Genomic DNA, 57,671 nt, shown 5'->3' with positions numbered 1-57,671 from the left:
TTGCGAAATGCATTCGTGACAATATTCGTCATACCGATACCGCTTCTCGATTTGGTGGTGAAGAGTTTGTGTTAGCTATCTATGACGAAGACACGGAAGGTATGAAACACATTCTAGAGCGGATTAGAAGAGCGATTGACGAACGCTCTCCCAGTATTGTCGAAAATGGATTTACGGTCTCTGGCGGTGTGGCTTTTGAAACGACAAAGCAATCAAGAGACTTTGCTGAGTTGTTTAAAATAGCGGATGAAAGGCTCTATCAAGCGAAAACCACAGGAAAAAACAAAATCTGTTATTAATGCAATCTCTATTGTTTTAATAACTCTAGTACATTGAGTATTAGGTAACTGGTGAGCCTTGCTTTTGTAATGCCTCTTGATAGCGTTGGATATGCTCAACGATGGGGGCGGCTTTGTTGTAAGTACGAATTTCGCGGAATAAGTCTTTCGCTTCTGGGTATGCTTGACGCAGATAAGCAAACCATTGCTTGACTCGGTTTGGGTAGTACAACCCCTTGTCACCTTTCATTTCAAATCTCGAGTAATAAATCAGCAAGTCTACTACTTCAGACCAAGGCATCGGCTGGTGGTTGTGTTTAACCATATTGCCCAAATTTGGGATGTTGAATGCGCCACGGCAAACCATTAGAGAGTTTACCCCTGTGGTTTCTATGCATCGCTGACCATCTGAATAATTCCAAATTTCGCCGTTTGCGATTAACGGTATCGAAAATCGTGAGCGGATTTGATTGATATAATCCCACTTGATTTCTGATGCTTTGTAGCCGCCTTGTTTGGTACGAGCGTGCACAGTGAGTTCATTCGCGCCTGCAGACTGGACAGCGTCGACTATCTCAAAGCAATCATCCGGATTGTCCCACCCAAGACGGATTTTTGCTGTCACTGGTATGCTATCGGGTACGGCATCTCGGCATGCTTTGACGACCTGGTGTACCAGCTCTGGATGTTGTAACAATGCTGCGCCACCCTTACTTTTATTCACCATTTTTGCTGGGCAGCCAAAGTTAAGGTCGATGCCTCGGGCACCTAAATTCGCCGCTTTTATTGCGTTTTCAGCCATCCAGTTTGGCTCCTGGCCAAGTAACTGAATATGCACGGGAACACCGGATGCAGTCTGTGAACCTTGGAGAAGCTCTGGACATAGACGATGAAACACGTGATCGGGTAAAACTTGGTCAATGACACGCACGAACTCGGTTACACATAGATCATAGTCGTTTATTTCGGTCAGAATTTGGCGCATCAAATGATCCAAAACGCCTTCCATTGGACCTAATACAACTCGCATAACTTGCCTAATACAGTTTGGTGAAAAAGGGAAGCGATTGTAGCGATGTAAACCTGGTTTGTCATTAAAAGACTCGTTAAGTCTCAACCAACTCCTAAGCTTACCTAGACTCTTGCTGTGCGGTATAATGCTTACAAATTTATTAGAAACAGATGTCATGCAATACACATTGATCGAAATAAGTGAAACTCAGTTTGAGGAGTCTTCACTGTTTATGGAAGGAGCGGTATTAGCCGCAAACCTTACCACCCAACCTTTGGCACCAGAAACTTGGTTAGAGCCATTGTTAGGGGAAAGCTTTAAAACGATTCAACCAGCGGTCGAAGAGCAAATTCACAAGCAGCATAACCTGATTTTACGCAACGAATATTCGGCCTTAGCGCTGACAGAAAATGATCCCGCACAACTGGCCGACTTTGCCGAAGGTTTTATGTCGGTTTGGGGCATGCTCGAAGAGCAATGGCAGGAAGTCGAGCTCAACGACGGCCTACAGCGAATGCTACAAGCATTATTGACGACAATGATGCTGGCTATAGATGAGGAGTCTACTCAGCAACAGATGCGCGATGCTGGTATCGAAACACCACCGACTTTGGGCGATTTGATTGAGCAACTTGACCTCATGGTCAGTGAGGTTGCCCTCGGCGCAGACGAATTGATGGTCGGTGGCAAGTCACAGCGTCTCAACCCGTTTAAAGAGATTGGGCGTAATGACCCGTGTCCTTGTGAGAGCGGTAAGAAGTTTAAACAGTGCTGCGGAAAATCGCACTAGGCTGTGAAAGATTAAGTGATAAACAACGTTCGTAAGCTTCAATGAGCTCAATACAAAGAAAAAGCCGATCTTAGGATCGGCTTTGTTGTTATTGGTGTACGGACGCATTCTTATAAGGACATATTGTTATAAGGACATACTGATGTAAGGGCAGGTCCACTGAATGACATTGTCACTTATAGAATCGGATTTCTTCGCTTTGCTGGGAAGAATTGGGCGATGATGATGAACGCTAAAGCAATTAAGTTACCTGCGAAGATAACCACTAGCCATTGCGGCATCGATAAGTCTAGGAACTGCCAAACGATTTTAGAACAATCGCCGTAGGCTTCAAACATCCAAGGTGCCCATTGATTAAGCGGCGCCCAACTTGGAAAAGTAACAAATAGATCGCAGGTCGCAAACGGCGATGGATTAAATTGATAGTCAACATGCTGAAGCGCGAGTTGCAGACCTTTATACGCACTTGCTCCCCAAACGGTTAAACCTAACCACCGAAATAGCGCGTTACTTGGTGATACGAAGCCTATGATGGCCGCAGCACCAACACCGAGCATGGCGACGCGCTCATAAATGCACATGACGCAAGGTGCAAGCATTACGACGTGTTGGAAGTATAAGGCGCATGCTTCGAAAAATAGAACAAACAATAGAAGTAACAGCCACGATAAGCGTCCCTTCGAAAATTGGTTCAATGAGTTTAAAAAGGTCACGGTATCCGTCCTGTATTAAAGTATAAAAAAGCCCTGAATAGTCAGAGCTTTTTATCGTGTATAAGTTTCCTAATCAACAGAAATTTTTAATGCCCGCCAGCAGCGACTGGTGTTAAATCCCCAGTGTGAGGTAGTATCCAACCAGCATCGTAAAAAGACGCGGTGGCAGGTTCGAGGAAGAACATGATCCCCATCAGCCCGACGACGGCTAAAACAACCGTATAAGGCAGCGCCATAACGACCATTCGGCCATAAGACAGGCGGATGAGCGGCGCTAGTGCCGATGTTAAAAGGAATAGGAAGGCGGCTTGGCCGTTTGGCGTTGCTACTGACGGTAAGTTGGTCCCAGTATTGATGGCAACAGCAAGTAAATCAAACTGTTCGCGACTGATGACGCCATGTATCAGAGCATCTTTGACTTCGTTAATGTACACCGTACCGACGAAGACATTATCAGACACCATAGAGAGTAAACCATTTGCCACGTAGAACAACGCAAGTTGTGTTCCTTTGTCTTCGACCGCAAGTACCGCATCGATAACGGGTTTAAATAGCTGCTGATCGATAATCACCGCAACAATGGAGAAAAACACCGCGAGTAGGGCAGTGAATGGCAGCGCCTCTTCAAATGCTTTCCCCATGGAGTGCTCGTCAATCACACCGGTAAATGACGTCGCTAAAATAATGACTGAAAGGCCAATTAAACCAACCGCTGCTAAGTGCAAAGCCAAAGCTGTAATCAACCACACGGCGATAAAACCTTGAACCCAAAGCTTAGCCACATCTTGTTTCGTACGCGTTTTGCGCTCTTCATTGTCAAAATCTACAAGGATTTGACGAACATTGTTAGGAAGCTCAGCGCCGTAACCGAATACCTTTAATTTTTCAACTAAGGCACAAGTGATAAGCCCGCAGATAAGCACCGGTAATGTCACTGGTGACATGCGGATTAAGAATTCACCAAAGAACCAACCTGCTTGGTCTGCGATGATCAGGTTTTGAGGCTCACCGACCATGGTTGTCACCCCACCAAGTGCGGTACCTACACCAGCATGCATTAATAAAGAACGTAAGAAAGCACGGTAATTTTCTAAATCATCACGAGTCAGCTCGGTAATTGTATCATCTTGCGTGTGGTCATGATCCCCGATGGGATTCCCGGAAGCGACCTTGTGGTAAATAGAGTAGAAACCGACAGCAACGCTGATGACTACCGCAATAACCGTTAAGGCATCTAAAAAAGCAGACAGAAATGCAGCTGCAAAACAAAAGGCAAGGGAGAGTAATATTTTTGAACGAATACCAAGCAGTATTTTGGTGAAAATAAAGAGCAGAAGATGCTTCATGAAGTAAATACCCGCCACCATGAATATCAACAGCAGTAGAACTTCAATGTTCGCGACTAATTCATGTTTCACTTGACCTGGGCTGGTCATACCAATGGCAATGGCTTCAATGGCAAGTAATCCTCCCGGTTGCAGTGGATAACATTTCAATGCCATAGCAAGCGTGAAGATAAATTCAGCGACAAGCAACCAGCCAGCAACAAATGGGTCGATCAAGAAAAAGACAATCGGGTTAATAATTAAGAACGCAATAATGGCAACTTTGTACCAATCAGGGGCTTTACCTAAAAAGTTTTTGATAAAAGCGTTTCCGAGCGAAATCGGCATGTTAACTCTCTTTAATAACTAAATTATAAATAGACACTAATTGCTAGCAGCTAGGTGTATGTTTATGAGTTTTATTAACCAGCCCTTAAAAAACAATAACTTAGTAAAACAACAATCCATCGTTCTATTGGAGTCTTGCCAAGTTACTTCCTTGAACTTAAGCACTGCTAACTTTACGACCGCAAACTCTACACCGAGGTAGTCTATAGTCAATATCTAAAAGCAGTACATACGAAGAAAATGGCTTTTTTTATTTAATAACGCGATCTGAGCTGCACTATTATCTATTGAAAGGCTTTAAAAACATCGCTTTCGATTCTAAAGGACGAGGAGAGGCGATAAAAGGCATATTAAACAAAAACAACTCTGTGAAAGCACAAAGTAATTTTGCATATTTTAAATATGAAATTGTGATGTAGGTTGTATTAATTTTTTAATGATGAAAGACGATTTTGGGAAGTGTGGTTAAATAATATACTTTGGGCACGTACTGTGTCTGTCAAATTTTGCGACAGGGCCAATATCGCATTTGTGTTTACGTTGAGTAAGTGTCTATTTGTATACTGATACCGTCCAGTATGCTTAAGTTATGACCTTTTAACTCAAACCCTTTAATTAATGCCCAAACCCGCTATTTTCCTATGTTCTACCGTTGTTTGATTATGTCAAAGAACGGAAAAAACTGCGTAATTTTATCGCATGAATTTTATTGAAATTGGAATGCAAACAATACGGCGAATTCTGTGTTTTGAAGTCATTTGGGTATAAGTGACAACTAGTGGTATGATGAGTGCCATCGACCCTAAGAAATCAATATTGGATAAAAAGTAGAATGGTCATAAAGGCGAAAAGCCCTGCTGGATTTGCAGAAAAGTACATTATCGAGAGCATTTGGAACGGCCGTTTTCCTCCTGGCTCAATTTTACCTGCTGAGCGCGAACTATCTGAACTTATTGGTGTGACCAGAACCACGCTGCGCGAGGTGCTTCAACGATTAGCTCGTGATGGATGGTTAACAATTCAGCACGGAAAGCCGACAAAAGTCAACCAATTTATGGAGACTTCTGGGCTGCATATCTTGGACACGCTAATGACGTTAGACGTAGATAATGCGACCAATATCGTTGAGGACTTGCTCGCGGCACGTACCAATATCAGCCCTATCTTTATGCGATATGCTTTTAAAGTAAATAAAGAGAACTCTGAACGTACTATCAGGAACGTTATTGAGTCTTGTGAAGCGTTAACGAATGCTGCTTCTTGGGATGAGTTTATTCAAACTTCTCCTTATGCTGAAAAAGTTTTGCAAAACGTTAAAGAAGAAAATGAAAAAGACGAAGAAAAGCGTCAAGAAATTCTGATTGCGAAAACTTTCAATTTTTATGACTACATGCTTTTCCAGCGTTTGGCATTTCATTCCGGTAACCAAATCTACGGTCTCATTTTTAACGGTCTGAAAAAGCTCTACGATCGTGTAGGTAGCTACTATTTTTCAAATCCTGCCTCTCGCGAGCTAGCACTGAAGTTTTATTACCAACTCCTAGATACTTGCGAAAATGCGCAGCGTGAGCAACTGCCTATCGTCATTCGCCACTATGGTATGGAAAGTGCACAAATTTGGAATGAAATGAAAAAACAATTGCCAACCAATTTTACCGAAGATGATAGCTAATTTATTGGTATAAATGGGAATTCAAGGTTATTAACTGCCTGTAATTTTTCATTACGTTATCGATGAAATAAGCCGCAGAGGACAACAGTCTCCTGCGGCTTTTTATTTTTGACGCTCGACAATAGCGAATCTGACAACAGAGAGTCTGGTCATTAACACGCTAGTGAAAGCCGGGGTAACGGTATGTAAAGACTTTCAACAATCTCAGACAATACATGGTCATAGGTGTTAAACAGAGCCAACGATAAGTCTGAGGTGATTTTATAAAGCGCTTCTTCGGTTAAATCAGGCTTGTTACCCTCAACATACTCGTTCAGTAACTCTATTGAGCCAATGGCGGCAGGAGCCGAGAGACTTAGAGGAGCGATGATCGCTAGTTTGTTCAGTTTGCGTAACATAACTGACGCATTGTGTTTTAGACGATCGTTGTCATGGGCGCTTTGCATACTTTTAATACTAATTCGCAGTTGGGTCAGGGTTTCGAGGCTGTCCATAATGTACTGCCAGTTCATGTGATAGTCATCATGAAGATCATCTCGTTGTTCAATAGCTAGCCAAGCAATGGTTACCTCGTCCATCAAGAACAGCGTGTGTCGAATTAACTTACCGTGTTCCATCTGGTTGCGTGCGACTGACATGTCATGCCATTCTTCTAGCACTTTACCGATTTTAATCTGTAGCACACGATACATAGGCTTGTTTTCAAAACGTGATGTATCAACCAGAATATTTAACTTACTGTTCAACTCCAAAGCAACTTGTTCTATTTCTTGTTCTTTATCATGTCGAAATTGAAGAGAGTAATGTGTCGCCGTTCGATGACGACGAAGTAACTGGATAACATCGCGTAATAGCGTTAGTAGTTCGTATCTGCGGGCATGTTGTTGCTCTCGCTTAGAAGACAGATGATACATGCCCGCTAAAATCGCAACGGATAATATAATCGATATCAAAACAAACATAACCAACTCCTTGTTATTGTTTGGACCTAGCAAGGACAGTTATGCAATTTTTGCACCGACATTAAATTCATAAAAAACAACCAGTTATTTTTAAATGAAGTAGATAGGTTGCATATCTATGGTGCAATTCGCACTAAAAGTGTGAGTTTGTTCAAAAAAATCCCTGCCAATAAGCAGGGATTTGTATTTTTACTTCAATCGGTATTACATGACTCGCATACCAGGTTGAGCCCCTTCATGTGGCTCAAGAATCCACAAGTCGCTGCCTCCAGGGCCAGCCGCTAGGATCATGCCTTCAGACATACCAAACTTCATCTTACGAGGTTTTAGGTTCGCAACCATTACGGTTAGCTTGCCTTCTAGCTCTTCAGGTTTGTACGCTGATTTGATACCAGAGAACACTTGGCGAGTTTCACCACCGATATCTAATTGGAATTTAAGCAGTTTGTTTGCTTTTGGTACTTCTTCGCAAGAGATAATACGAGCGATGCGCATGTCAACTGCGGCAAAAGCGTCGAAATCAATCTCTTCAGCGATTGGATCTTTGTCTAGCTCAGTTTGACTAGCCTTGTTCTTTTCCGCTTCTGCTTTCTCTTTCGCCGCCATTTCTGCCGCTGCATCTTCTTTCGATGCTTCGATCATCGCTTCGATATTTTTCGGATCAATACGGTTGAATAGCGCTTTGAACTTAGTAATTTCGTGACCCGTTAGTGGCGCAGCAATGTTTTCCCAAGTCAGTTCCTGATTTAGGAACGCTTCAGTACGTGCAGCAAGTGCTGGCATGACTGGTTTTAGGTAAGTCATCAGTACGCGGAACAGGTTGATACCGACAGAACAGATTTCTTGTAGTTCCTGATCTTTGCCTTCTTCTTTTGCCACAACCCACGGTGCTTTTTCGTCAACGTATTGGTTTGCTTTGTCAGCCAATGCGGTAATTTCACGAATAGCTCGACCAAATTCACGCGTTTCGTAAAGCTCAGCGATACGGTCAGCTGCTGCAACAAATTCGTTGTACAGCTCAGGTTCTGCGAAGTTGTCAGACAGTTTGCCTTCAAAACGTTTCGCAATGAAACCGGCGTTACGTGATGCTAGGTTAACGATCTTGTTTACAACGTCAGCGTTTACGCGTTGAGTGAAGTCTTCAAGGTTAAGGTCTAGGTCGTCGATACGGCTGTTTAGCTTCGCTGCGTAGTAGTAACGTAGACACTCTGGATCTAAATGATCAAGGTAAGTGCTCGCTTTAATGAACGTGCCTTTAGACTTAGACATCTTCGCACCGTTGACGGTTACGTAGCCGTGTACGAACACATTGTTAGGCTTACGGAAACCAGAACCTTCTAGCATTGCTGGCCAGAATAGGCTGTGGAAGTAGACGATGTCTTTACCGATGAAGTGGTACAGTTCTGCTGAGCTGTCTTGCTTCCAGTATTCGTCAAAGTTTAAGTCGTCACGCTTATCACATAGATTTTTGAAAGAACCCATGTAGCCGATCGGTGCGTCTAGCCATACATAGAAGAATTTGTTCTTCTCACCTGGGATCTCGAAACCAAAGTAGGGTGCATCACGCGAGATATCCCACTGTTGCAGTCCAGATTCAAACCACTCTTGCATTTTGTTCGCGGTTTCAGCTTGTAGTGAGCCAGAGCGAGTCCACTCTTTTAGCATGCTTTCAAACTGAGGTAAGTCGAAGAAGAAATGTTCTGAGTCTTTCATAACTGGTGTGGCACCAGAGACGGCAGATTTAGGATTGATCAGTTCTGTTGGGCTATAAGTTTCACCACAGTTGTCACAGTTGTCACCATATTGATCTTCAGACTTACATTTAGGGCACGTGCCTTTTACGAAGCGGTCCGGTAAGAACATTTCCTTTTCTGGGTCGAATAGCTGAGATATGGTGCGGCTCGAGATAAAACCGTTTTTCTTCAGTTCTAGATAGATATGTGAAGCCAGTTCGCGGTTTTCTTCTGAGTGCGTGCTGTGGTAGTTATCAAAGCTAATATCAAAGCCTGCAAAGTCTTTTTGGTGCTCTTCACTGACCGCTGCAATCATTTCTTCAGGAGATATACCCATCTGTTGCGCTTTAAGCATGATTGGCGTGCCGTGAGCATCGTCAGCACAAATGAAATTTACAGTGTTGCCACGTAGGCGTTGGTAACGAACCCAAATGTCCGCTTGGATATGCTCAAGCATATGACCAAGGTGGATCGAACCGTTAGCGTACGGAAGGGCACAAGTTACCAGCAGTTTCCTTGAAGGAAGGTGTCTTGGATCGTTTGCCATACTTAATATTCGCTTTTCTTGATAGGTATAAAAGATTTGATGGACAATACTACCCCATGAGCTCACTAACTCCAAGGTGTCAAACTGTGGAATGCCTTAGTTTTTTAGGGTTCTGCTTCTAACATGTCAGTGGTAGCATGGCTCTTAAAAGGAGGATTTATGCATTCGTTCACTTCAAAGCAAGATTTTTGTGATTGGTTCAACCAATTTCAACATCCACAGTTGGTGGAAAACTGGGCAGATATCCACGGTGTCATAGTTGTTCAGGCTACGGGCAACGTAGAAATACAATTGCCATTTGCGAGTCACGCACTCAAAGAAGAACTTTGCGTTTGGATTCAACAGCAACAAGCGTCAAAGGTTGTTCCACCATTTGACTACCAGATCTTGGTCAATGTTAAAGCACTTGAAACGCAGGTGGCGAATGGCGTTAAAGGCGTTAAAAATATCATTGCAGTCAGCTCTGCAAAAGGTGGAGTCGGCAAATCGACCACTGCCGTTAACCTAGCATTAGCCATTGCGCAGTCAGGGGTGAAGGTCGGGTTGCTCGATGCGGATATTTATGGTCCTTCAGTACCCATGATGCTGGGGCAAGAAGATGCGAAGCCTCAAGTTCGCGACTCGAAATGGATGGAGCCTATTTTCGCTCATGGCATCTATACTCATTCTATTGGTTATTTAGTGGATAAATCAGAAGCCGCTATTTGGCGTGGTCCTATGGCGTCGAAAGCACTATCTCAGCTGTTAAACGAGACGGAGTGGCCTGACTTGGATTATTTGGTCATTGATATGCCGCCGGGTACGGGTGATATTCAGTTGACGTTGTCTCAACAGATCCCTGTTACAGGGTCAGTACTGGTTACCACACCACAAGATTTAGCGTTGGCAGATGCACGTAAAGGTGCGGCAATGTTTAATAAAGTGAATGTCCCTGTTGTTGGGGTTGTAGAAAACATGAGTTACCACATATGTAGTCAATGTGGAGCTAAAGAGCATATTTTTGGTATGGGTGGCGCGGAAAAAATGTCGCAAGAATTTGGCTTAGCATTGTTGGGCCAAATACCACTGCATATTCAAATGCGTGAAGATATCGATGCTGGTGTGCCGACGGTTGCAGGACGGCCTGAAAGTGAACATGCAGGATATTATAAGCAACTCGCTGATCAGGTGTGTAGTCGCTTATTTTGGCAAGGAAAGCCAAAGCCTGATGCAATTGATTTCACTATGGTCAATTAAGGTTAATAGGCCTGGTTTGTTAATATTTATGATGTAAAGTTGCGTATTTTAACGTTTGCTCAGAGCGTAGGCTCTGGGCGAACAGAAAACTGAGACTAAACTCTAATTGCAGCTAGCAACTAGGGTATGAACTCCCTATAATCATGCGGTTTATTTTATGTGACTGTAAATCTTCATCGGGTGCAAACTAATGTCTGATAATAATCAATGCGTAATCGTCGGTATTGCTGGCGCTTCTGCTTCTGGAAAAAGCTTGATCGCAAGTACCATTTACAATGAGATTCGCGAGAAAGTTGGCGACCATCAAATCGGAGTTATCACGGAAGATTGCTACTACAATGACCAAAGTCACTTGAGCATGGAAGAGCGCGTAAAGACTAACTATGACCACCCGAGTGCGTTAGATCACGACTTGTTGTGTGAGCACCTAGAAAAGTTAGTTCGTGGTGAAGCGGTTGAAGTGCCGGAGTATAGCTACTCTGAGCACACTAGAACAAGTAATACTACGACCCTAACCCCGAAAAAAGTGATCATTTTAGAAGGTATTCTTCTCCTGACTGATCCGCGTTTACGGGACCTGATGCACGCGACGGTATTTATGGATACGCCGTTGGATATCTGTCTTCTTCGTCGTGTTAAACGTGATGTTGAAGAGCGCGGACGTACTATGGAGTCCGTACTTAAGCAGTATCAACAAACCGTGCGTCCGATGTTCATGCAATTTATCGAACCTTCTAAGCAATATGCGGACATCATTGTACCTCGTGGCGGAAAAAACCGCATTGCCATTGATGTATTAAAAGCTCACATTGCAAGACTTTTGAAAGCATAGGCGTGGATTAAGCGGTATCGCTTTATTTTTATGAAAAGAAGTGGCACTTTAGGTGTCACTTCTTTTTTTTATCTTCAAATTAGTCAGTTACAGTTAAATGAGTTGAACTTCGTTCTCTGTTGGAAGTCTCTGACTATAATCTAAAAAAATTGCGCTAGGAAAAACAAATGAAGAAACTGCTCATAATACTCGCGATACCAGTGGTACTCGTCTTGGGTGCCATTTTGGCGTTAACCATTTTTGTTAACCCCAACCAATTTAAGCCTCTTATTGTAAAACAAGTACAGAAACAAACGGGTTTGGAACTGGTGATCGAGGGCGATCTCAGTTGGCAATTTTTTCCATCCGTTGGTTTAGAGCTTGGCCGTACTGCGCTGAAAAACCCGCAAGGCTTTAGTCAGCCAAATCTATTCAAAGTCGAGACGGTCGGTGTTGACGTATCAGTTATGCCGCTGCTCAATCAGCATTTAGAAATTGGTAATGTCACTCTTGATGGCGCTGACTTTTACTTAGAAATTCTAGAAGATGGCACTAAGAACATCGATGCACTTACGCAAGCACAATCTCAGCAAGCAGAACAGAAAGAGGAAGTGGCTTCAGTTCCTGAAGAAAGCCAGTCTGCGAGCACTGGTTGGAAAGTGGATTTAGCGGGTGTTACGGTCTCGAATAGCTCGCTAGAAATACAAGATAATCAAGCAGGTAATTTTACTAAGCTGTATGACATTACTTTGAATCTCTCAGAGTTTGCGTTTGATAGCTGGACGAGCGCAGACTTTGCGGTGAAAGGCGAAATGAATGATCAGAAGTTTGCAGCGCAAGGTAAGGCAGACTTCATGGTGTCAGAAGGTTTGGCAAGTTACGCGCTGAAGAACGTTAATGTGGATGCCAGTTACTCGGATCCAAACAATGTGATTGAATCAGCGACGATTGGTCTAGACACGTTTGAGTTTGACCAAGCCAACAAGCTTACCTATGCCTTAAAAGGGGTGGTGTCTGATTTACAAGTGACCATGCAAGGTGACGGTCAGCTCACCGTAGATAAAAACATCAGTAAAGTTCAATTAGACGAATTGACGCTGAAGTCGACATTAGAAGGGCAATCACTACCTCAGTCTCCAATGAAAGTAGATATGGTCTCAGATCTTTCTTTCGATATCGTGAAGAGCCATTTAAGTTTTATCCTGGAAAAGCTGACGGCCAATGCAATTGCGCTTGATGGAAAAGCAGACGTTACTTTGGCTGATATCCCGCAAGTTCGTTTTGCGTTGCATAGCCCTGAAATCGATTTGGATTCGTTCCTTGGTCTGGATAAGCCAAACGAATCTAAAGCAGATACCTCTGCAGGAGAAAGCAAAGCATCTACTGAAACTGAACCAGATTTGTCAGCGTTGAAAGCAATGGATGTTAAAGGGGATATTACAGTCGATAAATTTAAAGCCGCTAACGCGCACATGCAAGCGGTAAAAGCGAGCTTTACGGTTAACCGTGGCTTGGCAGAATTAACATCGTTCAGCTCGAAGCTTTATCAAGGTAGTGTTAACGCAAAAGCACAGTTAGATGCACGCAAGACCCCTGCGACATACACTGTCAAAAAATCCATCAAAGGCGTGCATGTTCAGCCATTACTGGTTGATGTGGCAGATAATGATAAGTTGGAAGGCACTGGTAACATTGACGTTAATGTGAAAGGCAGTAGCTTAACGCCTACTGGGATTAAAAAGAACTTAACGGGTACCGTGATGATAAATTTTGCAGATGGTGCCGTGCACGGGGTCAACGTAGCGCAACTCATTCGTGAGAACTACGCCAAATTCAAAGGACAGTCCGTTGAAGGGACAAGCGAAGTAAAGAAAACGGACTTCAGTGCTATGACTGCGACATTGAAGCTAAACGGCGGTGTTGCTTCTACGAATGACATGCAAGCCCAGTCCCCACTGCTTCGTGTACGTGGTAATGGTAAGGCGAACTACCTTAACGAAACCGTCGACTTTACTATCAGTACGTCAATCGTTGGCACACTGGAAGGGCAGGGTGGAAAGAATATCGATGAACTGAAAGATATTACCATTCCAATTAATGTCTCTGGGAAATGGGCGGATCCGAAATTCAAGCTGGTGTTCGATGATGTTCTTAAAGAGAAAGCGCGCAAAGAAATTGACCGTGGTGTCGAAAAGCTCACGGATAAAATTAAAGATGAGAAAACGAAAGAAGCGGTCGATAGTCTAATTAAAGGCCTATTTAACTAGGTATTTGAGCTCCTAGGAAAAGACTATTTCGATTTCGGAACGCTTCGCTCACAGAGTACGGAGTACAGACAGTGACTCCGTACTCTGTAATCCGTATTCCAAAATAGTAAACACAAATATGCCAACAAAGAGGCACATAGCCTCCGTTGCGCTCGCCTAGGACCTAGGACCTTATTTGCCTAGTACCTTTTTCCCCTACCAATCCACACCTTTGAGTGCTTTGACGCCAGACTCGAAAGCATGTTTTACGTTTTTGACTTCGGACACCGTGTCGGCCATTTCGATTAAAGTTCTATGTGCGCCTCGTCCGGTAATAATCACTGATTGCATTTTTGGCCGGTTGCTCAGTGCATCGACGACTTCATCTAAATCAATGTAACCATAGCTGACCATATAAGTCAGTTCGTCAAATAAAACGACATCAATAGATTCATTTTGCAGCATGCGTTTACACTCTTGCCAAACTAGCTGTGCAGCCTCGGTATCCGCCGTTTTGTTCTGAGTTTCCCACGTAAAGCCAGTGGCCATCACTTGGAATTCTACACCGAGTTTCTCAAGCAGGTTACGTTCGCCGTTGTCCCAGGTGCCTTTTATAAACTGTGCGACTGAACATTTTAAGCCATGCCCTACCGCGCGCGCGATGGTGCCGAAGCCCGATGTTGACTTGCCTTTACCGTTACCAGTGATGATTAATAACAAGCCTTTTTCTTCTTGAGCGGCGGCGACTCGTGCGTCGACTTGCTCTTTAACTTTCTGTTGGCGAGCTTTGTGGCGAGCTTGCTTATTCTCTTCGCTAGATGTCATATTTTCTTAATTCCTTTTGGTTCAGCGTAACTTATGCGCCTGAACTTGGGTTAGCTGATTTTACTCGCTATGATAGACCAACCATAAGTGAAGAAAAACCATCGAATAAATCAGGGAATAAAATGAAGAAAATACTTGTTGTGTGCATGGGTAATATTTGCCGTTCACCGACCGGAGAGGCGGTATTGAAAGCGAAAGCTCTTGAACAAGGGGTTAATGTGGAAGTGGACTCCGCAGGCACGATAGGTTATCACACTGGTCATTCCCCAGATCGTAGAGCGATGGCGGCAGGGAAACTACGAGGGTACTCGTTTGACGGTATGCGTGCTCGACAAGTTGCAGTCAGTGACTTTGAATACTTTGATATGATTCTTGCCGCAGATAAAGCAAACTTGGCCGATTTGTTAGATATGTGCCCGTCAAAATATCGCGATAAAGTGTCATTGTTTTTAAGTCACTCAACATCGGCTTACGATGAGATTCCCGATCCGTACTATGGCGATGGCGATGGATTTGAGCTGGTTTTAGATTTAATCGAAGATGCTTCGGTCGAGATCTTGAACAAACTGTAATCTCAGTTTGGGCGATACAAAACATCGGGTTTGTAAAACGAAAAAAGGGATGAGCTTTACTCATCCCTTTTTGTTTGCTGCGCTTTAACCCGCTAAAAGGTCTGTCGCTACTTTGTAACTTGGGTCTTCTTTTACATTGATTTCCACTAGGCTACCTGCTTTGTCTAGTACCTTGCGACAATCAGGGCTTAAATGGCGAAGGTGCAATGTCTTACCCTGGCTAGCATAGCGCTCTGCGAGCGTCTCAATGGCCTCAATAGCAGAGTGATCGGTAACGCGAGAGTCGGCAAAATCAACGATGATATCGTTGGGATCGTCTTGAGCATTAAATAACTCAAGGAAGCTTGCTGCGGAACCAAAGAAGATAGGACCGTGGATTTTATATTCCTTTGAACCCTCTTCATTAATACACGTATCGGCATAGATGTGTTTTGCATGTTGCCAAGCGAACATCAATGCAGAGGCAATCACGCCAACCGCGACCGCAATGGCTAAGTCAGTAAGAACAGTTACGACGGTTACAAGGACTATAACAAAAAAGTCTTGTTTTGGTACGCGGCGGGCAAGTTTGAAGGTTGCCCATTCAAAAGTGCCAATCACAACCATAAACATAACGCCAACCAGTGCCGCAAGCGGAATCATCTCAATCAAAGAGGATGCAAACAGAATGAACATCAGTAGAGCAACAGCGGCAACAATGCCGGACAGACGTCCACGGCCCCCGGAGTTCACGTTAATCATGGATTGACCAATCATTGCACAACCACCCATGGCACCAAACACTGAACACGTCATGTTGGCCATACCCTGACCAATACATTCACGGTTAGACTGACCACGACTGTTCGTCATCTCATCTAGCACTGTTAGAGTCAGTAGAGACTCGATCAAGCCAATAGCAGCGAGAATAATGGCATACGGAAGAATGATTTGTAGCGTTTCCAAGGTAAACGGAACCATCGGAATCGAGAAGGTTGGTAGTGAACCTGCCAAAGTCGCAGCCTCATCCCCAGACATGGTGCGCAGAAAATCCACAACAGTACGGGTTTCAAGGTCCAAGCCGATAACCAGTGCGGTAACGGTTACAATCGCGACAAGCGAAGACGGCACTGCTGTGGTGATTTTGGGTAAAAAGTGAATGATAGCCATCGTTAATGCCACCAGGCCAAGCATTAGCATCATCTGGTCTTGTGGTAACCATGTGAGCATTCCATTGAGGTCTGGTGCTTTAAACTGACCTAATTGAGCAAGGAAAATCACAATGGCTAAGCCGTTAACGAAGCCAATCATTACTGGGTGTGGAACAATTCTGATAAATTTCCCCAGCTTAAAAAGCCCCGCGCAGACTTGCAGAATGCCCGCCAGCATAATCGCTGCAAACAGGTACTGTACGCCATGCGTTGCGACCAGCGAGACCATGACTACAGCCATCGCGCCTGTCGCTCCCGAGATCATCCCAGGGCGTCCACCAAAGATTGAAGTCACGAGGCCGACGATAAACGCAGCGTATAGACCGACCATTGGATCTACGCCTGCAACGAAAGCAAATGCGACAGCCTCAGGGACTAACGCGAGAGCGACGGTTAAACCTGATAGCACATCGTTTTTTACTGAGTACTTAGAAAATTGCGGAAATTCGAACATGTTGGTTTTTAGTTCTCGTTGAGATGAGTTTATTCCGACACATATTCGTATTTGCTTTAGCCGCTGATAGCAAATGGATAGTCAATTCACACAGCGTAAACCGTAGTAGTAAAAGAGTCGCATTAGAATGGTGTCGAAAACTTGAGTCGGCGAATCCTATCAAAAAAGTGTGACTAAGTTCAAGAATGATACGGATATTGAACAACAAATGTGATCTACTATTGATATTTTAATGAGTATTTCTGCTTATGTGCTTTTATGAGCGATAAAAAAAGGCTGCCTATGAAGGCAGCCTTAGTTTTCTTCTGTAACTCAGTACAAATAGATCAACTTAGCTAAAGTTAGGCTTTGTCATTGCCGCTGAAGCGCTATTTTTAGCAACTTGACTACCTGCACCTTTCGGCTGGTAGCGATCGCGCTTAAGCGGCGCTGCAGTCACTTGTATTTCGCGTAGCTCTTGTGGACCAGGAGCTTTTGTCATCGGTGCGCTCGCTCTTGGTTTAGCCGTAACTTTGATAACCGTTGCTTTAGGCTCTGCGGTTGCAACTGGTGTAGCAGGTGCTTCAACTGCAGTCTCTTCTACAGCTTCTTCAACCGCATCAGTCACAGGTTTCTCTGCCACAGGCTTCTCTGTTTCTACAACCGTATCCGTTGCTTCAACAACAGGCGATTCCACTTTTGCTGCTTCAGAAGCGATAGATTCAACGGCAATAGATTCAGTTACTGTTGTCTCCGCAGTCTGAACAACAGGTGTGTCCACTTTGACTTCTACTGCTTCCTGTGCGACAGGTGTTTCTGCTACTTGTTGAACTTTTGGCTCAATAGTTGGAGCTTCAGCTGTTACAGGTTGTTCGCGACGTAGAATCACTTTACCCATGGCCATCTCAGGACACGCAAAGCCACCGTAAGTTACAGCCACTGCGGTTTCTTCCTTCACGGCTGCTTGTTTCTTAGGAGCAGCTTTAGGAATGTAGCGTGGCATCACTTTACCCATCGCCATTTCTGGAGAGGCAACCCCACCTTTGCGTAGACGGAATGGGTTAGGGCGACGATCACGGCCACGACGACGACGTTGACCACTAGCACGTAAATGACGAGGAGAACGACGGTTACGGCGTTGTTTCGACTCGGCTTGCTTGTTGTCTTGCTCTTGCTGACTGGTGCTGTCGTTTCTACTGGCGTTTGTTCTACTGCAACCTCAGCCGTTTCTGCCACTTTAATTGGCTCTTCAACTGGTGCCGTTGCTTGTTGCTGGTCTTTGACGCGAACCGATTTATTGATTTTACGACGTTGACGGCGCTCTTTCACTTTTTCCGTTTTCGCATTTGCCTTGGCTTTGTTGGCTTCAGGCTTCGCGTCTGGTTGAGTTTCAGTGCGAGCTTCTTCAGCAAGCTGTAGACCCTTTTCAACTACTTTTGTATTGGCTTTTTGCTCTTGAGCTTTGTCTGCTTGTTGAGCTTTTGGCTTACGTTTTTGATTACGGTTCTTTTGCTTGTTGGCAGTTTGCTGTTGAGTGTCGTTATTCTGCTCATTAGTTTGCTGCTCATCACGAGGTTTACGACGACGGCGATTATCACGATTGTCGCGTTGGTTATTGCGACGACGATCGTTGCGCTCGTTACGCTCACGTTTATTGCGCGTATTGTCGCGGTTATCCTGTGAATCTTGTTGTGGCTTCGATTCTTCTTGTGCAGTCTCTGAACCACCAAACAGGAAGCTTCCCAGCGCTTTAAATAAGCGACTGAATAATCCTGGTTGCTGTTCAACTGGTGCTGTTTCCTTCACTGCTTGAGGCTCTGGCTTAGCGACAGGTGCCGGTGCAGATTGTGATGGAGAAGCAAACCCTTTTAGCGCTGGTTCTTCAAGGCGTTTAGGTTTGATGTCGATTTCAACAGGCTCTTTACCTTCTGCTTCTTTCAATGCTTCCAGCTTTTTAGGAAGTAAGTAAGAAATGAGGTCGAATTCTTCCCCTTCACGAACACGAATAACTTCGAAATGCGGTGTTTCCATGTCTGAATTTGGAACAACCGTAATTTTCACTTCTTGGATACGTTCGATGTGATTAACAGAACGACGTTTTTCGTTCAGAAGGTAAGACGCAATTGGAACAGGAACGACTGCTAACACTTGTGCCGTATTGTCTTTCAATGCTTCTTCTTCGATTAGACGAAGCACTGATAACGCAAGAGATTCATTATCACGGACGACGCCTGTCCCACTACAACGTGGACAGATGTGGTGGCTCGCTTCTGCGAGAGAAGGGCTCAAACGTTGACGAGACATTTCGAGCAGACCAAAGCGAGAGATGCGACCAATTTGAACACGAGCGCGGTCTAGGCGAACGGCTTCACGTAGGCGGTTCTCAACTTCGCGCTGGTGGCGTACCGGTGTCATGTCGATAAAGTCAATAACAACCAGACCACCTAGATCACGAAGACGTAGCTGACGAGCAATCTCATCGGCTGCTTCTAGGTTGGTATTTAGGGCCGTTTCCTCGATATCGCCGCCTTTAGTTGCTCGGGCAGAGTTGATATCGATCGAAGTTAGGGCTTCTGTTGGGTCGATGACAATTGAGCCACCAGACGGCAAGCGAACTTCACGCTGGAAAGCTGACTCTATTTGACTCTCAATTTGGTAGTGGCTAAACAGAGGTACTTCGCCGTCGTATTTTTTAACTCGGTTCAGGAAATCTGGTCGTACCAACTGAATGTGCTCTTTCGCACGTTCATAAATAGTATTGCTATCAATCAGGATTTCGCCGATGTCACGTCTTAAATAATCGCGAATCGCTCGAACGATAACATTACTTTCTTGGTGGATTAAGAATGGAGCAGGATTAGCGTCTGCTGCACCTTTGATTGCGCCCCAATGGTTAAGTAAGACGTTAAGATCCCACTCTAGCTCTTCAGCACTTTTTCCGACACCTGCAGTACGAACGATTAGACCCATACCCTGTGGCAGTTCTAATGTACTTAAAGCAGCTTTCAGTTGAGTACGTTCGTCACCTTCGATTCGACGAGAAATACCGCCAGCTCGGGGGTTGTTAGGCATTAGTACGAGGTAACTACCTGCAAGAGAAATGAAAGTAGTCAGAGCTGCGCCCTTGCTACCACGTTCCTCTTTTTCAACCTGAACGATGACTTCCTGGCCTTCAGTTAGCACTTCCTTAATGCTAGGGCGACCTTGGTATGTGTATCCTTCAGGAAAATATTCGCGGGCGATTTCTTTTAGTGGGAGGAAACCGTGACGCTCAGCACCGTAATCAACAAATGCGGCTTCTAAGCTAGGTTCAATACGTGTGATACGTCCTTTATAGATATTTGCTTTTTTTGATTCATGTCCTGGACTCTCGATATCTAGATCGAAAAGTCGCTGGCCATCAACCAGTGCGACACGCAACTCTTCTTTTTGAGTTGCGTTAATTAACATTCTTTTCATTGAAAATTCTCGTTGTCTTTTCTTTTATCTTTCTTGTCGGCTTGCCACTGTTTTGTCGCTTTTTCACGGTGCCTGATCCCATGGCTTGTAGTTTGCAGCCTCCCGGCTGGAAGGGGATGCTCTAGGGCACTTCAGTTATTACAAATCTCTTTAGGTCTCTGTCGAAAACGTAGACTTGTAACCCGCTGTTGGGCGGTAGGTACTCAACGTGAATATGCGAGGAGTAGAGTGGCAAGAGTATTGAAATCAACGTGTCTTACGCCAATGCAGCACTTGATTATCAACAATCTACTCACATTGCTTGAGGAATTTTTATTGGTAATGAATGAAATGTAACCAACTCTTCCTTAGCAGCTGTGAACTATAGCAGTGCGCGTGGCTATCAGCAATCTGCTTTGAGTTAAACGATAGAAAAATTGGTGCTTAATTCAAATTTTCTATTTGATAACTGGCTGTTTCATAAGCAATTGAATCATGTAATTTGGATAAGATCGAAAAGAAACGGAGAACTTGATTGAGACTTTTAATAATTTAAACAAAAACTTGGCGATTTTTAGACTAGCTATACTGTCGACTGTTTGTTTTGCGACAAGAATAATGTGAAGTCGAACGGAATTGGGTTTACAATAGCGCCCATGAGCGAAATAAGAACACAAGTCCAGTTCGTCGATATCGACGAAGACATGGCCGGTCAACGCATTGATAATTTTTTGCGTAACCAATTAAAAGACATTCCCAAAAGCATGATTTATCGAATCGTGCGTAAGGGAGAAGTGCGCGTCAATAAAAAACGCATCAAAGCAGAATACAAACTCAAATCAGGTGATTTGGTTCGTATTCCTCCTGTAACGATAGAAAAGAAAGAAGACGACGTAGCACCAAGCACTAAGCTTAACCGCGTAGCAGAGTTAAAACATATGATCATCTATGAAGATGATCATATGTTAATTCTCAATAAGCCATCGGGTACGGCTGTTCATGGTGGCAGCGGCTTAAAATTTGGGGCAATAGAAGCGTTACGTGCATTGCGGCCTGAAGCTCGCTTCCTTGAGCTTGTTCACCGTATTGATAGAGACACCTCGGGAATTTTGCTGGTGGCGAAAAAACGTTCTGCTTTACGTCACTTGCAAGCTCAATTTCGAGCAAAGACGGTGAAGAAGTTTTACTTCGCTTTAGTCATGGGGCAATGGAAAAGCAGTTGTAAAGTCGTGAATGCCCCGCTGCTAAAAAATGAAGTAAATAGCATTGTACGGGTAAACCCAAACGGAAAACCGTCTGAAACGCGTTTTAAAGTACTCGAAAAATTTGAGCAGGCGACACTAATTCAAGCAAGCCCTATTACTGGCCGTACGCACCAAATACGAGTGCATACTCAGTATACAGGCCATCCAATTGCTTGGGATGACCGATATGGCGATCGTCGTTTTGATGCCTATACAGGACAGTTTGGTTTAGACCGACTTTTCCTCCATGCGGCGAATATCAAGTTCCAGCATCCTTCCAATGATGAGTGGATGGAAATTAACGCGAAGATGGAACCTAAGTTAGAAAAAATGCTGGCTGGTTTAAGAAAAGCTTAACGGTGTTTTTTCGCCTACGTTTCTGCCTAAAAGCAACTTCTAATCTAAAAAACACCTAAGGGAGCCATTGGCTCCCTCAATTTTATTTGGATTAAAGAACATCCAACCCTTGAACGCGCAACATGTCAATTAAGTCAATCAGTGGCAAACCTACAAGCGTGTTCGGATCTTTACCTAACAGTTGTGTAAATAAGCAAATTCCCATTCCTTCACTTTTAAAGCTGCCTGCACAGTAAAATGGCTCCTCTCTATCAACATAACGCTCAATCTGTTCACGAGTTAAATCGCGGAAGTGCACCTCGAAGGTATCATAAGCCGTTTCAGTGTGGCCTGTGTCGGTGTTGTGAACGGCAAGACCTGTGTAAAAAGTGATGACTTTGCCGCTTTGGTCAAGTAATTGTGTGATGGCGTTTTGTCGATTGAGTGGTTTACCGACGATATTGTTGTTAATCACACAAACTTGATCGCTACCGATGACTAAACTCGGTTGCTCAACACGACAGGAAGTGGCTTTATTCTTTGCTAGTCGCATGACGAGTTCTGTTGGTTTTTCGTGATCTAGAGGCGTTTCGTCACAATTCGGTGATAAACAAATAAATGGAATAGAAAGCTTTTCCAGCAGTTGTTTGCGAAAAGGGGAAGTTGAAGCTAAAACCAGTTGGTAATTTTTCATTTTGAATTACAATTCACAAGAGCATTTCCGATAGGATAAACGATCAAAAATGATTCTGGCTAATGCTCTGTATGATAAGCGCAAAAAAGAACAACTTTTTTGCCTTTTTCTTTGACTAATTTTGATTTGGAAGATAATATTCGCGCCCTATGCAAAAGGTAAAGATACCGCGAACGGTTGACCCGGCTAAAGCGGCACAAAAACGATTAGATTACGATGGCATTGTTCAGGCGAGTCTTTTCAAACGCTTAGCGAAAGCAACTGAAGGCGTAAAACGCGACGCAGAAGTCTCATTGTCATTTGAGATGGATGAACAGCGACTCGTTGTTATCTCTGGTAAAGCTAACATCGACGTCGATTTAGAATGTCAGCGTTGTAATGAGGTATTCACACACGCGTGTGAAGTTGAATTCCTTTACACTCCTTACTACGGTGAGAAGACGGAAGAGGAAGCACCAGACATTTATGATTTGGTAGATCTAAATGAATACGGTGAATTAGACCTTATACAACTGGTTGAAGATGAGTTCATCTTAGAATTGCCTCAAATAGCAATGCACGATGAAGCGGATTGTAGCGTTGATTCAAATAACATGGTTTTTGGTGAGCTTCCTGAAGAAATTGAGGAAAAGAAACCGAACCCATTCGACGTTTTGAAAAGTCTGAAAAAGTAAACGGTGTGGTAGCCATTTCTTATTCAGATTTTTAACCCAATAGTATAGGAGTAGGGTCAATGGCCGTACAAAAAAACCGTAAAACTCGTTCTAAGCGCGGTATGCGTCGTTCACACGATGCGCTAACTACAGCTGCACTATCTGTAGACGCGACTTCTGGTGAAACTCACCTACGTCACAACGTAACTGCTGAAGGTTACTACCGTGGCAAGAAGGTTATCAACAAGTAAGGTTGATCCTTTGCAAAGTATTACCGTTGCACTTGATGCAATGGGCGGGGATTTTGGTCCTCGCGTAACAGTGCCTGCCGCCGTGCAGGCACTGTCTCATTTCCCAGAGCTAAAAGTGATCCTTATTGGTGATCAATCTTTGATCACGTCTCAATTATCTCAATTAGGTGTTTCTACCGGTCCTCGTTTGGCTATTCTTCATAGCGAGAAAGTTATATCGAACTGCGAAAAACCGTCATTGGCATTGCGCAATAGCCGAGATAGCTCGATGCGTAAAGCGATTGAACTGGTTTTAGATCAGGAAGCGGACGCCTGCGTCAGCGGAGGCAATACCGGAGCCTTGATGGCGCTATCTCGTTTTGTTCTCAAATTACTTCCTGGAATTGAGCGTCCTGCGTTGGTATCGGCGTTGCTACGGTGAGTGGTCAACGTACTTGGATGCTGGATTTAGGTGCAAATGTATCTTGTGACGCAGACAGTCTGTTTCAGTTTGCAGTGATGGGCAGTGCGTTGGCTGAACAGCATTTAGGTCATCGGGCCCGGGTGGCAATTTTAAATATCGGTGCAGAAGAAATTAAAGGCAACGATTTAGTTAAACGTTGCGCAGAAATGCTTTCCCAAACTGATGCAATCCATTTTGTCGGTTATATTGAAGGTAATCAAATTTTGCATGATGTTGCTGACGTCATTGTTTGTGATGGCTTTGTCGGTAACGTATGCTTGAAAGCTAGTGAGGGAACTGCTCAACTTTTTATCGAAAAAATTAAAAGCAGTATGATGGCCTCTACGATAAAGGGTTGGATTGCTAGAAAGTTGTTTTCTCGGCTATTTACTGAACTAAAAACACTGAACCCCGACCAGTATAACGGCGCAAGTTTGCTAGGATTGCGCGGCATTGTCATAAAAAGCCATGGAAGTGCGGATGTATCTGCGATTGTCAATGCACTTGGCGAGGCAGTACATGAGGTCAAACGACAAGTACCAAGCCGTATTAGCGATCGTTTGGAAGCGGTTTTACTCGAGAGGCATTATTAGTCTTCATGTTTAGCAAAATTTTAGGTACTGGCAGCTACCTGCCATCTCAGGTGCGTACAAACGCAGACTTGGAGAAAATGGTAGATACTAGTGATGAGTGGATCGTTGCTCGCACGGGTATTAAAGAGCGTCGAATTTCTGCAGAAAATGAAACTGTAGCTGACATGGCATATTTGGCTGCTGAGCAAGCTATCGATATGGCGGGTATCGATAAAAATGATATCGACCTGATTATTGTCGCAACAACAAGTAGTAGCCATACTTTCCCTTCATCGGCTTGTCAGGTGCAAGGGAAGCTAGGCATTAAAGGATGCCCGGCGTTTGACATTGCCGCGGCTTGCTCTGGCTTTATTTACGGCCTTTCAGTCGCTGATCAACACATTAAATCAGGCATGTGTAAAAAGGTACTGGTTATTGGCTCCGATGCGTTGTCTAAGACTTGTGACCCGACAGATCGATCAACCATCATTTTGTTTGGCGATGGTGCGGGCGCCGTTGTTGTTGGTGCAAGTGAAGAGCCTGGTATCATTTCCACGCACATTTACGCTGACGGAAAATTTGGCGATCTATTGAGTTTAGAAGTGCCTCAGCGTGGTCAAGATGCGGATAAATGGCTGCATATGGCTGGTAACGAAGTGTTTAAAGTTGCGGTGACTCAGCTGTCTAAGTTAGTCAAAGATACGCTAGAAGCCAACAATATGCATAAATCTGAACTAGACTGGCTAGTGCCGCATCAAGCGAACTACCGGATCATTTCAGCGACCGCGAAAAAGCTTTCTATGTCACTGGATCAGGTTGTCGTCACACTAGACAAGCACGGCAATACGTCAGCCGCGACAGTACCTACTGCGCTGGATGAAGCGGTACGTGATGGTCGTATCAAGCGTGAACAAACGTTGCTGCTTGAAGCATTCGGTGGCGGATTCACTTGGGGTTCTGCCTGGTGAAGTTCTAGGTTTCACGAGAATTCAAAATTTAAGGTGCACTTGGTGCATCTTATTTCTTTTTACTTTGCTTAAAGGGATAAAACATGAGCAAGTTTGCTATCGTATTTCCAGGCCAAGGTTCTCAAGCTGTCGGTATGCTTGCAGATCTAGGCGAACAATATGACGTAGTAAAACAAACTTTTGCAGAAGCATCTGACGCACTAGGTTACGATCTTTGGGCGCTTGTTCAAAATGGGCCTGCTGAAGATCTAAATCAAACTTTCCGTACACAGCCAGCATTGTTAGCGTCGTCTGTGGCTATTTGGCGTGTATGGCAAGAACAAGGCCTTGAGCAGCCAGCTAACTTAGCGGGGCACAGTTTGGGTGAGTATTCAGCACTTGTTTGTGCAGGCGTTATCGATTTTAAAGAAGCATCAAGCTTGTTGAACTTCGTGGCCAATTGATGCAAGAAGCAGTACCAGCAGGCACGGGTGCAATGTACGCAATCATTGGTTTGGATGATGCGTCTATTGCAAAAGCATGTGAAGAAGCTGCGCAAGGTGAGGTTGTTTCTCCTGTCAATTTTAACTCTCCTGGACAAGTTGTTATCGCTGGTAGTAAAGATGCGGTAGAGAGAGCTGGTGCCTTGTGTAAAGAAGCTGGAGCCAAACGTGCGCTTCCTCTTCCTGTGTCAGTACCATCTCACTGCGCTCTAATGAAGCCAGCGGCAGAGAAGTTAGCCGTTGCGCTAGAGTCAGTCGAATTTAATCAACCGCAACTTCCTGTTATTAACAACGTTGATGTGGTAGCAGAAACTGACCCAGCTAAAATCAAAGACGCGCTTGTTCGTCAGTTACATAGCCCAGTACGCTGGACTGAAAGCGTTCAGCTAATGAGCGAGCAGGGCGTTGAAACTCTGCTTGAGCTTGGTCCTGGTAAAGTACTAACAGGTCTAACAAAACGTATCGTGAAAACGTTAAGTGCAGCAGCGGTCAACGATGTCGCGTCGTTAGAAGCAGCGAAATAATTTAGTGCTTACGCCACGATAAGAAAAGGAAACACAACATGATGAATCTAGAAGGTAAGGTCGCGCTGGTGACAGGCGCCAGTCGTGGTATTGGCCGCGCGATCGCAGAACTTCTTGTTGAGCGCGGTGCAACCGTTATTGGTACGGCAACATCTGAAGGCGGTGCAGCTGCAATCAGTGAGTATCTAGACGGTAACGGTAAAGGTCTTGCACTAAACGTAACAGATGTCGAGTCTATCGAAGCAACACTGAAAACGATCAATGAAGAGTTCGGTGTTATCGATATCCTCGTAAATAACGCGGGTATCACGCGTGATAATCTGTTAATGCGCATGAAAGATGATGAGTGGAATGACATCATCGATACGAATTTGACTCCGATTTACCGTATGTCGAAGGCGGTACTACGTGGCATGATGAAAAAACGTGCAGGTCGTATTATCAACGTCGGTTCGGTTGTCGGAACAATGGGCAATGCAGGTCAAGCTAACTACGCAGCAGCAAAAGCAGGTGTGATCGGTTTCACAAAATCGATGGCTCGTGAAGTTGCTTCTCGTGGTGTTACAGTGAACACTGTTGCTCCTGGTTTCATCGAAACAGACATGACTAAAGCATTAAATGACGACCAACGTGCTGCAACGTTGTCGAATGTACCAGCCGGTCGTTTGGGTGATCCACGTGAAATTGCATCAGCAGTTGTATTTCTTGCTTCACCTGAAGCAGCGTACATAACTGGTGAAACTTTGCATGTAAATGGTGGCATGTACATGGTTTAAAATGACAGTTTATGCAAAATAAGTTATTTTACATTTTTTAAAATAGCCTATAGTTGCTGGTAGCTGTTATAAGCTTGTCGTGCTTGTGCGCAAGATTTGTGCATGATTTAAGTCAAAAATGTATTGAAATTCGGTTAAATTCGCTAATTTTGTGGTTTGACCAGCAAGGACCCCCTTGCAACTTTCAATAGTTCGAATAAACTACGGAAACATCGCATTAGGCGAAATCTGTAAAGGAAAAGAAAAATGAGCAACATCGAAGAACGCGTAAAGAAAATCATTGTTGAACAGCTAGGTGTAGACGAAGCAGAAGTTAAAAACGAAGCTTCTTTCGTTGACGATCTAGGTGCTGATTCTCTAGACACTGTAGAACTAGTTATGGCTCTAGAAGAGGAATTCGACACTGAGATTCCTGATGAAGAAGCTGAGAAGATCACTACTGTTCAAGCTGCAATCGACTACGTAAACAGCGCTCAGTAATTATCTCTTCCAGGCGGTCTCCTAGACCGCCTGAGTTTTTTCTAACTTCTTCTATCCTCTCACAATAGAATTTAATTCCCGGAGAATTATATCGTGTCCAAGCATCGTGTAGTTGTCACTGGCATGGGTATGTTGTCACCGGTAGGCAACACAGTCGAATCATCTTGGAAAGCCCTGCTAGAAGGTCAAAGCGGTATCGTGGATATCGATCATTTCGATACTACGAATTTCTCGACTCGTTTCGCAGGTCTTGTTAAAGATTTCGATTGCACAGAGTACATGTCTAAAAAAGATGCACGTAAAATGGATTTGTTTATCCAGTACGGCATCGCAGCGGGTATCCAAGCTCTAGATAACTCTGGCTTACAAATTACCGAAGAAAACGCGGCTCGAGTTGGTGTTGCAATCGGCTCAGGTATTGGTGGCCTAGAACTTATCGAATCAGGTCACACCGCGTTAGTTGAAAAAGGCCCTCGCAAAGTCAGTCCATTTTTTGTTCCATCAACCATCGTTAATATGGTTGCAGGAAACCTATCTATCATGCGTGGCCTTCGTGGTCCAAACATTGCGATTTCTACCGCATGTACGACAGGTCTGCATAACATCGGCCATGCTGCTCGCATGATTGCCTATGGAGATGCGGATGCAATGGTTGCAGGTGGTGCTGAGAAAGCGTCCACACCTTTAGGTATGGCAGGCTTTGGTGCTGCTAAAGCGCTATCGACCCGTAATGATGAACCTCAAAAAGCCTCACGTCCTTGGGATAAAGGCCGCGATGGTTTCGTTCTCGGTGATGGTGCAGGCGTCGTTGTACTGGAGTCGTATGAACATGCAAAAGCTCGCGGTGCGACGATTTACGCTGAACTTGTAGGCTTTGGTATGTCTGGTGATGCTTACCACATGACTTCTCCTAGTGAAGATGGTTCAGGTGGTGCACTAGCGATGGAAGCGGCAATGCGTGATGCCAACATCACAGGTACACAAGTGGGTTACGTTAACGCACATGGTACGTCGACTCCAGCTGGTGATGTTGCAGAGATCAAGGGTGTGAAACGTGCTCTTGGTGAAGAAGGCGCGAAACAAGTTCTTGTATCTTCAACAAAGTCTATGACTGGCCACCTACTTGGTGCTGCTGGCTCAGTTGAAGCGATCATCACAATTATGTCGTTGGTTGATCAAATTGTTCCGCCAACAATTAACCTTGATGATCCAGAAGAAGGTCTAGATATCGACTTAGTTCCACACACTGCGCGTAAGGTAGATGGTATGGAGTATGCCATCTGTAACTCGTTTGGTTTTGGTGGTACGAACGGTTCTTTAGTCTTTAAAAAGTTCGCAGAATAGTCCTTATTTGGACTGTCAGAACTTGTAATCTAACGGCTCGATGCTTAGCATTGAGCCGTTTTGTTTTATTTGATATCTGCGAATTAAAGGTAGCTGAATGTTTTGGGTAAATGGTGTTCCGCAGTCTCATGTTTCCTTGGATGACCGTTCCTTTCAGTATGGAGACGGTTGTTTTACCACTATTCTCACCAAGGAAGGAGAACTGCTTTATTGGCAAGCGCATGTTGAGCGCTTGATGCTTGTTTGAAAGCATTAATGATACCTTCTCCCGATTGGTCTCTTGTCTTAGAGTGGGCGAATCAAGCTGCAATGGCAGACGAGTACGCAGGCGTTAAAATCCATGTTAGCCGCGGTCATGGTGGAAGAGGGTATAGCCCAGCAGGGATTGACAAACCGACCGTGACTATCTCAAATTTCTCCTATCCGAGTCATTATCCTGCTTGGCGTAAACAAGGTGTAGACCTTGGCTTATGTGAAACCCGTTTAGGAATTCAGCCGCTTCTTGCCGGACACAAGCATAACAATCGACTTGAGCAAGTGCTTGCCAAAGCAGAACTTGAAAATACCGAATTTGCGGACGCTGTGACCTTAAATGTGCAAAACCATGTCATTGAAACTACAATGGCCAACCTTTTTTGGGTTAAAGATCATAAGGTTTTCACGCCCGAATTAACCATGTCCGGTGTCGCGGGCGTCATGCGCCGTAAGGTGTTAGAGCTGCTCGCTACCGAAAAGACGTACGTGAACATAGGCAACTATCTTTTGGAAGACCTGCTTGATGCTGATGAAGCGTTCATGTGTAACTCACTACTCGGTATTGCTCCTATCAGGAGTATTACTATTTCCAATAAAAAAATGCTTTTTCCACAAGGGAAACTGACTCAACGACTGCAAGGGAATTTAACTAAGTGATTAAAAAACTATTGGCTTTTATTGTGCTAATTGCTTTGCTTGGCGCTGCAGGTGTTTATTACGTCGTTTCGCAGACAAAACACTATATCAATCAGCCAATCCAAATTGACCAACCTCAGTTATTTACGGTTAAAAGCGGTGCTAGCTTTAACCAAGTAATACGCCAGTTGATTGAAGAGCAGGTTATCGAGGCTTCAGATTACACGCGAGTGATCCCCCGTCTCTATCCTGAACTAGTACAAGTGCGTGCTGGTACTTACCAGCTAGACACGAAGATGTCGTTCTACCAAGCCTTAGAGCACCTCAATAGTGGCAAAGAACATCAGTTTGCTATAACGTTTGTTGAAGGTAGTCGTTTCTCTGAGTGGATCGATTTATTGAAAGACGCTCCCTATATTGAGCACGATCTCAGTGACTTGCCAGAAAAGGATATGGCAGCCAAGCTAGGTATTCAACGTGATAAGTTAGAAGGGCTCTTTTTAGCTGAAACTTATCATTACACGGCAGGTGCTAGTGAAAGCCAGTTACTTAAGCGTGCCCACCATGAGTTAAACACCATTTTAGATAGTCGCTGGGAGTCACGCCAAGCTGATTTACCACTTAAGAACAAATACGAAGCATTAATCCTTGCTTCTATTATTGAAAAAGAAACCGCTATTGACTCAGAGCGTGAACGTGTCGCTTCTGTGTTTGTGAATCGATTAAACCGTCATATGCGCTTGCAAACCGACCCAACGGTGATTTATGGCATGGGTGATGACTATGATGGAAATATCCGTAAAAAGGATTTAAGGACATCGACCCCTTACAATACCTACGTCATTGATGGACTGCCGCCAACCCCTATCGCTATGGCGGGAGAAGCCTCTATTAAAGCTGCGCTCAATCCAGAAAGCAGTGGTTATTTATATTTTGTCGCAAGTGGAAAAGGCGGGCATGTCTTTTCTAAATCGCTTGCCGAGCACAACCGCGCAGTGCGTGCCTATTTACGAGAATTAAGAAAGAACAGATGATGAAAGCAAACTTTATTGTTGTGGAAGGCCTTGAAGGCGCAGGTAAAAGCACGGCGATCCAAACGGTATTAGACACGCTCAAACAAGCGGGTATTCAGGACATCGTGAATACACGTGAACCCGGTGGAACCCCACTGGCTGAAAAAATGCGTGCGTTGGTGAAAGAAGAGCATGAAGGGGAGGAGTTGAAAGACATGACAGAACTACTTCTCCTCTATGCTGCGCGAGTACAACTGGTAGAAAACGTAATTAAACCAGCGTTGGCAAACGGACAGTGGGTGGTTGGTGATCGTCATGATCTGTCTTCTCAAGCTTATCAAGGCGGTGGACGTCAAATAGACGCCACATTAATGAAGAACTTGCGTGATACCACATTGGGTGACTTTAAGCCTGCATTTACGTTGTATATGGATATTGATCCGCGCATCGGCCTAGAAAGAGCGAGAGGTCGGGGTGAGTTAGACCGAATCGAAAAGATGGATATTAGCTTTTTTGAACGTACTCGTGAACGATATTTAGACATAGCACATAGCGATCCTTCTATCGTGGTGATCAATGCAGCGCAGCCCATTGATGAGGTGTCTCGCGATATTCGTGCTGCGTTGAACGATTGGTTGTCCAAACAGTAAGTGAATGTGAGTAACATGAACGTGAATACGCTAAATGTAAGTTTAGGTGAAGCATGCTAGATGATTTACCGTGGCTAAAACCCGTTTGGGAGAATCTCAAAGCTGGCTTAGAGGCTGATCGGATACCCGGTGCGTTACTGTTACAAAGTGAGGCAGGGCTGGCCGTTGGTGCATTAGTCGAACGGTTTTGCCATGCATTATTGTGCCAAAATTACCCAAGTGAAGCGTGTGGCTTTTGTCACAGCTGTCAGTTGGTTCACTCGAACAGTCATCCAGATTTTCACCGAATCACACCAGAGAAAGAAGGTAAAGCGATAACTGTCGAACAGATTCGAACTTGTAGTCGACTTGCGCAAGAGTCTTCCCAATTAAATGGTTATCGGATCTTTGTTATTGAACCAGCAGACGCGATGAATGAATCTGCTTCGAATGCATTATTGAAAACGTTGGAAGAACCGGGTTCGAAATGCGTGTTTTTACTGGTTACCGCTAATCCAGAGCATTTACTTCCTACTATACGCAGTCGGTGTCAATTGTGGGCAGTAACATCACCTTCAACTGAGCAGGCGATGCAATGGCTACATGAAAATGGAATGTCGCAGGTTCCAGCATATGCATTGAAGCTGAGTATGGGGTCGCCGATCAACACGTTAGCGGCGCTAAAGTCAGGTGAACTAGACGAGTATTTAGCTTTTGAACGCAGTTTGATCGATGCTCTATCTTCACCGTCCGGTGATGTATCTCAATGTGCGTCTTGGATAGCAAAAAATGCAGATAAAGCGATCGACTGGGCTTGGTTGCTGCTAACGGATGCGCAAAAAGCACTATTTGGTGTATCCGAAACCGATATGTTGCCCGGAGCGAGAACCTTTAAGCCCAATCATTACAATGGGCTATATGTATCAGCGAAAAAACTGATACAACTCAAGGCTCAGGTGCAATCCTTCCCAGGGTTGAACGTTGAGCTATTATCAATGAACTGGTTAATTGAATCACGAGAGGCATTATGTTCGTAGATTCGCATTGTCATCTAGACAAACTGAATTACGATGAACTTCACACGAGTGTGGAAGATGTTATTAATAAAGCAAAGCAGGCCAATGTCAATGAACTGCTTTCTGTTGGGGTAACACTAGACTCATTTCCAAACATGTTAGAGATGATCGAGCCGTACGACAATGTACATGCTTCATGTGGTGTGCACCCGTTGGATGTGGAAAGTGATTTCTCATTGGAAACTTTGCATCAGTATGCATCACATAAAAAAGTGATCGCTATTGGCGAAACAGGACTCGATTATCATTACCAACCCAATACGGCTGCGCTGCAAAGAGAGCGTTTTGAACAGCACGTCGAGCTTGCTGTAGACCTAAATAAGCCGTTGATTATTCATACTCGAAACGCTCGTGAAGATACGTTAAATATCTTACGGAATGGGGGAGCGGAGAGATGCGGTGGCGTGATCCATTGCTTTACAGAGGACGCTGCATTTGCCGAAGCCGCGCTTGAGCTCGGTTTTTATATTTCAATTTCAGGTATTGTCACTTTCCGTCAGGCTACAGAACTGAAAGAAGTCGTCAAAAATCTTCCTTTAGAAAGGTTACTTATTGAAACCGATTCTCCGTATTTGGCACCTGTTCCTCATCGAGGTAAAGAAAATCAACCCGCTTATGTTGTTGAGGTTGCAGCCTATATTGCCCAACTAAAGGCATGTGCGTTATCTGATGTCGCACAAAAAACCAGCCAAAACTTCCGCGATCTTTTTTATCGATAGAAATCAAGTTTTGAGCAAAAAAGGGGGGTCATACCCCCTTTTATTTGGTTTTCTCGCTTGTTTCGCCACATTGGTTAGCTGTTAACTAATTCTGTTGGTTTTTTGCGGTCAAATTTATCGTTATTTATTTTGTGATAAAAAGTAACAATGAGATCGGTTTTGTTTACTCGTATAAAAACACCTTGTATTTAATTTTATTATTAAATAACAACAAGATATGCGGTATGTAATGGATTTCTTTCTGGGTTTTGGATTGTGATCTGTCTATTACTTTGAAACTAAACTTGATCCATAACTAGAAACCGCTCCCAGCAACGCGATATATTTAGAGCTGGAAAATATATAGCAGATGCTCTTATATCTTCTATGGAGACTAGCATTTAGGCTTACGGGGGTGTGCCGCTAGTGTTCTAACATTCTAAAAATTTTATCAGGAGCAAAACTAATGAAAGGTTTCTTTAGTAAACTTTCACAGTCCATCATGCTGCCAATCGCATTGCTTCCAGCTGCGGGTATTATGTTGGGTATCGGGGGTAGTTTTACTAACCCTACTATGATCGAAGCGTACCACATTGGTATGCTACAAGACGGCAGCTTGCTTAATAGCTTCCTTCAAGTAATGACAGCTGCGGGTGGTATCGTTTTTGCCAACCTACCTGTTATGTTTGCATTAGCAATTGCCGTGGGTTTCGCGCGTGCTGAAAAGGGTGCTGCTGCACTTGCTGCGCTTATCTCATACTTGGTGATGAACGTTGCGATTGCGAAAACGCTGGTCGTAGCAAACATGATCAATGCTGACGCGAACACCGTTATCCTTATGGGTAGCGAGTACGCGGGTGTGCTAGCGGATACACTAGGCATCGCTAATACATTAAGTATGGGTGTATTTGGTGGCTTGATCGCGGGTGCAATTACGGTTGTTCTTCACAACAAATACCACGATGCAAAACTGCCTGATTACCTAGGCTTCTTCGGTGGTGCTCGTTTTGTGCCAATCATCAGTGCGTTCGCTGCGCTATTCTACGGTATTGTGCTGACGTTTATCTGGCCATTCTTTGGTGCTGCTTTCGGTGCGATCGGCGCAGCTCTTGGTGATTTGACAGCATCTGGTAACGGTTACGTTGCATCGTTCATCTTCGGTGTTATTGAGCGTTCTCTAATCCCAGTGGGTCTGCACCACGTATTCTACCTACCACTGTGGCAAACCGAAATCGGTGCGACTGCAGAAGTGGCAGGTGAAGTGATCAAAGGTACACAAAACGTATTCTTCGCATCTCTAGCATCAGGCGATTTCTCTCAGTTTACTTCTACTAACTTTATGACTGGTAAATTCCCATTCATGATGTTTGGTCTACCAGCAGCAGCATACGCAATGTACTCCCTAGCTGATGCTGAGAATAAGAAAGCGGCTGGTGGTCTATTGTTCTCTGTAGCGCTTACAGCGTTCCTAACCGGTATTACTGAGCCAATTGAATTTACGTTCCTATTCTTGTCTCCAGCGCTTTACTACGCAATTCACGTTCCGCTAGCGGGTATCTCATTCCTGCTAATGGATATGCTGAATGTTAAAGTTGGTATGACATTTAGTGGTGGTTTCATTGACTTCTCACTATTCGGTGTACTTCCTGGCGTAACGGGTGTTGAAAACAACTGGTACTACATCCCTCTAGTTGGTATCGCGTACGCGTTTATTTACTTCTTTGTTTTCCGTTGGTTTATCGTTAAATTCGACGTTAAAACTCCTGGTCGTAAAGGTAGTGCAGTAGCCGTTGTTTCTAAGAAAGATTACCATGCAGCGAAAAGCGGCGCGGGCGACAACCAAAAAGCGAAAGACATGATTGAGGCACTTGGTGGTGCTGATAACATCGTTGACGTTGATGCTTGTATTACTCGTCTACGTATCACTGTTAAAGATGGTTCTAAAGTGAAAGGTAACGATTACTGGACACAAGAGCTTGGTGCTCGCGGACTAGTAAAAGTTGGTGACACTGGTATTCAGGCTATTTACGGTGCTGAAGCAGCTGGTTTCAAAGCTCAAATCAACTCAATACTTGGTAAATAATGAGTATTGGTGACAAATTTCGAAGAACAGGCGCATTTGTTATCGACCTGATGATCGCAAAAATGTTTACTCAGGTTGTTCTGACTGTTCTTGCTTTGCTGATATCGAGTATATGGAGTACTGGGTTAGAGGGGTTCTCATTGAATGATGATATCGCTTTACCAATTTTACTTGCTCTCGTACTTGGGATGTTATTGGTCTTTATTGGGGTGTACTTAGGTTATTGTGCAATCTGCTTTAAATTGCTAGGTAAGTCTTTAGGTAAGTACCTGTTACAGGTCAATAGCTCTAACAATGAAGTGCATCGTAATTTGTCCGCTTATTTATCTCGAGAAAGAGAGAAAATGGTTTATGTGCTCGCGACGTTAGGACTTTATGCTGCCTATTCTGCAATACAGTTTTATATGTATGACAGAGAGCCATTGCATGAAATCCACTCTCGTCAGTGACCATCTAACCAAATAAGCAAGCCGTTAATTTTAAGCCCGCTTTATACAGCGGGCTTAATTATTTGTGGCACGTCAAACCCTCATATAGTGCACTGTCCGGTACACGTAAACTTTCCTGTTCTATACTTCTAGCACTGACACTGACTGCAATAGACAATCACTTGCATTTTTGAGTGTAATGGATAAGTCGAGGTGTGTTTGTAATAGTTACCTGTATGATGTTTTGCCAATTTATGCTCAAGTCACTTGAGTAGAACAAGCAGTTAAATGCTGCATATTTTTATTATTCGTGATCTGCACCGAATTATTGTCTTCGAAATTTGAAGGTAATCAATAATATATTTCGAGGCATAAAATATACTTTCGCCTAGGTCGCGACCTAAACTGAGTTCTAACATACAGGCTGCGGGGGTAAGCCGTTAGACTCAAATAATATTCATAATTATCAGGAGCTTGAACATGTTGAAAAATGCTTTTGCTAACCTGCAAAAGGTCGGTAAATCTCTGATGCTGCCAGTGTCAGTATTACCGGTTGCAGGTATTCTATTAGGTGTTGGTGCTGCCCACCTTAGTTTTATCCCAGATATTGTTTCCGATTTAATGGAGCAAGCTGGGGGATCAGTATTTGGTCAAATGGCGCTACTCTTTGCTGTAGGTGTTGCGCTTGGTTTTACGAACAACGATGGTGTTGCGGGTCTTGCAGCGATCGTCGGTTACGGCATTATGACGGCAACGTTAGGTGTTTTGGCTGGCATTATGGGCGTTGAGAAAATCGATACGGGGGTTTTAGGTGGGATCCTATCCGGTGGTTTAGCTGCTTGGGCATTTAATCGTTTCTTCAAGATTCAACTCCCAGAATATCTAGGTTTCTTTGCCGGTAAACGAGCTGTGCCAATCATCACAGGTTTTGGTGCCATTATTCTTGGTGTTGTCCTTTCTGTTATTTGGCCTCCAATCGGCAGTGGTATTTCTGCATTCTCGGATTGGGCGGCTCACCAAAACCCGCAAGTCGCCTTTGGTATCTACGGTATCGTGGAACGTTCTCTTATCCCATTTGGTTTGCATCACGTTTGGAACGTCCCATTCTTCTTCGAAGCCGGTACTTGTGTTAACGCTGCTGGTCAAACCCAGCATGGTGTTCTAACTTGTTACCTCGTTGCTGATGAAGCTTCTCGCGTTGCTGGCAATGGCTTTGGTCAGTTGGCGGGTGGTTATATGTTCAAGATGTTTGGTCTACCAGCTGCTGCGATTGCAATTGCTCACTGTGCGAAACCAGAGAACCGTGCAAAAGTTCTGGGTATTATGGTATCGGCAGCATTGACTTCATTTCTAACTGGTATTACTGAGCCGATTGAGTTCTCATTCCTGTTTGTTGCGCCATTGCTTTACGGTATCCATGCATTACTGGCGGGGTCTGCATACGTTGTATCAAACACACTTGGTTTTGTGCATGGTACGTCGTTCTCTCATGGCTTAATCGACTTTCTTGTTCTATCTGGCAACGCTCACAAAATGCTGCTCATGGTTGGTGTTGGTATTGTTTACGCTATCATTTACTACGTAGTATTCCGTACGGTCATCACCGCACTTGATCTCAAAACGCCTGGTCGTGAAGACGAGACTGAGCAAGTAACGTCATCTTCTGGTTCTGATATGGGCGGTGATTTAGTGGCTGCATTTGGTGGCAAAGCGAACATTACCGGTTTAGATGCGTGTATCACTCGCCTCCGTGTCGCAGTTGCAGACACAGCACAGGTTGATCAAGACAAGTTGAAGCAGCTAGGCGCGGCAGGTGTTGTTGTTGTTGCTGGCGGCGTTCAGGCTATCTTTGGCACCAAGTCTGATAACCTTAAAACTGAAATGGATGAGTGGATTCGTAATCACGGTTAATCACAGACATTCATACATAACGCAAGGAGGCTTCGGCCTCCTTTATTGTTTTATGAAACACCGGATTCTCTCACAGTCTGATACGTGATCTTTAGCGCAAGTTATATTTCTAAACTAGACTCTTACCCATTGTTGACACACAAAAATACGGTAATGATTGAATTATCACTGATGGTGTATTTAAACAAAGTTAGTAGAGAGATATGAATAAGAAATTAATGGTAGTAATAGCAGCTGGTTTAATGTCTGGTTCAGTGATGGCAGCAAACGGGTCGTCGGATTTAGCCGTCGGTATGGCAGTTGATCAACAACTAAGCGTGGTGGTTGAAATTGATAATACTTACCGAGGTATTATCGGAAACGACGGTTTAGCGTTTGATTATATTGCTAAACGTGGCGCTTTTAATCAAAGTGCCCCAGTGACGTGGTATGTTGGTGCTGGTGGTTGGTACGAATGGGATGACGAATTTGGATTACGTGTGCCACTTGGAATTAACTGGGACTTTTACCAAGGGTGGGATTTGTATGCACAGCTGCATCCTGAACTTGATCTGTACAAAGGTGTCGACTTGCAGATTGGTGGTGCAGTGGGTGTGAAGTACAGTTTCTGATTTAATTTTCCCCTAATACCCTCAAATAAAAAATGCCGGTGATAGTAAGCCGGCATTTTTTATTGGTATTTGGCGCTGTTTTAATTATTGGTTATTCATTGCTCGTTTGATGCAAATTGCAGCACCACCCCAAGTAATGCCTAAACCAAGAACCATCATGATGATTGCACTGATTGTCATTTTGTTGTCTCCTTGCGATTTACTGCGTTAATTAATAGGCCGAAGATAAAGAGGGCGGCGATCAATGCCCAGCCCAAGGTTAAGTCGTAACCACCATAACCCTCAGTAAATAGTGCATAAAGTTTCGTTGCAAGAATAATCGCTAGCATGATAGGTGTTACAAAACGTAGGCAGACTTCAAACCAACTACCAATAGAAAAGTCTGAGCGTTCGTTGACGTAAGTGCGAACTTCCGGAATACGTTTTAATAGCCACGCCATCAATAGGATTTCTACTAGTCCACCAACCATGATACCGACGTTATTCGCGAAATGGTCGACGAGGTCCAGAAGTAATAGACCACCGTTGGTTGCAAAAGCCATTGAAATGATAAAGCCAGTGCCGATGACTACGTTAGCGGCCTTTTTGCGACTCCACTTCAATTTATCGATGATGGCAGAGGTTACGGCCTCCATGATAGAGATATGAGAGCTTAATCCTGCAACAACCAGTGCAAAGAAAAAGAGTGGACCAAGAATATAAGGTGCAGGCAATAGATTAATTGCCGCAGGCAAGGTAACGAAAGCCAATCCGACCCCTGCGGAAACGACTTCTGTTAACGGTTTGCCTTGTTCTTGTGCCATATAACCTAGAACAGAAAAAATCATGATACCGGCCAGGATAGAGAAGCCACAGTTAATCAATACGGTCATAAACGCATTATTTGTGATATCTGATTTTTCTGGCAAGTAGCTTGAATAAGCCAGCATAATGGCAAAGCCGATACTTAGGGTAAAGAAGATCTGACCATACGCCGCGGCCCATACTTTCACGTCCCAAATCTTACTAAAATCTGGTTCGAACATGTAGTTTACGCCGTCCAGTGCGCCTGGTAGGAAAATCATACGACCAATCAGGAATAAAACCATTAAGAATAGGATTGGCATCAAGATTTTAGACGCTCGCTCTATACCGGACTTTACGCCACTAGCGATAGCGGTATAAGTGATCGCCCAAGCAATGACCATCGATAGTGCAATTTTCCATTGGATGCTGCCTAAGTCAGTTGGAGAGTTATCACCTAGTTGAAGGTATTCGCTGAAGAAAAACGCATTTGTGTCAGTGCCCCAACCCTGATTGAACGATAAACCAAGGTAAGAGATAGACCAGCCAATTACGGCAACGTAGTAAACAGCGATGACGGCTGCAACACCAACTTGAAACCAGCCAAGCCATTCAAACTTTGAATGGATCTTTGCCAATGTTTTAGGTGCTGAACCACGGTATTTTTGTCCCATACTGAACTCTAAGATCATGAATGGAATACCCGCGGTGATCATGGCAAAAAGGTAAGGAATAAAAAATGCGCCGCCACCGTTTTCGTAGGCCATGTAAGGGAAACGCCAAATGTTACCCAAACCAATAGCTGATCCTACTGCTGCTAAAATGAACTGCTCGGGATCCCCATTGTTCTCGCTTCATATTTGACTCCTGTACGACTCCCTAAGGAATGAAGCTCTCTTCGTTAACTCACACGGCTCTCATAGATAGCTAAAAGAAAAGACAACTGTTATCCGTCAGTTTTTCTGTCCTTAATTCTAACAATATATTAATAACTAGAACTATGTGCTGGTTTCGTTAAGAGAATCTGGTTTTTAATTCTTAATATAATGATGTGTGTTTGATAAAGTTGAAATATTTAACTATTTTCGCCAATCAGACTAACTTCTAACATTGTTAAGCGCAACAGATTCTAAATTGACTATAGGAAGTTTGAATTGGTTATAATGTTGCTATACTGGTTATTATTAGGTCGTTTAAGGCTTTCTAGTGGGTATTTTATGATATAAATCACTGAATATTTGGTTCTATAATAGCTATATAGACTATTTTTATAATTTAGGCGGTATGTCTAATTTCTATACACCTACTAGATGATATTTCCTTTGTTGATTTTGACGTCGACTAACAGTTACAACCGGAATTGAAAACCAACATTGGATTGGAATTGGTTCATCCAACTCGTGTCAAACTGGATTACGCAGCGTGAGTCATCAGAGGTGGGTAACGTACAGGCACCAGTCGTGTCGTTGTCCACGACCGTACCAAGCCATCTAAGCTGTGCGTTAAGTGTAATACGATCTGAGAATTCATATTTGAGCCCGGCAAAGGCACTGGCAGAAAACCCTAATTTTTTATCGACCCAATCGACATCTGTATATGATCCGCCTAGACCTAGACCTAAGTACGTTTGCCAGCGTGGTGAAATAGGGTAGTCGATACTGCTTTGAAATTGTAGGTAATGAATGTCTGCTGAGTTAGATAGTTGTTTCAACTCCGTCGATTGGTACGAGTAAAATAAGCCGATCTTGCCCGAGTCTAACGGGGCTTCTATAGAGAGCGCGTAGCTCATCTCCGGGTTAATATCGTAGGTCTCGCCGTTTCCGTCTGCTACATGACCACCGCCGGTGTAACCCAAAAATGGGGTGACCAGAATAGTGGCTTGCGTACTGAACGTGGCGCCGATCAAAAGGCCACCAACGAGCCAATGGGCCATTTTTCTCATCTTACATCTCCTTATGTTTTTAGCCGTCAAAGTTAGTTTCTGCAGTAAAACCGTGCCAACGTGTACCGTTTGGTAGCGGGTATTTTGGTAACTTAAGTTCTTCTTGTTGTCGTAACTGCAAACTAAGTTACTCGCACTGAACTCAGTATCTCTCTGTTATTTAGGTATAAACTAATTGTGATGGATTAGTCATATTCGAGCGACTAAATTAAGCAAATCTTGAACATATTTCACACCAGTGTTATTTATTTGTTACACGTCAAGGAGGTGTTTATGGAACACGATCTAAAATCCGCATTGATCATTGTTGTCGCTGTTTTTGCGGTGCTGTTGTCGTTTGGGATGATAGCTATCGCTTCAGCTTAATTTGCAGCCACTGAAACTTGCTCTCTTTAATTTGGTGACAGTAAGCGAATGATACGTAACAGCGGTATAATCACGGAAAGCCATACTGACCTGAACACCGAAGTTTATGAACACTTCAGGCATGGCAAAACTGCTCTAGTCGCGCAAGGTGGTGGGCAGAGGGGGATTTTTACCGCTGGTGTTTTAGATGCATTTTTACTCTCCAATTTCGATCCTTTCGATGAGTTTTATGGCACTTCAGCTGGTGCGCTGAATATTTGTCCTTATTTATGTCGTCAACATGGTATGGGTAAAGCGTTTATCACTGAGCTAACGACCTCTCCAGACTTTTTTAATCTCTTCGGTTACATTCGTAAAAAACAATATTTAGGCCTTGATTGGGCACTTGAGCGTATACAAGATTTTCCCTACAAGTTGGACCTTGATCTCGGTCGTAAAACGTTAGGTGATCGTCTTGCTTTCGCAGCAGTAACGAATGTGGAAAACCTATCTGACCAATACTTACCCATGCTCGGTGACTCTTGGTTTAATACAATGCGAGCCACTTGTGCGATCCCTAAATTGTATCTTGGTCCGGTGGATGTGAATGGACAAAAATACGTTGATGGTGGTGTTTCCGCTTCAATCCCGGTGCAGGAAGCTTGGCGTCAAAATGCGCGTAACATTATTGTGATTCGTACGGAGCCGTTTTCAGAAGGTGATGCGCGCCAACAAGGTGAAATCGGTAGTGCACCGGTTGAGTGGTATCGAGAGTCAATAAACTCGGTGCAGCAGTCTTGGCAACAGAAAGTAAGTCGCTGGAAGTCTGATTGGGCGAGTTTCTTCCAACAGAAGATTAATACCGCTCACCAATCTAAATTGGCAGGGCACATTCTTCTTAATGGCGGACGTTGGTTGTTTGGTGCTGATAATTTGTATCGTTTAAGTCATCTTATCGGCGAAAATTTTGATTCGGGTTTAGCTGACATGCTGATGATCCATTATCAAACCTTTGAGCTCACTCAAGCGTTTTTATCTAACCCGCCAGATGATGCGTTTATATTGCAGATCGCACCGAAAGAAGGCTTGCGATCGTCTTCATTGTTGAGTGATCAAGCATCGTTAGAGCACGATTACCAACTCGGGTTGCAGGCGGGATATAACGTTGTTCAGCTTTACGACAGGCTTAACCTTGGGATTGAAGGGCTGCAAAGTGCTTAGAAAGTGTACACGCGTAGAAATGCAAGCACGTGATTTAATTTCAGGGCTCGAGTGGGAGCCCTGAAGGTTGGTAGCCGATGATTACGCTGAAAGTATACGCATGCAATTGGTTGAGCCAATGACGTCCATTACATCCCCTTGGGTAATGATCACTAGATCGCCCTCATCAAGCAGGCCTTGGTTCTTAAGACACTCGATTGCTGCATACGCCACTGGTAAACCACCATCACTTTTTGAGTCAAAATAGACCGGAGTGACGCCACGATATAAAGCAGCTCGATTGAGCGTGGATTCGTTACGTGAAAGCGCAAAAATCGGTAAGCCTGAACTCAACCGAGACATCATTAGAGCAGTTCGGCCAGACTCAGTTAACGATATCATTGCCTTGACTCCTTCCATGTGGTTTGCTGAGTACATGGTCGCCATTGCAATGGTATCTTCCGCGGTTTCGAAGGTGCGATCTAATCGATAGGACGAGATGCTTGCCTCCGACATTTTTTCTGCACCTAAGCATACCTCTGCCATGGATTTTACGGTTTCGACAGGGTATTGACCTGCAGCGGTTTCTCCTGACAGCATTACGGCATCGGTACCATCTAGCACAGCGTTTGCGACATCCATTACCTCTGCTCGAGTCGGCATTGGGCTGGAAATCATCGATTCCATCATTTGTGTCGCTGTAATCACAACTCGGTTGAGGCTGCGAGAGCGGCGGATGAGTTTTTTCTGTACGGCAATGAGCTCTGGATCACCGATTTCAACACCTAAGTCTCCGCGGGCCACCATGACAACATCTGAAGCGAGAATAATATCGTCAATCGAATCGTTATTCGCGACGGTTTCTGCACGTTCCACTTTGGCAACTAACTTGGCCTCTAAGCCAGCATCACGAGCCAAACGGCGGGCATAATGCATGTCTTCACCATTGCGTGGGAAGGATATCGCTAAGTAATCAACTTTAATTTCCGCAGCGGTGAGAATGTCGCTTTGTCTTTCTCTGTTAGCGCATCCGCTGATAAGCCGCCGCCTTTTTTGTTGATGCCTTTATTATTCGATAGGGGACCCCCTACAGTCACGCGAGTATGGACTTTATTTCCTTCTACACTCGTCACTTGTAGTTGAACTCGGCCGTCATCAAGTAACAGAATGTCGTTAGGTGCGACATCTTGCGGTAACTCTTTATAATCCAACCCAACCGCCTCTTGGTCACCTTCTCCTTTGGCTAATTCACTATCGAGAGTGAACTTATCACCGACATTGAGTGTGATCTTTCCCTCTTTGAACGTTGACACTCGAATTTTTGGTCCCTGCAAATCGCCGAGAATAGCAACTTGACGTCCTAATCTTGCTGCAATGGAGCGTACTTTTTTGGCGCGTTGGATGTGATCATCGCTTGTACCGTGTGAAAAGTTCATTCTCACTACGTTAGCGCCAGCTTTGATGATTTCTTCAAGCACATTGTCTTTATCGGTTGACGGGCCGAGCGTAGTGACAATTTTTGTTCTTCTTAGTTTAGAAGTCATAGATTCTCCGAAGAATGCTAGTGTGTGGAACGAAATATCTCTATAAATAAAAATATCTCTACAAATAAAAGTATCTTGATAAGTAGTATATGCACAGAATGTTTACATTGAGGCGAACCGATAGAAAAACATGAAGGACATCTAATCGCTTCATCGTCGGATGAACGTTTGAATACGATCTCGTCTCCGTTTGCCTCTAATGTTTGTTTGCTCTTCTTGCCTAATTTGTTGAATAAAATAAGTGGTTGTTGAGCTAATTTAACATCTGCTTATGGTGAGTTATTTGATTGAATACGCAAACAAACAGGTTTATGCGTGATGCTTGTCACGGGGATTTACCAATTCACTTCACAATTACTTCGCAAAGTAAAAAAATTATCCTGTTGTAGAATTTCGGAGTGCAAGATGTACATGGCTCAACCGGGCCATATTGATCATATCAAACAGGTCAATGCTGGTCGTGTATATAAACTGATAGACCTAAAAGGTCCAATTTCTCGGATTGATTTATCCAAGCAAAGTGAACTCGCACCTGCGAGTATCACCAAAATCACGCGAGAATTAATTGAAGCACACTTGATTCATGAAACTACGGTTCAAGAAGCAACCAGTCGCGGTCGACCTGCGGTTGGATTGCAAGTCAATAATGAAGGATGGCAGTTCCTATCGATGCGCTTAGGGCGCGGTTATTTAACCATTGCGTTGCATGAACTGGGCGGTGATGTCCTCATTGATACAAAAATCGAAATTCACGAACTTGACCAAGAGGACGTGCTAGAAAGGTTGCTGTTTGAAATCGATGAGTTTTTTCAGACGTATGCCGATCAACTGGATCGCGTGACGAGCATTGCGGTTACGCTGCCTGGCTTGATTAATTCCGAACAAGGTGTGGTATTGCAAATGCCGCACTATAACATTGAGAATTTAGCGCTTGGTCCAGAAATCTATAAAGCGACTGGGCTGCCTGTATTTATTGCGAACGACACACGAGCTTGGGCATTAGCGGAAAAGCTATTTGGACACTCCCAAGAGAATGATAATTCAGTACTTATCTCTATTCACCATGGCTTAGGGGCTGGGATCATTCTTGATGGACGTGTTTTGCTTGGTCGTCACGGTAATATTGGTGAACTGGGTCATATTCAAATTGATCCAAACGGCAAGCGTTGTCATTGTGGCAATATTGGCTGCTTAGAGACGGTTGCAAGTTCGCAGGCTATTCGTGAAGAGGTGGCGAGGCGTATCGCTAATGGCGAAGCTTCAATCCTCACTGAGCAAGAAGAGATGACGATTGAAAGCATTTGTGAAGCCGCTGCGAACGGGGATCCGCTCGCGGTTGATGTCATCGAAAAGCTTGGTCGTTACCTTGGTGCTGCTATTGCGATTGTCATCAACCTATTTAACCCAGAAAAAGTATTGATTGGTGGTGTGATTAACCAAGCGAAAGAGGTGCTTTATCCAGCAATACAGCGCTGTATTGAGGAGCAGAGTTTACCTGTTTATCACCAAGATCTTGAACTGGTTGAGTCGCGATTTTACAAGCAAGCGACGATGCCAGGCGCTGCTCTTATCAAACAAGCACTGTACGATGGTCAGTTGCTGATGAAGGTTATCGAAGGTTAGTTGTCCATTTCGCGATGGCAGAGATTCATTGTATTTTAGATGAAGCAGCGCTGTGATGTATTGCGGTATCAATGTTATTAATGTAATACTCAGTAGGTAACGTTATTTCATCTGTGAGCAAGTTTCCTACATGGTTTTCTGTATAGCGGGGAACCCTGCACAGCTCTACACAGAAAGAGAGCTCTTTTTTCTAATTTAGGTAGTAGTATGTCCGGTGTATTGAATGCGGTTGATCAACGTACCAAGTTGGTTGGTGAGAACCGTCTAGAGCTTTTACTGTTCACTTTAAACAGTCGTCAATTATTTGCGATTAACGTGTTTAAAGTGAAAGAGGTGATTAAACTTCCTCCGTTAACAAAGCTTCCTGGATCTCACGTCAATATTCGTGGCGTGGCGTCGTTGCGAGGTGAAGCAGTACCAGTGATTGATTTGCGCAGTGCTATCGGTTTCCCTCCTATGCGAGGGGAAGCAGAAGAAGAGAACCTGATCGTCACAGAATATAACCGTTCGGTACAAGGTTTCTTAGTTGGTACGGTGAGAAACATCGTCAACACCGCTTGGACAGAAATACAACCACCGCCATCTACTTCTGGTCGCTCGAATTACCTGACAGCGATTACCCAGGTCAAAGAGGGGACATCGTCGCAAATCGTCGAGATCATCGATGTTGAGAAAGTGCTCGCGGAGATTGTTCATTACAATGTTGCGATTTCTGCCGATCTTTTGGATAACGAATTGGCCCAAGCACTGGTTGGACGCAACGTATTGATCGTTGATGATTCTTCAACAGCCCGTAATCAAGTGAACGATACGCTCTCTCAACTTGGCATTAACATCATCGAGTGCCGCGATGGGTTGGAAGCGCTAACGCTCCTCAAACGCTGGTGTGACGAAGGTAAAGATGTCGAAAAAGAACTACTCATGATGATCACGGATGCGGAAATGCCAGAGATGGATGGGTATAAACTGACGCATGAAGTACGTAGTGACCCGCGAATGTCAAAGTTGTTTATTACCTTGAATACCTCTCTTAGCGGCAGCTTTAACGAAGCGATGGTCCAAAAGGTGGGTTGTGATCGTTTTATCTCTAAGTTCCAGCCAGATCTATTAGTCGGTGTCGCTCAAGACAGGGTGCGCCAAGTCCTTTCTGGCCATAGATAGTTTGCTGGGCATAGATAGCTTTTTGGCCATAGACAGCTAGCGGCGAGTTTATCACATAGTGAGGAGAGGGAGGGTACCTTCCTTCCTGTGCTGTAGTCTTGGGGTTAATGAAAGTCCCGTGAATGGCTTTGCAGTTCGGCGAGTTCATGTGTGTAATCAATGAGCTTACCAGCAATGACGTGAATCACTTCTCCTTCTCGCTCTAAAATTCCTTTCACCATCAGCACTTTTGAGGTGAGATAAGTCTGCTTTTGTGCTCGTGCTGTTGCGCTCCACACGATGACGTTAATGTTCCCAGTATCATCCTCTAGGGTAACAAAAGTTACACCTGCGGCTGTCCCTGGGGATTGTCTTCCGGTGACCACTCCCACGATAGTCACCAATGACTTATGTGGTTTCTCGACTAATGCTTTCATACGAGTAAAACGAGGTAACTTGCCTGCTTTATCCAGCAAAGTAATCGGGTGATGGTTAAGAGAAAGCCCTGTACTAGCATAATCTTCGATCAATGTGTCGTATTCTGATGGGCGTGTTGGGTAATAAGGTGTATCGGGGTCTTTTATGTGACTAAACAACGGTAAGTCACATAAAGAATCCATTGCTGCCCAGCGAGCACGGTAACGGTCACCTGACAGCGCTTGAAATGCATTGGCGGAGGCCAATAATTCGATATCACGTTGATTTTTGACGACCGCTTTTACTTCTTGGATAGAGCGATAGCCTTGTTTTGGTCGTTGTTTCACTAATTTTGAGGCGCTTTCTGTGCTGATTCCTTTGACTAAGCGAAAGCCGAGTTGTACTCCCAATCGACCACTTGTTTGTGTTTGTAGGTGATGCTGGTCAAGAGACTGGTTAATGCATACCGGCAGTATTTCGACACCATGTCGACGAGCATCCTGAACCAATTGTGATGGGCTGTAAAACCCCATAGGTTGGCTGTTTAACAGTGCGGTGTAAAATTCGGCAGGGTAATAATACTTCAACCACGCAGAGCAATAAGCCAGTACTGCAAACGAGGCAGAGTGACTTTCGGGAAACCCGTACTCACCAAACCCACAAATCTGCTCAAAAATACGTTCGGCAAAGGTTAACTCATAGCCTCGCTCTAACATGCCATCGATAAGTTTGGGTTTAAACTTCGCTAGATCGCCGTTCTTTTTCCATGCCGCCATTGCTCGACGTAGCTGATCGGCTTCACCACCACTAAAGCCTGCGGCAACCATGGCCAGTTTGATGACCTGTTCCTGAAATATTGGCACGCCCATAGTGCGTTCTAACACATCCCGAACTTCTTCTGATGGGTAGCGAATCGGTTCTTCTCCATTGCGCCTTTTTAGGAAGGGGTGAACCATGTCACCTTGAATTGGTCCAGGGCGAACTATCGCAATTTGAATCACCAAGTCGTAATAGCAACGGGGTTTTAAGCGTGGCAGCATACTCATTTGCGCTCTGGATTCTATTTGAAAAACACCAACGGTATCTGCTTTTTGGAGCATCCGATATACGTGTGGGTCATCTTGAAGTCGGGTGATCTCTGCAATAGAGAGCGTACGCTGGTGGTGTTTTTCGATCAGCTGAAAGCATTTGCGAATTGCGTTCAACATACCGAGAGCAAGGACGTCTACTTTGAGGAGTTTCAAGCTTTCTAAGTCGTCTTTATCCCACTGTATGATGGTGCGATCTGCCATAGCCGCATTTTCTACAGGAACCAGTTCATAAAGAGGGCCGGAAGAAATGACAAAGCCACCAACGTGCTGAGACAAGTGTCGTGGAAATCCAATTATCTCGTTAACCAGGTGGATAAATTGCTGTCCTTTGAGTGACTCAGGTTGTAAGCCTAACTCAATGATCTGAGCTTGCCAGCCTTGAGTCCGATCACGTCGGTTGACATTTTTAATAAAGAAATCCAGTTGGGTTTCTTCAATGCCCAATGCTTTACCCACTTCACGTACGGCACTTTTAAACCGATAACTGATTACAGTAGCGGCCAAAGCGGCACGTTCACGACCATATTTTCTGTAGATGTATTGGATGACCTCTTCACGACGTTCGTGTTCAAAATCGACATCAATATCTGGCGGCTCATCACGTTCTTTACTGATAAAACGTTCGAACAACACTGAGATTTGCCGCGGATCAACGGAAGTGATCTCTAGGCAGTAGCACACCACCGAGTTCGCCGCAGAGCCGCGTCCTTGATAGAGAATACCTTGCTTTTTGGCGAACATGACCATGTCATGAATGGTTAAAAAGTAATAATGATAGTTCAGCTCTTCAATCAAATTAAGTTCTTTCTCAATGGTTTGATTGATCGGTTCTGGGACGCCACCGGGAAAACGGGCTCGTTTGCCATGTTCAACCAATTTGCGTAGGTAAGACGAGGGGGTTTCACCGTTAGGAATTAACTCGGTTGGATATTCGTATTTAAGTTCATCGAGAGAAAATTGACACAAGTTGGCAATGCGAGTGCTTTCAGTAAGCCAAGCGGATTGATAGATACGCAAGAGCTTATTTATTGGGCGTAAAGCCCGTTCTGCATTGGAAAGGCGCTCGAAGCCAAGCTTATCGATGCTACAGCCATACTTTGTCGCAGTAAGCGCATGTTGTAGTGGTAAACGTTCCGTCGTATGCATAAGAGCGCCACCGCAAGCTGTGATAGGCAGTTGGAGCTCATGGGCAAGTGCTTGACAATGTTTCAGATAACGTTCGTCGTCACACTCTAGATGACGCTGAACCGCGATCCACAAGCGGTGATTATGATGTTGATTAAGCCAGCGCCCCCAGTAACGATCACTTGCTTGATGCTTTGGCAGCCATAAGACAAAGCAATGCTTAATGGACATTAAGTCCCATTCGGAGAGTTGATAGTGACCTTTTTCGCTCCGGCGCCTAGCATTGGTAATGATCCGGCATAGTTCGGCATAAGCTTTCCGACATGGGCAAAGCAACACCAGTTGGCACTCCTTATTGAGCCAGAACATGCTGCCGATAATGAGCTGGACATCAAGTTGATGCTGTTTGATCGTTGAGTGTGCTTTCACCACGCCGGCAACAGAGCACTCATCGGTGATCGCAATCGCCTGGTAGCGATAGAAAGCCGCCTGCATCACGAGCTCTTTTGCGTGAGAAGCACCAGTAAGAAACGAAAAGTTGGACTGACAAAACAGTTCTGCGTAACTCATGATGCTTTAACAAAAATAGCCATGAAGAAACCAACGCTTGTGTTGATCGCGAAACACCCATAGCCAACGACCTTGCTGAGTATGTGCAATATAGTAGTCACGCATGATCTCATCTCCGTCCCACCAGCCTGATACGATTCGTTCGGGGCCGCGCACTAAAGACACTTGCTCTTGCAATGGCATCGGAGTCGACAATTGCATCGCGGGACGTAATAACTGAGGAATGGAAGAAAGATGGACATTTGGTTCATCGGCAGCGCGATATTGGCAGGCTTTTTCTGGCCTTGGATCGCAAGTGATCTGTGGCTTTAGTATGGAACCTTTGCCTAGTTTTGCTTGTAATAAAGAGAGCAATTCGAGATCACTCACTTGACCTTTTTGACCAGCAAAGAGGTCGAGAGCAGTATTGAGAGGCTCTCCGTAACGAACGACTTGTAGGCTTAAGCCAACTACGGGCCCATTGAGTGTCAGAGACTCTAGGCTTAAGCTAGCCAGCGTTTGCCAGCGTTGGCAAAGATAATCACCCTGTGCAGAGGTCAACGAGAGGTGCTGCACGTAATTATCGCGCTGGTGGAGCGTTAAGCAGAGTTCGAAGGCCACTTTATCTCTTAACTTAAGAAAAGTTTCGAGTTGCAGTAAAAGCTTAGCTAAGGGCTTCTCTATCCATTGAACATTTTCTAGCTCAAATAACAGCTCTAAATAGACTTGGAATGATTCGGTTGGGTGATAAAAGTCGACTGGATGTTTAAATTGGCCAGTCAGTCTTCCCACGTAATTAACTAAATCAATATCAAAACGACGGGCAATGTCCTGTAGTGGGAGTTCGAGCAACCCTTGTAATGTGTTGACGCCGACGCGCTGTAGTTTAGTGATAATAGATGGTGATAGGTCTGTTAACGTCAATGGCAAAGTATTCAAAGACGCTTGGAGAGCATCTTTATCTTCACTGAGCTGATTGCTGCCTGACAGCGCCATTAGCTTAGCGGAAAGAGGGGAAAATCCGCAGCCAAATTGAAAACTCAGCGTTAACGTAGCTAAGTGTGAATAGACTTTACACCAGTAGTTTTCTAACCCTTCGTACAGTCTGAGCATTGGCGTCGCGCGTAGCAAGATACCCTGATTTGGCATTAACACCACATCCGATGTAATCAGGTACAGCCAGTGCGCCACTTCGTATAATTTGTTCTGTTCTGCTTGAGGATGATACGGGTGTACTTGTAAATCACGACATAAAGACGCCGCGCTTCCTAAACCCATACCGAGCTTAATACCTTGCCGTTTTGCCTCATCATTGTACTGAATGATGCGACAGCGCCGACTCTCGACGATCACGACTGGCTGTGTTTGGTTTTCAGCAAATAGTGCGTCTAATTGCAAACGAGGAAAGTGTAGATAAATCCATAAAGACATACGACTATCCCTGATGCGCAACGGGAAAGTGGAGAATAGACGATGGCGTGTGTGACTTTGTTGGTACCACTAATTGCGGGTAATGATGTTGAAAGCTGATGTCAACTTGCCCTTTACGCCACCCCCCTTTGCGTTTTAATACTTCAACACGGACACCTTGATTTTGCCCTTGTATTTTGAGGCTAAGGGATACAGGGAGAGATAAACGGTTAGTCATGATTGGCTTCAACATAAAAAGAGGGCAAGTGCCTTGTTCACTGGCGACTTGAAGTCGTTTAACCTGATGGATTTCTAATTCGTCCTGCCATAATAATACATTGCTACAAACGCCGCTTTTTAAGCATTGCTCAGCCGCCCAAAGCGCATCACGAGGTTGATCTGGTGTCACCACCCAGACTTGGTTTATATCTAGCCCAATACTGTGCAGAAAAAGAGAACTGAGCAATGCTGGTGGTTGAATAAACGCGGTGATCCCTTCGGATAAGGTCGATTCCAAATAAGGCGCGAGCAGGCGCAATTCTCCAATGCTACCGAGTGATTCCATCTCGATGACACCATGAGGAGGGTAGCCACCTTCTAACAAGCTATCTAGCTCCGAAAAACCGGAACTGTTGAGGTGTTGATGTTGAGTGGGCTGAGTTAAATTTGCTTGCCACACAAGGCGTTGGCTTTTTAAGTGTTGAATAATATCTTGCATAGTAAATACCTGTATATACATACAGTATATTTCAGCAAAAAAAAGTCGCAAGATCTTTGTAGTAAGAAACATAAAAAAAGCCAGCGATTAGATCGACTGGCTTGATATACGGTATATGACAGAATTTGGTATGCATCTGATAAGAAAGAGGATTAAACAGGAACTCCACTGTGGAATTTAAAATCCATATCGGAAGTAGAGATGAGCTCTGCTTCTACTTGGCCAAAATAAGCGATCCTCTCACTAATGTCTTTCCCTGCGATTTGTTCTGCTAATGCTAAGTAGTCTTGGTAGTGACGTGCTTCTGAGCGTAGCAAAGAGACATAGAATTTTGCGATGTCGTCATCCATATGAGGCGCGAGTATAGCAAACCGTTCACATGAGCGTGCCTCTATGTATGCACCGATGATCAGCTTGTCGATCAGAGTTTCTGGCTCATGGGTCTTCATATGTGAAATCAGTCCCTTTGCATAACGACTAGCAGGGATATTTTGATATTCGATCCCTCGGCTTTCCATGATTTCCAGTACTTGATAAAAGTGATGCAGTTCTTCTTTGATCAGCAGAACCATCTTATCAATCAAATCTTGGCTGTAAGGAGAGCTGGATTTCGCCATGATGGCTTTAGAGATATTACTTTTGCCCTTTAAAGTCTCGAGCGAGCCAATGTAACGGTACGCGAAATCTTCGTAAGGCTTAAACCAATCGAGTAATGCGCTGGAGCTTGCCTGATCAACGGCATATTTGCGAATGAGAAACATAGCAGATTGTCCCGCTTTCAGCTCGCACAACAAGTGATCGACTAAAATGGTCTGTAGATTTTCCGGTTTTTTTGCTTCTGCTACCCACTCGTCAGGAGTGTGGCAATGAAGAAACTGCTGGATAGGAGCAAGAAGCTCTCGATAGGCGTCTAAATTTATCATGTTATATTTTATACGTTACGATCTAATACTGGTTATTCGGAGTAGGATTGGGAGATACCCTGAATAAGAATTTGGATAGCAAAAAGGCTGCGTCTGCAGCCTTTTGTATGCTTGAAGTCACTTAGAGACAGATATTACCATTTTTTCTTTTCACCGAAGAGTGCTTCCATATCATCATCACGCTCTTTGTCAGCAAGTTGCTGCATTTCTTCGTCGTTTTTAACCTGACGCTTTTTATCTAAGTCGTTTAACATCTGCTCTAGCTTCTCTTTCGCTTGAATAGAGTAGGCATCGCTTTTGGTACTCAGAGCGTCAATACCTTTGCGTAACAACTGGAGCGCGGTTCCCGGCTGACCACGAGCGATAGAATCATTAGCACGTTTTATGACGTTTTCTATATTGATTCGAATTTGAATGGTTTCCAAGCGTGCATTCTCGGTCACGTATGATTGGGTATCAAAACGACCTTTATTGTGTTCGTTTCTGATTGTATCGCGAAGACGTTTAACCAGTTTCAACATCGCAATCGCTTGTTTATCACTGGTAGGCATTTTAAATGTGGTGCTTTCACCGATTTGATCATTGTTTTTTAGTTGCTCGATCTGTTGCTTCATATTGGCGACACGTTGCGCCAGTTGTTTGTTCTTGGGATCGAGCTGATACATACTTTCCAGCGCATCAAGTATACGGTTATTAAGACAAAGCAGTAGATCCTTACTAAAAGGAATATGGTGAGCGTGGCCAATCAATTCTTCTGTGCTATCAATAAGAGTCACATAACGAGCGGACTCTTGTCTTTTTGCTGTTTCAGCCTTCACTTTATATTGCAACATGATGTTATAGCCAAGGACCAACACCAGAAGTACGGCTACCAAAGCGATTATTAAACCAATATTCATATCTTTGCGTCTGCTTTTCCATTTCTGCGGCTAGTGTTCAAGAATACATGAATCTCATCTTTCCCGGCACCCTATTTATTTGATTATTTAGCTCAAACCACGTTTTAGTCTCTGTTGTGAGTGAGAAAGTCAGGATTAGCGGATGCTGATATGCAACTTAATTCTTTTTGTTTCAGCTGACTAAACTATTTCGTGCAAACGATCTACTTCCAGTCAACAAGCCCACTTGGGTAAACAAGTTATTTCGTGCAAAGCCGATTACTCTTGTTAGGTTACTTTCGCAAAATCATGCATCATGAGGTTATTTGGGTATATGTTAGAAAATTCTGTTCATTTTGGGGTGAAAGCGTTATAACTAATTATTATATAGCTCGTTTGAGCGACCGTTTTGTTTTTAATTTTGTGTTTAGTCATGCGTGATTGAAGAACGCCTAATGAGTAAGGGATTACGATGAAGCTGCAACAGCTGAAGTATATTGTTGAAGTGGTCAACCATAATCTGAACGTTTCTGCGACAGCAGAAAGCTTATATACCTCACAGCCCGGTATCAGTAAGCAGGTTCGTCTACTAGAAGATGAGCTGGGGATTCAGATTTTTGAGAGAAGTGGTAAGCACCTGACGCAGGTGACTCCAGCTGGTGAACAAATCGTCCGTATTTCTCAAGAAATTCTTGCACGAGTTGAGAGTATCAAAGCGGTTGCTGGTGAACATACTCACCCTGAAATGGGGACTTTGAACATTACCACGACCCATACTCAAGCTCGTTATGCGCTGCCTGATGTCATTAAAGGCTTTACCAAACGTTACCCCAAAGTCTCTCTTCACATGCACCAAGGTACGCCATCTCAAATGTCAGAGGCGATCGCAAAAGGGACGGCTAACTTTGCCATTGCGACCGAAGCACTGCATCTATACCAAGATGCCATCATGCTACCTTGTTATCATTGGAACCGTTCGATAGTGGTACCTAAAGGTCATGCTTTGGCGAAGAAGAGTGTCGTAACCATTCACGATTTGGCCGCATATCCATTAGTGACTTATGTTTTTGGCTTTACTGGTCGATCAGAGCTCGATACTGCATTTAACCGTGAAGGTCTCACTCCTCGAGTGGTCTTCACTGCTACCGATGCTGATGTAATTAAAACTTATGTGCGCATGGGGATTGGTGTCGGTGTGATTGCCAGTATGGCAGTAGATGCTGAACAAGATAAGGATCTTGTCTCCATTGATGCGAGTCATTTGTTTGGGGCCAGTACGACGAGTATCGGATTCCGACGCGGCACGTTCTTACGTTCTTACATGTTTGATTTTATGGAGCGTTTTGCTCCACACTTAACGCGACCAGTCGTAGAGCAAGCCATTTCGTTAAAATCGAATGTTGAAATTGAGGAAATGTTTAAAGATATCGACTTGCCTGTGAGATAAGTCTTTTCTTCACTTATAACTATATAAGACTATCTAGCGAAATAAGATTATCGACAAATAAACTCAAGCTGCTGGTTTGGAACTTTTGGAACGAGTCGCTTGAGTATACAATACGCCTCCGCAGTAGGGGGGACTATGCAAACGCAATTTCAATTCATCACAGATTGCTTAATGGAGCATCAATCGTTTTGGCGATTGGATCCATTCAAGGCGAGCTTCATCCATCACTGCCTTGGATAGAAGAATACCCCGTAATGTGCCAGTGGCTGAGTACACTTTCGCCTTCGCAAATTGATCACTTCAAATCACAGCCTGAATCAGCTTTAACGGAATTATGTTCTTTTTTACCATTTCTCCAGGCTCTCCGTGAATGTACACAATTAAAGCTTCGTAACTTAACGGGCTTAACTCTGGAGCGTGGACTGGATAAGGGGATCCCCGGTCGCAAGCTGACTCAGATTACTGCGATGGGAGAAGCGGCAATACAAGCGCATCAAGGAGAAGAGTGGCTAGAGTGGTGTTCTGGGAAGGGATACTTAGGGCGAATATTGACCACACAAACTCATCAGCCAGTGACCAGTTTTGAATATCAACAATCGTTGTGCGAGTCAGGACAACAAGCCGCAGATGCTAATCAATGGAAGATGACATTCGTACAAGGGGATGCATTTGCACCGTCAGCGAAAGCGATATTTAAACCGAATCAACACGCGGTGGCACTGCATGCTTGTGGCGACTTACACGTTCGCTTAATGCAGTATGGTGCGGAAAAAAGGGTTGCGGCTATGACGATTGCTCCGTGTTGTTACCATCTGATTCAGAGTGAATATTATCAAGCGTTATCAGAGCAGGGGAAAGCGTCAGAGTTGATGCTCTCTAAGCAAGAGTTGCGGATTCCACTACAGCAAACGATTACGGGCGGGAGTCGCGTACATCGCCATCGCCAACAAGAAATGGTATTTCGCCTCGGCTTCGATTTGATCACTCGCCAATGGCTTGGTATCAAACAATACGTACCAGTTCCGAGTATTCGTAAGTCGATGCTTAGTGAAGGGTTCGAGGCTTTTTGTCATTGGGCTGCGGAGCAGAAAAGCATTGAGTTGGATGATAGGATTGATTTTGACCAGTTTGAGCGTTTAGGTGAACAACGCTTTTGGCACATGGAGAGAATCAGTTTAGTTCAGATGATGTTTCAACGGCCATTGGAAATATGGCTTGCATTAGATAAAGCACTTTATCTTGAACAACGTGGTTATCGTGTTACTTTATCAGAGTTTTGCACCAACTGTGTTACACCTCGAAACATTTTAATTTGTGCATATAGGAATTAGTTATCTTCTATTTCCAAATGCTATATACGAAAAAGCCCACTTTTAGGTGGGCTTTGTAAACTATACGTGACAATGGCGATGTTACCTGTCACCGCTTAAACGATTTTCGCCATTAATTAAATAAGGCAATGGCTTGCTTAGGATCGACATATTCTAAGCCGAAACTTTCTGCTACTTCTTTGCAAGTGACTTTACCGTGAATAACATTTAAGCCTTCTAAGAAGCCATTGTCTTCGAGAAGTGCCTCACGGTAGCCTTTGTTTGCGAGCCTAACAATATACGGTAATGTGGCATTGTTAAGGGCAAATGTTGAAGTGCGAGCCACTGCACCTGGCATGTTTGCGACACAATAATGGACTACATCATCGACGATGTAAGTGGGTTCTGCATGGGTTGTCGCGTGTGAGGTTTCAAAGCAACCACCTTGGTCGATCGCGACGTCAACGACCGCAGAGCCTGGCTTCATCTTCGCAATGTGCTCTTTCGTCACCAGTTTAGGCGCTGCTGCGCCAGGGATCAGAACCGCTCCAATTACTAAGTCCGCTTCTAGAACATGCTTCTCTATAGCGTCTTCAGTAGAATAAATCACTTTTGCTTGGCCTTGGAATTCTTCATCCAATCGACGTAGTGTATCGACGTTGCGATCAAGGATGGTGACATCTGCACGGAGTCCGACAGCCATACGAGCAGCGTTAGCACCAACGACACCACCGCCGACAATCACGACTTTTGCAGGACCAACGCCAGGGACGCCACCAAGCAATAAACCACTGCCGCCTCGCGATTTTTCCAAGGTCTGCGCACCAGCTTGAATCGACATGCGACCTGCCACTTCAGACATTGGTGCTAACAGTGGTAAACGACCCATATTATCTGTTACAGTCTCGTAGGCTATACAGACAGCTTTGCTCTTGATTAGCTCATCAGTTTGTGGAAAATCTGGTGCTAGGTGTAAATAAGCCCGAATT

At 44.2% G+C, this 57,671-nt stretch carries 43 protein-coding genes and 7 pseudogenes (1 of these 50 running past the window's edge); 31 read left to right on the top strand and 19 right to left on the bottom strand.

The features are described 5' to 3' along the window. On the top strand, window positions 1–299 hold the end of the coding sequence (locus tag SU60_RS16105) for a GGDEF domain-containing protein (RefSeq protein WP_041156421.1). 1,162 nt of this gene lie to the left of the window's left edge; only the last 299 of its 1,461 coding nucleotides appear in the window; its start codon lies off the left edge, out of view; it ends in the stop codon at window positions 297–299. Window positions 300–339: 40 nt separating this feature from the next. On the opposite strand, the gene dusC is transcribed toward SU60_RS16105, so the two are convergent. Further along, a complete protein-coding gene (gene dusC / locus SU60_RS16100) occupies window positions 340–1,308 on the bottom strand; it encodes a tRNA dihydrouridine(16) synthase DusC (protein ID WP_041156420.1) in 969 nt (322 codons plus the stop codon). Window positions 1,309–1,465: 157 nt separating this feature from the next. Between dusC and SU60_RS16095 the strand changes: the two genes are divergently transcribed. Next, a complete protein-coding gene (locus tag SU60_RS16095) occupies window positions 1,466–2,080 on the top strand; it encodes an SEC-C metal-binding domain-containing protein (RefSeq protein WP_041156419.1) in 615 nt (204 codons plus the stop codon). A gap of 176 nt (window positions 2,081–2,256) precedes the next feature. On the opposite strand, the gene dsbB is transcribed toward SU60_RS16095, so the two are convergent. Beyond that, window positions 2,257–2,793: a disulfide bond formation protein DsbB gene (gene dsbB, locus SU60_RS16090; protein ID WP_041156418.1), complete on the bottom strand. Its 537-nt coding sequence runs from the start codon at window positions 2,791–2,793 to the stop codon at window positions 2,257–2,259. An 86-nt stretch (window positions 2,794–2,879) separates the two neighbouring features. After that, window positions 2,880–4,466 carry a Na(+)/H(+) antiporter NhaB gene (nhaB, locus tag SU60_RS16085; protein ID WP_041156417.1) on the bottom strand — a complete coding sequence of 529 codons (1,587 nt, stop codon included), beginning with the start codon at window positions 4,464–4,466 and terminating at the stop codon, window positions 2,880–2,882. Window positions 4,467–5,298: 832 nt separating this feature from the next. Between nhaB and fadR the strand changes: the two genes are divergently transcribed. Further along, window positions 5,299–6,138: a fatty acid metabolism transcriptional regulator FadR gene (gene fadR, locus SU60_RS16080; RefSeq protein WP_041156416.1), complete on the top strand. Its 840-nt coding sequence runs from the start codon at window positions 5,299–5,301 to the stop codon at window positions 6,136–6,138. A gap of 152 nt (window positions 6,139–6,290) precedes the next feature. Here fadR and SU60_RS16075 read toward each other — a convergent pair whose 3' ends face one another. Both SU60_RS16075 and metG read right to left on the bottom strand, forming a co-directional pair. Beyond that, the gene (locus SU60_RS16075; protein WP_041156415.1) at window positions 6,291–7,100 is read right to left on the bottom strand and encodes a hypothetical protein; all 810 of its coding nucleotides are present in this window, start codon (window positions 7,098–7,100) and stop codon (window positions 6,291–6,293) included. Window positions 7,101–7,304: 204 nt separating this feature from the next. Then, on the bottom strand, window positions 7,305–9,380 hold the full coding sequence (metG, locus tag SU60_RS16070) for a methionine--tRNA ligase (RefSeq protein WP_041156414.1): 2,076 nt from the start codon (window positions 9,378–9,380) through the stop codon (window positions 7,305–7,307). A 159-nt stretch (window positions 9,381–9,539) separates the two neighbouring features. Between metG and apbC the strand changes: the two genes are divergently transcribed. From apbC to SU60_RS16055, 3 genes are all read left to right on the top strand, one after another. Next, a complete protein-coding gene (gene apbC, locus SU60_RS16065; RefSeq protein WP_041156413.1) occupies window positions 9,540–10,616 on the top strand; it encodes an iron-sulfur cluster carrier protein ApbC in 1,077 nt (358 codons plus the stop codon). Between the two features lie 190 nt (window positions 10,617–10,806). After that, complete coding sequence (udk, locus tag SU60_RS16060; RefSeq protein WP_041156412.1) at window positions 10,807–11,448, top strand: uridine kinase; 642 nt, start codon at window positions 10,807–10,809, stop codon at window positions 11,446–11,448. A gap of 167 nt (window positions 11,449–11,615) precedes the next feature. Next, complete coding sequence (locus SU60_RS16055; RefSeq protein WP_041156411.1) at window positions 11,616–13,694, top strand: AsmA family protein; 2,079 nt, start codon at window positions 11,616–11,618, stop codon at window positions 13,692–13,694. Window positions 13,695–13,889: 195 nt separating this feature from the next. Here the strand turns inward: SU60_RS16055 and cobO are convergent, their stop codons facing one another. Next, a complete protein-coding gene (gene cobO, locus SU60_RS16050; RefSeq protein WP_041156410.1) occupies window positions 13,890–14,498 on the bottom strand; it encodes a cob(I)yrinic acid a,c-diamide adenosyltransferase in 609 nt (202 codons plus the stop codon). A 122-nt stretch (window positions 14,499–14,620) separates the two neighbouring features. Between cobO and SU60_RS16045 the strand changes: the two genes are divergently transcribed. Further along, on the top strand, window positions 14,621–15,070 hold the full coding sequence (locus tag SU60_RS16045; protein ID WP_041156446.1) for a low molecular weight protein-tyrosine-phosphatase: 450 nt from the start codon (window positions 14,621–14,623) through the stop codon (window positions 15,068–15,070). Window positions 15,071–15,154: 84 nt separating this feature from the next. Here SU60_RS16045 and SU60_RS16040 read toward each other — a convergent pair whose 3' ends face one another. Then, on the bottom strand, window positions 15,155–16,714 hold the full coding sequence (locus SU60_RS16040; protein ID WP_041156409.1) for a SulP family inorganic anion transporter: 1,560 nt from the start codon (window positions 16,712–16,714) through the stop codon (window positions 15,155–15,157). A 331-nt stretch (window positions 16,715–17,045) separates the two neighbouring features. Next, a pseudogene (gene rne / locus SU60_RS16035) lies at window positions 17,046–20,152 on the bottom strand (ribonuclease E). 635 nt (window positions 20,153–20,787) lie between these two features. Between rne and rluC the strand changes: the two are divergent. After that, on the top strand, window positions 20,788–21,732 hold the full coding sequence (gene rluC, locus SU60_RS16030) for a 23S rRNA pseudouridine(955/2504/2580) synthase RluC (protein WP_041156408.1): 945 nt from the start codon (window positions 20,788–20,790) through the stop codon (window positions 21,730–21,732). A 91-nt stretch (window positions 21,733–21,823) separates the two neighbouring features. Here the strand turns inward: rluC and SU60_RS16025 are convergent, their stop codons facing one another. Then, window positions 21,824–22,405 (bottom strand): Maf family protein, encoded by a 582-nt coding sequence (locus SU60_RS16025; protein WP_041156407.1) that lies wholly within the window; start codon window positions 22,403–22,405, stop codon window positions 21,824–21,826. Between the two features lie 149 nt (window positions 22,406–22,554). Between SU60_RS16025 and yceD the strand changes: the two genes are divergently transcribed. The 17 genes and pseudogenes from yceD (at window position 22,555) to SU60_RS15935 (ending at window position 38,237) form a co-directional block, all read left to right on the top strand. Continuing rightward, window positions 22,555–23,079 (top strand): 23S rRNA accumulation protein YceD, encoded by a 525-nt coding sequence (gene yceD / locus SU60_RS16020; protein ID WP_041156406.1) that lies wholly within the window; start codon window positions 22,555–22,557, stop codon window positions 23,077–23,079. 59 nt (window positions 23,080–23,138) lie between these two features. Next, window positions 23,139–23,309, top strand: a complete 171-nt coding sequence (gene rpmF / locus SU60_RS16015) for a 50S ribosomal protein L32 (RefSeq protein ID WP_014232495.1) — start codon at window positions 23,139–23,141, stop codon at window positions 23,307–23,309. Between the two features lie 10 nt (window positions 23,310–23,319). Beyond that, window positions 23,320–24,344 (top strand): annotated as a pseudogene (plsX, locus tag SU60_RS16010) (phosphate acyltransferase PlsX). Between the two features lie 5 nt (window positions 24,345–24,349). Beyond that, entirely contained in the window at window positions 24,350–25,291 is a 942-nt protein-coding gene (locus SU60_RS16005) for a beta-ketoacyl-ACP synthase III (protein WP_041156405.1), read from the top strand. Window positions 25,292–25,374: 83 nt separating this feature from the next. Continuing rightward, window positions 25,375–26,297 (top strand): annotated as a pseudogene (gene fabD / locus SU60_RS16000) (ACP S-malonyltransferase). A gap of 41 nt (window positions 26,298–26,338) precedes the next feature. After that, window positions 26,339–27,073 carry a 3-oxoacyl-ACP reductase FabG gene (fabG, locus tag SU60_RS15995; protein WP_041156445.1) on the top strand — a complete coding sequence of 245 codons (735 nt, stop codon included), beginning with the start codon at window positions 26,339–26,341 and terminating at the stop codon, window positions 27,071–27,073. 246 nt (window positions 27,074–27,319) lie between these two features. After that, window positions 27,320–27,553 (top strand): acyl carrier protein, encoded by a 234-nt coding sequence (gene acpP / locus SU60_RS15990; RefSeq protein ID WP_004406112.1) that lies wholly within the window; start codon window positions 27,320–27,322, stop codon window positions 27,551–27,553. A 93-nt stretch (window positions 27,554–27,646) separates the two neighbouring features. Next, window positions 27,647–28,897: a beta-ketoacyl-ACP synthase II gene (fabF, locus tag SU60_RS15985; RefSeq protein WP_041156404.1), complete on the top strand. Its 1,251-nt coding sequence runs from the start codon at window positions 27,647–27,649 to the stop codon at window positions 28,895–28,897. A gap of 97 nt (window positions 28,898–28,994) precedes the next feature. Next, window positions 28,995–29,809 (top strand): annotated as a pseudogene (pabC, locus tag SU60_RS15975) (aminodeoxychorismate lyase). Further along, window positions 29,806–30,822, top strand: coding sequence for an endolytic transglycosylase MltG (gene mltG, locus SU60_RS15970; protein ID WP_041156401.1), 1,017 nt, complete (start codon window positions 29,806–29,808; stop codon window positions 30,820–30,822). The pseudogene pabC and the gene mltG overlap by 4 nt, the downstream one beginning before the upstream one ends. After that, window positions 30,819–31,451, top strand: a complete 633-nt coding sequence (gene tmk, locus SU60_RS15965) for a dTMP kinase (RefSeq protein WP_041156400.1) — start codon at window positions 30,819–30,821, stop codon at window positions 31,449–31,451. Before mltG ends, tmk begins: the two co-directional genes overlap by 4 nt. A 53-nt stretch (window positions 31,452–31,504) precedes the next feature. Beyond that, window positions 31,505–32,467, top strand: a complete 963-nt coding sequence (locus SU60_RS15960; protein ID WP_041156399.1) for a DNA polymerase III subunit delta' — start codon at window positions 31,505–31,507, stop codon at window positions 32,465–32,467. Next, entirely contained in the window at window positions 32,458–33,225 is a 768-nt protein-coding gene (locus SU60_RS15955; RefSeq protein ID WP_041156398.1) for a TatD family hydrolase, read from the top strand. The genes SU60_RS15960 and SU60_RS15955 overlap by 10 nt, the downstream gene beginning before the upstream one ends. 445 nt (window positions 33,226–33,670) lie before the next feature. Next, window positions 33,671–35,287, top strand: a complete 1,617-nt coding sequence (locus SU60_RS15950; RefSeq protein WP_041156397.1) for a PTS transporter subunit EIIC — start codon at window positions 33,671–33,673, stop codon at window positions 35,285–35,287. Continuing rightward, complete coding sequence (locus SU60_RS15945; protein ID WP_041156396.1) at window positions 35,287–35,736, top strand: RDD family protein; 450 nt, start codon at window positions 35,287–35,289, stop codon at window positions 35,734–35,736. Before SU60_RS15950 ends, SU60_RS15945 begins: the two co-directional genes overlap by 1 nt. Window positions 35,737–36,195: 459 nt before the next feature. Next, a complete protein-coding gene (ptsG, locus tag SU60_RS15940; protein ID WP_041156395.1) occupies window positions 36,196–37,626 on the top strand; it encodes a PTS glucose transporter subunit IIBC in 1,431 nt (476 codons plus the stop codon). A gap of 203 nt (window positions 37,627–37,829) precedes the next feature. Then, window positions 37,830–38,237 (top strand): hypothetical protein, encoded by a 408-nt coding sequence (locus SU60_RS15935; RefSeq protein WP_041156394.1) that lies wholly within the window; start codon window positions 37,830–37,832, stop codon window positions 38,235–38,237. An 84-nt stretch (window positions 38,238–38,321) separates the two neighbouring features. Here the strand turns inward: SU60_RS15935 and SU60_RS21765 are convergent, their stop codons facing one another. From SU60_RS21765 to SU60_RS15925, 3 genes and pseudogenes are all read right to left on the bottom strand, one after another. Beyond that, window positions 38,322–38,417, bottom strand: coding sequence for a MetS family NSS transporter small subunit (locus SU60_RS21765; protein ID WP_128814698.1), 96 nt, complete (start codon window positions 38,415–38,417; stop codon window positions 38,322–38,324). Next, window positions 38,414–39,878 (bottom strand): annotated as a pseudogene (locus tag SU60_RS15930) (sodium-dependent transporter). Before SU60_RS15930 ends, SU60_RS21765 begins: the two are co-directional and overlap by 4 nt. Window positions 39,879–40,368: 490 nt before the next feature. Next, window positions 40,369–40,962 (bottom strand): porin family protein, encoded by a 594-nt coding sequence (locus tag SU60_RS15925; protein WP_041156393.1) that lies wholly within the window; start codon window positions 40,960–40,962, stop codon window positions 40,369–40,371. A 273-nt stretch (window positions 40,963–41,235) separates the two neighbouring features. On the opposite strand from SU60_RS15925, the gene cydH reads away from it, so the two are divergent. Next, window positions 41,236–41,328 (top strand): cytochrome bd-I oxidase subunit CydH, encoded by a 93-nt coding sequence (gene cydH / locus SU60_RS21760; protein WP_128814697.1) that lies wholly within the window; start codon window positions 41,236–41,238, stop codon window positions 41,326–41,328. Window positions 41,329–41,376: 48 nt separating this feature from the next. After that, entirely contained in the window at window positions 41,377–42,528 is a 1,152-nt protein-coding gene (locus SU60_RS15920) for a patatin-like phospholipase family protein (RefSeq protein WP_041156392.1), read from the top strand. Between the two features lie 81 nt (window positions 42,529–42,609). Here the strand turns inward: SU60_RS15920 and pyk are convergent. After that, window positions 42,610–44,051: pseudogene (pyk, locus tag SU60_RS15915) on the bottom strand (pyruvate kinase). 405 nt (window positions 44,052–44,456) lie between these two features. Between pyk and mlc the strand changes: the two are divergent. Both mlc and SU60_RS15905 read left to right on the top strand, forming a co-directional pair. After that, window positions 44,457–45,674, top strand: coding sequence for a sugar metabolism global transcriptional regulator Mlc (gene mlc / locus SU60_RS15910; RefSeq protein WP_041156391.1), 1,218 nt, complete (start codon window positions 44,457–44,459; stop codon window positions 45,672–45,674). A 207-nt stretch (window positions 45,675–45,881) separates the two neighbouring features. Then, window positions 45,882–46,835 carry a chemotaxis protein CheV gene (locus SU60_RS15905; RefSeq protein ID WP_041156390.1) on the top strand — a complete coding sequence of 318 codons (954 nt, stop codon included), beginning with the start codon at window positions 45,882–45,884 and terminating at the stop codon, window positions 46,833–46,835. A gap of 104 nt (window positions 46,836–46,939) precedes the next feature. Here the strand turns inward: SU60_RS15905 and SU60_RS15900 are convergent, their stop codons facing one another. The 5 genes from SU60_RS15900 to SU60_RS15880 all read right to left on the bottom strand — a co-directional run bounded on the left by SU60_RS15900 (window position 46,940) and on the right by SU60_RS15880 (window position 53,946). Continuing rightward, the gene (locus SU60_RS15900; RefSeq protein ID WP_041156389.1) at window positions 46,940–50,017 is read right to left on the bottom strand and encodes an error-prone DNA polymerase; all 3,078 of its coding nucleotides are present in this window, start codon (window positions 50,015–50,017) and stop codon (window positions 46,940–46,942) included. A gap of 6 nt (window positions 50,018–50,023) precedes the next feature. Next, window positions 50,024–51,427 (bottom strand): Y-family DNA polymerase, encoded by a 1,404-nt coding sequence (locus tag SU60_RS15895; protein WP_041156388.1) that lies wholly within the window; start codon window positions 51,425–51,427, stop codon window positions 50,024–50,026. A gap of 4 nt (window positions 51,428–51,431) precedes the next feature. Then, window positions 51,432–52,124 carry a translesion DNA synthesis-associated protein ImuA gene (gene imuA / locus SU60_RS15890; protein ID WP_041156387.1) on the bottom strand — a complete coding sequence of 231 codons (693 nt, stop codon included), beginning with the start codon at window positions 52,122–52,124 and terminating at the stop codon, window positions 51,432–51,434. Window positions 52,125–52,276: 152 nt separating this feature from the next. Then, on the bottom strand, window positions 52,277–53,047 hold the full coding sequence (gene miaE, locus SU60_RS15885; protein WP_041156386.1) for a tRNA isopentenyl-2-thiomethyl-A-37 hydroxylase MiaE: 771 nt from the start codon (window positions 53,045–53,047) through the stop codon (window positions 52,277–52,279). A 134-nt stretch (window positions 53,048–53,181) separates the two neighbouring features. Then, entirely contained in the window at window positions 53,182–53,946 is a 765-nt protein-coding gene (locus SU60_RS15880; RefSeq protein WP_041156385.1) for a hypothetical protein, read from the bottom strand. A gap of 451 nt (window positions 53,947–54,397) precedes the next feature. Between SU60_RS15880 and cysB the strand changes: the two genes are divergently transcribed. Together cysB and SU60_RS15870 are read left to right on the top strand one after the other, a co-directional pair. After that, window positions 54,398–55,372, top strand: coding sequence for an HTH-type transcriptional regulator CysB (cysB, locus tag SU60_RS15875; RefSeq protein WP_041156384.1), 975 nt, complete (start codon window positions 54,398–54,400; stop codon window positions 55,370–55,372). A 135-nt stretch (window positions 55,373–55,507) separates the two neighbouring features. Further along, window positions 55,508–56,703: pseudogene (locus SU60_RS15870) on the top strand (methyltransferase). A gap of 112 nt (window positions 56,704–56,815) precedes the next feature. Here SU60_RS15870 and SU60_RS15865 read toward each other — a convergent pair. After that, window positions 56,816–57,671 (bottom strand): alanine dehydrogenase (locus tag SU60_RS15865; RefSeq protein ID WP_041156383.1); only part of this gene is annotated, 856 nt, incomplete at its 5' end.

The organism is Vibrio mytili, assembly GCF_000830505.1.
GTDB lineage: Bacteria > Pseudomonadota > Gammaproteobacteria > Enterobacterales > Vibrionaceae > Vibrio > Vibrio mytili.
This window is presented reverse-complemented; position numbering and strand designations above follow the sequence as displayed.

Bases quoted from the DNA above. Each gene is read 5' to 3' on its own strand.
- dusC (WP_041156420.1), bottom strand. From the start codon at position 1,308: ATGCGAGTTGTATTAGGTCCAATGGAAGGCGTTTTGGATCATTTGATG.
- SU60_RS16095 (WP_041156419.1), top strand. From the start codon at position 1,466: ATGCAATACACATTGATCGAAATAAGTGAAACTCAGTTTGAGGAGTCT.
- nhaB (WP_041156417.1), bottom strand. From the start codon at position 4,466: ATGCCGATTTCGCTCGGAAACGCTTTTATCAAAAACTTTTTAGGTAAA.
- fadR (WP_041156416.1), top strand. From the start codon at position 5,299: ATGGTCATAAAGGCGAAAAGCCCTGCTGGATTTGCAGAAAAGTACATT.
- SU60_RS16075 (WP_041156415.1), bottom strand. From the start codon at position 7,100: ATGTTTGTTTTGATATCGATTATATTATCCGTTGCGATTTTAGCGGGC.
- metG (WP_041156414.1), bottom strand. From the start codon at position 9,380: ATGGCAAACGATCCAAGACACCTTCCTTCAAGGAAACTGCTGGTAACT.
- apbC (WP_041156413.1), top strand. From the start codon at position 9,540: ATGCATTCGTTCACTTCAAAGCAAGATTTTTGTGATTGGTTCAACCAA.
- udk (WP_041156412.1), top strand. From the start codon at position 10,807: ATGTCTGATAATAATCAATGCGTAATCGTCGGTATTGCTGGCGCTTCT.
- SU60_RS16055 (WP_041156411.1), top strand. From the start codon at position 11,616: ATGAAGAAACTGCTCATAATACTCGCGATACCAGTGGTACTCGTCTTG.
- cobO (WP_041156410.1), bottom strand. From the start codon at position 14,498: ATGACATCTAGCGAAGAGAATAAGCAAGCTCGCCACAAAGCTCGCCAA.
- SU60_RS16045 (WP_041156446.1), top strand. From the start codon at position 14,621: ATGAAGAAAATACTTGTTGTGTGCATGGGTAATATTTGCCGTTCACCG.
- SU60_RS16040 (WP_041156409.1), bottom strand. From the start codon at position 16,714: ATGTTCGAATTTCCGCAATTTTCTAAGTACTCAGTAAAAAACGATGTG.
- rluC (WP_041156408.1), top strand. From the start codon at position 20,788: ATGAGCGAAATAAGAACACAAGTCCAGTTCGTCGATATCGACGAAGAC.
- SU60_RS16025 (WP_041156407.1), bottom strand. From the start codon at position 22,405: ATGAAAAATTACCAACTGGTTTTAGCTTCAACTTCCCCTTTTCGCAAA.
- yceD (WP_041156406.1), top strand. From the start codon at position 22,555: ATGCAAAAGGTAAAGATACCGCGAACGGTTGACCCGGCTAAAGCGGCA.
- rpmF (WP_014232495.1), top strand. From the start codon at position 23,139: ATGGCCGTACAAAAAAACCGTAAAACTCGTTCTAAGCGCGGTATGCGT.
- SU60_RS16005 (WP_041156405.1), top strand. From the start codon at position 24,350: ATGTTTAGCAAAATTTTAGGTACTGGCAGCTACCTGCCATCTCAGGTG.
- fabG (WP_041156445.1), top strand. From the start codon at position 26,339: ATGAATCTAGAAGGTAAGGTCGCGCTGGTGACAGGCGCCAGTCGTGGT.
- acpP (WP_004406112.1), top strand. From the start codon at position 27,320: ATGAGCAACATCGAAGAACGCGTAAAGAAAATCATTGTTGAACAGCTA.
- tmk (WP_041156400.1), top strand. From the start codon at position 30,819: ATGATGAAAGCAAACTTTATTGTTGTGGAAGGCCTTGAAGGCGCAGGT.
- SU60_RS15960 (WP_041156399.1), top strand. From the start codon at position 31,505: ATGCTAGATGATTTACCGTGGCTAAAACCCGTTTGGGAGAATCTCAAA.
- SU60_RS15955 (WP_041156398.1), top strand. From the start codon at position 32,458: ATGTTCGTAGATTCGCATTGTCATCTAGACAAACTGAATTACGATGAA.
- SU60_RS15950 (WP_041156397.1), top strand. From the start codon at position 33,671: ATGAAAGGTTTCTTTAGTAAACTTTCACAGTCCATCATGCTGCCAATC.
- SU60_RS15945 (WP_041156396.1), top strand. From the start codon at position 35,287: ATGAGTATTGGTGACAAATTTCGAAGAACAGGCGCATTTGTTATCGAC.
- ptsG (WP_041156395.1), top strand. From the start codon at position 36,196: ATGTTGAAAAATGCTTTTGCTAACCTGCAAAAGGTCGGTAAATCTCTG.
- SU60_RS15935 (WP_041156394.1), top strand. From the start codon at position 37,830: ATGAATAAGAAATTAATGGTAGTAATAGCAGCTGGTTTAATGTCTGGT.
- SU60_RS21765 (WP_128814698.1), bottom strand. From the start codon at position 38,417: ATGACAATCAGTGCAATCATCATGATGGTTCTTGGTTTAGGCATTACT.
- SU60_RS15925 (WP_041156393.1), bottom strand. From the start codon at position 40,962: ATGAGAAAAATGGCCCATTGGCTCGTTGGTGGCCTTTTGATCGGCGCC.
- cydH (WP_128814697.1), top strand. From the start codon at position 41,236: ATGGAACACGATCTAAAATCCGCATTGATCATTGTTGTCGCTGTTTTT.
- SU60_RS15920 (WP_041156392.1), top strand. From the start codon at position 41,377: ATGATACGTAACAGCGGTATAATCACGGAAAGCCATACTGACCTGAAC.
- mlc (WP_041156391.1), top strand. From the start codon at position 44,457: ATGTACATGGCTCAACCGGGCCATATTGATCATATCAAACAGGTCAAT.
- SU60_RS15905 (WP_041156390.1), top strand. From the start codon at position 45,882: ATGTCCGGTGTATTGAATGCGGTTGATCAACGTACCAAGTTGGTTGGT.
- SU60_RS15900 (WP_041156389.1), bottom strand. From the start codon at position 50,017: ATGAGTTACGCAGAACTGTTTTGTCAGTCCAACTTTTCGTTTCTTACT.
- SU60_RS15895 (WP_041156388.1), bottom strand. From the start codon at position 51,427: ATGTCTTTATGGATTTATCTACACTTTCCTCGTTTGCAATTAGACGCA.
- imuA (WP_041156387.1), bottom strand. From the start codon at position 52,124: ATGCAAGATATTATTCAACACTTAAAAAGCCAACGCCTTGTGTGGCAA.
- miaE (WP_041156386.1), bottom strand. From the start codon at position 53,047: ATGATAAATTTAGACGCCTATCGAGAGCTTCTTGCTCCTATCCAGCAG.
- SU60_RS15880 (WP_041156385.1), bottom strand. From the start codon at position 53,946: ATGAATATTGGTTTAATAATCGCTTTGGTAGCCGTACTTCTGGTGTTG.
- cysB (WP_041156384.1), top strand. From the start codon at position 54,398: ATGAAGCTGCAACAGCTGAAGTATATTGTTGAAGTGGTCAACCATAAT.